Origin of the sequence: Secundilactobacillus folii (genome assembly GCF_009720675.1) — a bacterium.
In the GTDB taxonomy this organism is placed as follows: Bacteria; Bacillota; Bacilli; order Lactobacillales; family Lactobacillaceae; genus Secundilactobacillus; species Secundilactobacillus folii.
In genome coordinates this window covers 1-57,671 of sequence record NZ_WNJO01000011.1, presented here as the reverse complement: position 1 = coordinate 57,671, position 57,671 = coordinate 1, and the positions used below count along the sequence as shown (strand labels likewise).

Here is a 57,671-nt window from a genome sequence, read left to right as displayed (position 1 = left end):
GGTGCTCGCATGACGACTATGAAAGCAATCGGCGTAAATGCCAATCATCAATTAACTGACCTGACGCTGCCGAAGCCAAGTGCCAGTTCCAATCAGGTGCTGGTGCAGGTTGGTGCCGTTTCAGTGAATCCGGTAGATACCAAGTTAAAAGAGACAGTCACACCCAAAATGGCACCGAAGATCCTGGGCTACGATGCAGTGGGGACGGTCGTTGAGACGGGCGAAGAAGTGACCAAGTTTAGAGTTGGTGACCAGATCTATTATGCTGGTTCGACTCAAATGGCGGGTGCTAACGAAGAATATCAACTGGTGGATGAGCGACTGGCCAGTTTGGCTCCCCGGTCACTGACTGAAGCAGAAATTGCGGCTATGCCGCTTACTAGTTTGACGGCCTATGAGCTGCTATTTGAAAAAATGCAGTTTGTGGGCAAAGCTAATCAGAATCAGCGACGGACGTTACTCATTATCAATGGTGCTGGTGGGGTCGGTTCCATAATGGCACAGCTTGCGCACTGGGCGGGGTTGACGGTACTGGCCACCAGCAGTCCAAAGAACTTTGACTGGTTAAAACATAACCAAGTGGACTACCCGCTTGATTATCATGAGGATCTGCTGGTCCAGGTTCGCGACCTAGGCTACGATGGCCTCGATGCAGTTGCGATCCTTTACGCGCCGGAAGATTACTTTGACGTGGCTGCTGAACTGATCAGGCCATTTGGACATATTGGCTCAATTGTTGGTAGTTCTGCTGATTTGCCATTATACAAAATTAAAAATAAGGCTGCCAGTTTTGATTGGGAGTATATGTTTACTAAGAGTGACGCTGATTATAACGTGAATAGTCAGGGGAAGACGCTCCAATTAATTGCCCGACTTCTAGACCAGGGTGTTTTGACCCCCACGCTGACACAGGCCTTAACGGGTGGTATTAATGCTGCCAGCCTTAAGCAGGCGTACGACTTAGTCAGTCGGGGTCAGGTGCACGGCAAACTTGTGTTGACCGGTGGCTTTAACGCACCGGTCACGGATTGAAGCGTGCTGAGATGATAGCCACTAAAAAGGAAATTCGGTTACCATCGCTGTTCGTGGCCACGTTGATGTTGAACGCGGGCGCGGCGTTTATGTGGCCCCTGATTACAGTTTATTTGAATAAATACTTGGGTAAGTCACTCACGACGGCCGGAACGGTTTTGCTGATCATGTCACTTTTGATGATGGTTGGCAACTATGTCGGCGGTCTCTTATTCGATCGCTGGTCACCATACCGAACGGGCATCCTGGGCGCCGGCATGTCTCTGATGGCGATGCTGGTGCTGATCTTTTATCACAGCTGGCCAGTTTTCGCACTGATGTTATTTGTCGTTGGTTTTGGTGACGGTATTAGTCTGACAGTCGGTAATTCGTTTGCGGCGACCATCAAATCACACACCACTAGGCAGGTTTTTAACTCAATGTACATTGCCTTAAACGTTGGTGTCGTCATAGGAACGCTGCTCGTTGGTTACCTGTTGGATGATTTCGGCATCACCGTAGTCTTGGCGGTAACTAGCCTTTGTTACGTCCTACTATTTGTCTTGATGGTGACCGAGTTCAAAGTCGAGGTCCGCGTGGGCCATAATGGCTATCAGGGTGATGGTATCGTCCCCAAGCTTAACTTACGCGTGATCTGGCTGATCTGTTTGATGGTCTTCACCCTTTATGCCAGCTATTCGTTGTGGGAAAGTGTCCTTTCAGTTCACATGACGAACCTGAACATTCCGTTTCGAGATTACAGCCTGTTATGGACGTTGAACGGTTTTTTGATCGTTTTTGGCCAGCCACTAATGAACCGGATATTTGCGAGTCATAAGCTGGCAACGCAGGTGGGCCTAGGGGTGTCGATTTTTGCCCTGTCGTTTTTCCTGCTGATCTTTGCCAGCCAGTACAGTGCATTTATCATTATCATGGTAATTTTGACGGTTGGTGAAATGATTGGTTTCCCGGGACTGCCCGCTTGGGTGGATAGTTTAGCAGCAAACGGCCGAAAGGGTAAATACCAGGGAATGTATAATGTTGCCATTTCACTGGGTCGTGCTGCTGGGCCGTTGTTCGGCGGCTTAATGATCGACTACTTTAATTATCGAGCACTCTTCTTAAGTGTGACGATTGCGATGCTTTTGGCGCTTGGCCTCGTGATACTGGGAAATTTTCAGCGCAGCCACCAGTAATGTTTGACTGGGCCTGTTGCAACCTAAATAGGTGACTTTCCTGAACTTTGGAAAGTCACCTATTTATCATTTATTTAAAAAGGTTCCGACTGCCTTTTGAGAATTAAATTGCTGACACTCAATCCAGGTTGAATCCCTGCTGTTTGATCACTTGCACCAGCTCGGCTCGCAGATTCGGGTCGCGGCTCAGTTCGCCAATGATGTGTCGGCTAAACGTCATTTGTTTCAAGTTGCTGTTACGACTGGCATAGTAATCTGCTGTAGTGGCGTTGTAACGTTCCAATTCAACGGCGAAATCATCAGGCCAGATGTACTGGTTGGTAAAATGCATCAAGGCTTGTGGCAGCCGGGGTTTCAAATCTGGTTTTTCAGCGGGATGACCGACCGCAATGCCCAACAAGGGAAATGTCAGTTCTGGTAAATGCAGTAGGTCGATGAGCCGTTGCGTGTTGTTCAAAATGCTCCCCATAATAGTACTGCCAAGTCCAATGGCTTCGCCAGCTGTGACAATGGCCTCGGTGGCAATGGCAGCGTCGAAGACACTTGCCATGAACTTATCAAACGACCGTAAGACACTGGTATCTGCGTTAGCCGCTTGAGCAATTGCTAGGTTTCGGTGCTGGTCAGCAATCATCAAGAAATAATGGCCGCTATTTTCCACCCAGTGATGACCAGTGATCTCACCGATTTCGTGCTTCAGGTCCTGGTCAGTGATGCTGATGATGCTGTACTGCTGTGAAAAAGTACTGGTTGCTGCATGTTGGGCTGCGGTAACCAGCGTGGTAACTTCGGCATTAGTCAGTGACTGGCCATCAAACTGACGGACGCTTCTGTGATGATTTAAAACAGATAAAATATCCTCGCTCAAACTCTCGTCTCCTTTGTTACATGTTTAACAGCTGCACGCGTTCGACCATTTTTTTGTACACCCGTGCTTCGTCGGCGGGGACACCGCGAAGTTCGTAATTATCAATGAATGGTGCGTCAAACTTTTCACTATAACGACGTGCGGTCAAGCAGTACTGTTCATTAAAGTTCTTGTTACCGCTGCCAACGATTCCAATCAGTTGTTTGGCGTTGTCGTGATAGTCGATGTATTCGCCCATGACATTAGTCATCAGTTCTTTGACACCGTTATCGATGCCATTACCGCCGTCCAGATAGGTCGGCACAAAGCAGAAATACGGTTTCGTTTCATCGGTAAAGTCAGTTTGTTCTGAAATCTCTGTTGATACGATTTCTGGTAAGCCCTTATTTTTAATGTGCTGTGCCATCGCGTAGTGCGTTAGGTGTTCAACAAAGCTGCGGGTATTACCTTCGATTGAAATAAATAAAATACGCATTGGGTCCATGTTTTTTCCTCCGAATAACCGATAAATTGGTAGATGTTGTGTAGTTGATACTTTATGATAGCACGGATAGTGTTACAATTTCATTATAGGTTGTCGAAATATGGTGGGTTCCCAGTTTATTTGAGCATCTTTACATAAGTTGTGGAGTGCGGTTTAAGGGATTATGGCATTGGTTATATGGCATTATTTTTTGATAACGCTGATTTGAAGGCGTTGCCTGGATCTATCAGGCTGCTTTTTTGTTTCGGGAGGTGTCACTTTTTGTTGTGACCAGTACTGTATTTTAACAACGAAGTCGCCGCTAGGCCACGTGATCCTGCAATTTGAGGATTAAGGCGAATGCAACACGAATTTAAATAAACAGAAGAAAGAGAAACTAGAGGTGAAAAAATGTCTGAAAAACAAGATCTACGGGTTCGAAGAACTAACGAGCAAATTACCAAGGCTTTCTTTTCGCTTTTAAAAGAAAAGGGTTTTAAAGCCATGACTGTCCAAGATATCAGCCGACGTGCTCGGATTGGCCGGTCGACATTTTACAGCCACTATTATGATAAATACGACCTGCTTGAAAAGTTGGTGACGGAGTATACCGAAGTTTTTCGGGGTATCGTGAACCAGCGCTTCAAGATCCATACGCCAGAAATTGGCTCTAATACGGTCAAAGTTTTGATTGTGGCATTAACGCAGTATCGCGAGATCCTGCTGCAGTTATTTGACATTCATACCGAAACAGCCGATCTGGAGCGCAATTTCCGACAAATTTTGCGGTCAACGGCCTACACGTATTTTCAGCATGTCGACTTACCCAATGAGATTGATTTGCCACTAGATTATCTAAGTGACCTGTACGCCAGTAACGTGATGCTGTTCTTGCTGTGGCAGTTGCGAAACGGCAAAAACGACTCCGTGATCCAGTTTGGTGACCGCCTGCAGGAGTTTGTGCTGAACCCAACTAAGGGATTGTAATTTAGAGTAGCGCCTGGACTAGGTTACTGAGTAGTTTGACGGCGTAGCCTAGCATCACGACGCCACAGACGCGGTTGATCCACATCAGGACTTTCGGGTTTAACTGTGAACGTAATAGGCTCACGATGGTGGTGAGGCTGGTAAACCAAACGAAGGAAGAAATGGCAACGCCACCAACGAATAAGTCACCGCTGAGACCTGGCAGTGACGCCCGAAACGCCCCTAAAAGCAACGTACCGTCTAAGATGGCTTGTGGGTTAAGCCAGGCGATGGCAAAGGCGGCCATGATCGCGGTACGGTATTTAAATGCCGTTTTGGGGCTGGCGACGTCCAGCGGCGTGGTGGTTGAACGGATAAGTTGCCAGCCCAGAATGGCGATGAAGGCACCGCCACCAGCGAACAGGATCAGCTTTAAGAGCGGCCAGGTTGTCAGGAGCTGACCAACGCCAAAAAAGCAGGCTAATGACAGACTGATATCAAAGAAAATGACAATTGCACAGATGAGGTAGGCGCGGCGCTTGGGTTGTTCCAGCGCCGTATTAATTACATATAAATTTTGCATGCCGATCGGAGCGACATAGGCGAGGCCAAATAAGAGGCCTTTGAGTAAGTTGAACATATTAAAACTCCCTAGAAATCGAAAGAAGGTGTTTTGATGATCGAAGTTAACTGGCAACCAGATGCCACCAGTAAAATTCCAGTCTACCAACAAATTATTAATACCTGCATCTCGCATATTCAGCGCGGTGACTGGCCAATCAATGCCCAATTGCCATCGCAGCGGCAACTGGCGTCCCAGTTCCATGTGAACCGTAGTACCGTTGCCAAAGCGATGACCATTTTACTGGCGGATGGCGTGCTGACCACTGCATTTGGCGGCGGCACCCGAATCGCTAGTAACAGTTGGTCAACGATGATGCATCAGCCGGTCGACTGGCAAGACTTCATTGATTCGGGCGAATTTGTGGCAAATCAGGCCACGATTCAGCGCATCAACAAAGTCGAGACGCAGGCCCGCATCCGGTTGAGCACCGGTGAACTGGGACCGGATATTTTTCCGGTAGAGCTGATGCAGCACGCCATGTTGCAAGCAAGCACCAAGTTGACCAGCATGAACTATTTACCGCCCATGGGATCTCTGGCGTTGCGTCAGATCATTGCCGAACGGCTCGCTAAATGGGATATTCAGACCAGTGCTGACAGTGTGCTGATCACTTCGGGTTCCCTGCAATCCCTGCAGTTGATCGCCGTTTCCCTGTTAGCGGATGGTGCAACGGTCTACACGACACCAGCCAGCTATCTCAAATCGTTGCGGGTCTTGCAGTCGGTGCATGCACAGTTCAAATCGCTGCCAACGGATCGTCAGGGTCTTCAATATTGGCACATTACTGCCGGTGAGGGACAGCGGCTGCTGTACGTGATCCCAACGTTTGATAATCCAGCGGGCGGTGTGATGAGCCAGCAGCGGCGTGCTGATCTGATCCAGTATGCTCAAGAACGGCGGCTTCCCATTATCGAAGATTCCGCCTATCAGGATCTGTGGTTGGACGAGCGGCCACCGCAGCCGTTGAAGGCACTCGATAAGTCCGGTAACGTTCTTTATCTGGGCAGTATTTCCAAGTCGCTAGCACCGGGAATGCGCATCGGTTGGATTGTTGGACCACAATCGATTATTAAGCGCTTGGCGGACGTGAAAATGCAGACTGATTATGGTGCCAGTTCCGTGTCCCAAATGGTTTTGACTGAGGTTTTGAACGACCCTGATTACGACCGCTATCTGGAGACGGTTCGACAGAAGTTGAAATTACGTCGAGATAGCGCGTTATCGGTGCTTGAGTCTGAGCTCGGTCAGGTGGCAACTTGGCAAAAGCCAGCCGGCGGGTTCTACATCTGGCTGACACTGGATCCTGCCGTTAACGTTCAGCAGTTATTTGACCAGGCTGATCAAAACGGCATTGTTTTAAATCCTGGCTCGGTATACGGCAGCGGAGCTCAGCACAACGTTCGCCTCTCATATGCATTTGAAACCGAAAGCCAGTTTGCAGCAGGCATTAAACAAATTAGTCGGTTTATTCGAGCACAACTTTCGAAAGAATAGGTTTATTTTAGCGGCTTATCCCGTCATTGATATCAGCCAAATTTGAATTTTAAAGCCAACCAAATAAGATGGCATTTCAAAAAAATACGATAACCGATAAGTTTCCGCAGTGGAAGTTTGTCAGTTATCGTGTTTTAATATTGGATCTGATTTACGCGCGATTAGAAGAGTTGATAGCTAGATTAAGAGACGAGGTCATTAGTTCAACCTGACTTGTAAGCTCATAATCGATTAAATGAAGGAAATTGCGCCACCAACAACCGTTGCAATCAGGATCAGCTGCGCGTTAATGATCGAATAAATAAAGGTCGTTTCCTTTTTAGGCCGCTTGCTGAAACGCACGGTATTACGCCACACGATTGGGATCGTGACGAGTACTAACAGTGTCCAAAGTGGCAGTAAGCGCATGATAGCGGCAAGAATCACGCCCACGTAAGCCATGACAAAGCTGAGCTGCCATAGGAGCAGGGCGCCCTGTTTGCCCCAGTAATAAACGAGAGTTTTCCGGCCCAGATTCAGGTCTTCTTTGCGGTCGGCAATGTTGTTTGCCAACATGATGTTACTGATGGTGAAGACTGCGGGAATGGCAACGATTAGTGTTTTGTACCAGAGTCCCTGAAGGTTAGCAAGCTGGAAGACGTTAACGTAGGTGGCCAGGAAAGTAATGTTATAGCCCATTGTCAGTCCTGAAAAAGCCTCACCATATGGTGTTTTCGAAATTGGATAGGGACCGCCAGAGTAAAAATAACCAACCGCAAAACTGGCGATCCCCACCCAGAGGACGGGTAGGCCGGTGCGGTAAACCAATGTTAGTCCTAAGACGGCTGAGAACAGTGTCAGACTAATAATGGTCGTTTGTGCCTGAAGTGGCGTAATCTTAAAGTTCTTCAAGATATTGTTGTGGCTATCCTGGTCGTGAAACCGTTCATAGTCCTTGTACTGATTATGGGCGTTGACCGCGAGATGGAAGGCCACCACAGCTATCAGGATCATTAAGCTGTTGAGCCAGATAAACGAATGGTAGTAACTTGCCGCAAATAAAATTCCTAGCAGGCAGGGCATAATAGAAGTAACGGTTGATTTACTCTGCACTAACGCGCTTGCTTTATCAATGACAGTCATGTTTCTAAGCCTCCAAAGTAATCGGAATGAATTGTCCCTATTATTGTACTTTAACCCGTAAAAATTGGGTAGTGGTCTGAACCTAAAAAAATGTACAAAACGGAGAATATCAATGATTTTAGACTACTTTCTAGCTTAAAATCTGGGTCAAAACCCAGACCCAATTTTTGCAATACAAAAATGGATCCCCGATTTAGTTCAAGGGATCCACCTTTTGCATTGCTATTCAGTGATGTAAGCGTGTTTTGCCACCCTCTCGTCACCGTTAATCTTCTTCGTCTTCTTCATCCTCGGTTGGAACCGGTTCGTTTACCGTTACTTCAAACCAGTTGATGAACGAATTTTCATAATTTAAAACTTTAAAGTCAAAGTTCTCAATGTGCAAAACGCTTCCCTGTTTCAAATCCGGGTGGTTATCCAGAATTGAACCGGAAAGGGTAACCACGTCATTAGTTTCGAACTCTTTAATATCAACGTCAAAGTAACGTTCGAAATCGTAGGTGGTCATCTTGCCGCTGACTTGATAGGTGCCGTTTGGTTGTTTAAAGATGTCCTCGTTAGAAGCATCGTCAATTTCATCTCGAACGGTACCAAACAATTCTTCATAAATATCTTTATCGGTAATAATTCCTGAGGTCCCGCCATACTCGTCAACCACGACAACGATTGGTGTACGCTTGTGGATCATTTGGGAAAGCACTTCCGTGATCGGTGTTGATTCAGGGGTCGTGGAGATGTTTCGCAATAAGCGATCGATGTGGATCGTGGGGTCAACTTGCTGCTGTCGGATCAAATCGTAATTGTAGACGTAGCCCAAGATCTTATCCTTGTCACCGTCCGCCACAACGGGTAAGCGCGAGAATTTTTCTTGCAAATACATGTTGATGGCTGTTTTGACCGTTGCCGTAATGTCAATCACAATCAACGCTGTCCGGTCGATCATAATGTCCTTAGCAACCTTATCGTTTAACTCAAACGCCCGTTGCATATAAACGTAGTCGTTTTTCTCCAGCTCACCGCCTTCAACGGCGTTTCGAGATAGGCTCAAGATCTCTGCTTGAGAAAGCACCTCGTCGCTTTCATTTGCAACTGGCAGACCTAACATCTTAACGATCCCGTTAGCTGACACGTTCAATAACCAGACAAACGGGTAGAACAGAATGTGGAAGTAATGCAGTGGTGTTGTAATGTAGCGCAACACTTTTAATGGCATATCAATCGAGATATTCTTCGGCACAATTTCAGTGAAGACCACTTCTAAGTAGGTCAGCAGTAAGACTCCGATCACTGCACCGATTGCATGGGCCGTTGTGCCACCGGGATTGGTGTGCGTGATGTCCATGAGATCAAATAAAATGGCAGATAAGGTTGACTCACCGAGCCAACCTAAAATAATGCCGGCAACGGAAACCCCAACCTGAGTCGTTGACAGGTATTCGTTGAGGTTCGTTACCATTTTTAATGATCGCTTCAGCCGATTCTTTGAACCTTCACCGTTCTCGAGGGCCTCTTCGATGGCGCTAGGTCGGGATTGAACCAAAGCAAATTCGCAGGCAACAAAAAACGCCGCAAAACAGAAAGTGATTAATATGACAATCAAGTTGATAATTATCTGACCACTATCCAAGAATTCATTCCTCATTTCGTAAGTAAAATCAAATTAAAAGTTTACCTTTCATTATACAGCTAAACAAGGGTGATTTTAAGGGTTTCAGGAGATATTGATACCAATTTACAAGGGATTATCAGTACGTATCAGGAAAGTACAAGGGTGCAACTTTCATCGTCAATAAACTTAGGTACACCGATAAATTATTGATAACTATTAATAACTTAATGAATGGATGCGGAAGTTACAGTATCAACGATTTCAGCAGTGGCTGATTTAGCCGCGATGGGTCCGAAAGTGAAGATGTCGGCTAGTGAATTGCCACCCAGCCGATTACCAGCGTGAATCCCGCCAGCAACTTCACCAGCAGCGTACAGCCCGGCGATAACCTTGCCATCTTGGTCCAGTACGTGGGCCCCATTATCGATGGTCAGGCCACCCATTGTGTGGTGGATGGCAGGTTTTCGCGGCGTGGCATAAAACGGCGCCTTTTCCACCTTCAAGTCGAAGACGTTCTTACCGAAATCAGGATCCTCGCCCTTATCGACGTAAGAGTTGTAGGTGGCAACGGTTTGTTCCAGCGTATCAGGATCAACATTGATCTGCTTGGCAAGGTCGGCTAGTGTATCCGCTTTGAACAAACGGCCGTCCTTGACTTGCTGTTCAAGTTTTTCTTCACTGGTATTATATGCGGTCTTTTTGATCTCCTCATCAGCAATCAGGTAGAAGAGGCCACCGTTGTCAAATGCAGCTTTGGCGAGGACGTCACGTTCGGCGTATTCGTTAACGAACCGCTTACCTTGCTGGTTAACCATTAGGAAGTTAGCAGGTGGACACTGGATACCTGAGAATAGCTCGCCAGTTTTCGGATCGGAAACGGGCATCATTTGAATGAAGCCCATCCCAGTGAGATCAGCGTGAGCTTGTTCCGCCAGGCCAATGCCATCGCCAGTAATTGTTGGGGCGTTAGTAGTCGCAATATCATCGTCGATATGATCCCAGTAGGTATTGTATTTTTGAACTAGCTTTGTATTGGCTCCAAATCCACCGGAAGCCAGGATGACCGCTTTTGCTTGAACCGTAAAGGAGTGGTCGCCCGGCTTTTCAACCAGGACACCGCTCAAATGACCCTTGGCGTAAAGTAACCGGGTGACAGGGCTATCGGTCACAATTACCCCACCGTTATGTTTGACGTACTTGCTGAGTGCTGAAATATAAGCGCCACCAGCATCTTCAACCGGTTTATGGCCCCGACGCCACAGTGCACCGACAGGCATGGCCACTTCTGAGGTATCAAATTTGACGCCAATTTTAGCTAACCACTTTTGAGATTTAAGGACGTTATCAGTCAGGGTCTTAACTAGACTGTATTTGCCGTAAATTCGATTGCCCTTTAAATCGGTTCGGGTACCGCCTAAATAAGTTTGAATACGATGAAGTTCGATGGAATCGAAAAGGTAAGGCTTCTTAGTCTTAATATCTTCGAAGTAATCCTTGATTTGGGACTGGAGTGTCTTGAAATCATCTTGGTATTCAGGATCGATGTCGTCCACGCTCATATCCAGTAAGTTTTGAAGCGTTTGATGTTCACCAGGTAGCGCATTAAACGTGTTTTGCCATTCTGGATCAGCAGCGTTCATTGGGCCACCAGTTCGAATGGTATTGCCACCCAAAGCCGGTGCCTTTTCTAAGACAACGACTTTGCGCCCCTGATCCAAAACCGTTGCAGCTGCTGATAGGCCAGCACCGCCACCGCCGACGATGACCACGTCAGTTTGCAGATCGCTGTTGGGTTGTACCTTTGGCACGTATTTGTCACGTTGTTGCCATTCAGTCTCATCACCACCGGCTTGCTTAACGGCTTCAGCGACACCCGCAAGAATGCCACGACTCGTTTCAGATGCACCAGTAACGGCGTCAACGTTCAACGTCTGACCGTCAACGATCGCTTGCGGAATACGGTCGTAGACCACGTCGCTGATACCAGCCGTCTCGCTGCGTTCAGGCACGTTAACCGATTCAATCCGATCTTGAGAAAAGGTCACGTCAACGGGGAAAGTGCCGTTGTGTCCCTGTGCCTTAACCGAATATTTGCCGGGTTTGAATGTTTGTTTCTCATTTGCCATGTAAAAACTTCCTTCGTTTAAAATTCAGTTTAGTTATTTAATGTTAGCGGATACATACTTAATTCTATCATGAATTTTTAGCGGTGGGACTGTTTGTTCTCGACTTTCATTAGACTGTTCAGCTGATTTTGATGCTCCTGACATGGTGGTATTAAATGGTCAAGTGGCTGACCAGCATGTAAATACCGTCAGCGCTAAGTTTGAAGGGTTTTAAACACTTGCTGGGTGACGTGCAGATCAGGAATTATTTTGACTATTTTGCGTCCTTAGTCCACATAATCGTGATGGCCACCAACTAGAAAGTGTCGTCAACAGAGACGAACGGCCATAAGCGTGTTCTTAAATCTTGAACAGACCACCAACCTCACAGCATAATTGCGCTTAATTACTGAAATAGTGCTAAAATAATAATGCAACATAAATTAAAGGAGATCTTAGTTATGGCAGACAAAAGTGCAGATAAAGGCGCAACCTCAACCAAGCCAGCTTTTGAATATACTGATGAAGTGATTCAAAAGGCTGCCGACCTGATTGCCAAGCAAGGCTACGTTACCCGCAAAGACATTCCAGAAATGAAGGATTTGGACTGGGCTGACGGTTTAGGTGAAAAAGTCAATCAGTATTGCATCGATAAGAATGCTGATCGTTACATTTACCACGAAAACTTTGATTATGATGGCGGCGATATTTCCGCAATTATTTTCGATATGGACCAAATCAAGACCCGCGATGACGCCCTTCACAAGTTAGGCGAAGTATTGAACGAAAAAATCATCAACGGCAGTTTGGACGAAATCGAACACAACATTACAAATTAGTCCAGAACCTCACTATGAAAATGGTGAGGTTTTTACTTTCATTAGCACTTAAATAGTTAACTAGATCATTGACTTGTAAAGGTCTCTACTTGTGAAAATGCAGATTAATTGATGCCATGAATCATTTAAAAATAACCGTAGACACCTCGCTAAATTCCGTATTATAAACCCCGTTGGATGCTGATATCATGCATTTTATAAGAGTCGGTTAAAATCAAAATCACAAGAATCTCAGATTAAACGTTTACAATGTTTAATATTGGTGTTAACATTTTAGTGAATTCGATAACATACAATCTATATTTAGGAGTGTATACCATGAAAGAAAACTTTGATTTCTTAATGCCAAGTGTTAACTTCTTTGGTGCCGGCGTCATCAAGAAGATTGGTGACCGTGCCAAGATGTTGAACATGAAAAAGCCATTGGTTGTTACTGATAAGGTTTTGGAAGGCATGGACAATGGTCCAGTTTCACAAACGTTGGATTCATTAAAGGCTGCCGGTGTTGACTACGTGGTCTTTGACGGCGTTGAACCGAACCCTAAGATCCGTAACATTAAAGCTTCTAAGAAGATGTATCTGGATAACGATTGTGACAGTATCATCACTGTTGGTGGTGGTTCTTCTCATGACTGTGGTAAAGGTACTGGTATTATTTTGACTAACGGCGACGATATCACCAAGTTAGCTGGTATCGAAACGCTTGACAACCCACTACCACCACTGATGGCTGTTAACACAACTGCCGGGACTGCTTCAGAATTAACCCGTCACTGTGTGATCACTAACGAAGAAACTAAGCTGAAGTTCGTTGTTGTTTCATGGCGTAACGTTCCACTAGTTTCGTTTAACGACCCAATGCTGGAACTGGATGTCCCAAAGGGCTTAACCGCTGCAACTGGGATGGATACTTTCGTTCAATCAATCGAACCATATGTTTCGACTAACCGTAACGAAATCACTGACGGCCAATGTGTTGAAGCCATTAAATTAGTTGAGGAAAGCTTACGTGAAGCGGTTGCTAACGGCCATAACGTTGAAGCACGGACTAAGATGGTTGAAGCTGAAATGCTTGGTGGTATGGCATTTAACAATGCTGACTTAGGTTACGTTCACGCGATGGCTCACCAATTGGGTGGTCAATATGATGCCCCTCATGGCGTGTGCTGCGCAATGCTATTACCGATCGTTGAGGAATATAATATTCAGGCATGCCCAGAACGCTTTGCAGAATTGGCAAAGATCATGGGTGAAAACACGGATGGTTTGTCAACGCGTGATGCAGCTGAATTGTCGATTAAGGCAATGCGTCAGATGTGTGACGATGTCAATATTCCACGTTCAATTAAGGCAATTGGTGCAAAGCCAGAAGACTTTGAATTAATGGCTGAAAATGCTTTGAAGGATGGCAACGCGTTCTCGAACCCTCGTAAGGGAACTAAAGAGGATATCGTGAAGTTGTTCCAGAAGGCGTATGATATGAAGTAGAGCGTAAAAAAGGGCGTTTAGCCCCCAGAGTATAATCCAATAAGGCGTGTGACCCTGCACTTGGGTCATGCGCCTTATTGGATTATACGGCCGGGGGCTGCCCTTTTTTGCGCGTTTCGGCTGTGTAACAGTGAAACATATATAAAGTGAGGATTCGGCTGGTTTTTGGCTGAATCCTCACTTTATTTTGACTTATACGGCCGGGGCATGCCGAACTGGAGCGCGTTTCGGTTAGATAACAGGACAAGGCGTGTGACCCTGCACTTGGGTCATGCGCCTTATTGGATTATACGGCCGGGGGCTGCCCTTTTTTGCGCGTTTCGGCTGTGTAACAGTGAAACATATATAAAGTGAGGATTCGGCTGGTTTTTGGCTGAATCCTCACTTTATTTTGACTTATACGGCCGGGACATGCCGAACTGGAGCGCGTTTCGGCTAGATAACAGGACAAGGCGTGTGACCCTACACTTGGGTCATGCGCCTTATTCGATTATACGGCCGTGGGTGCCCTTTTTGCGCGTTTCGGCTAGGAAACAGTGAATAATAAAAAAGGATTTCCAACTACACCACCAGAAATCCCAAATTCAACATAGAGTTAACCCCATCAAAGTCGGTTAAATTAAAAGTAGCTCTTCCACCCTAAAACGATCGCTAACACAATGGCGAAGATTCCCACCGCTTTTCGGATGTATTTCGCCGGTATGATGCGAACAATAGCAGGACCGATATAGCCACCAACAAATAGTCCAAGAAGCAAAGGGATGATGACTTTCCAGGCAATCGGAATACGAATGATGAAAATCACGCTAGAGATGATGTTGTTTATAAATGAGGAAAAGTTACGCATGGCATTGATCACGGCGTAATCTTCATCGACTAATTTAGATAGGACTGCAATCAGCAATAAACCGGCCGCAGCGCCAAAATAACCGATATAAACACCCACCAGCATTAGGCTGATCCAACTGATGATTTGCAAGTATGAATGTGTCCCTTTATCAGTTGTCGAACGCTTAGGTGATAAGATCATAATTCCGGCGATGAAGATAAAGACAGGCACAATATTTTGAAATGCCTTTGAAGAACTATGGGTAAGGAGGATGGCTCCCAAAATACTACCAATTGTGGAAAAAGCCGCAATCTCACAGGCCTTCCCCCAATGGTGACGAAGCTCTTTCAATGAAGAAAGTACCGTTCCCACTCCGGCCCCGACTTGGGCGACAGTAATCGTAGCGTTGGCGGTAATTGGCGGGATTCCGACCGCCAAAAGCACTGGATACAGTGTTAACGACGCCATGCCAACGATTCCCATGAGAATGCCAGCGATTAAACTCATGATAATTAAAAGCAGTACAGTCGACATAGTTTCCCCTTTCCATCAACGGCACTGTTGTTTTTGGTAACGCCTGCACATACCAATATTTAATGCATATAGTGTAGCACAAAAATTAGTGCGAGAGAATTGGTGCCTGAAATTATATTACCAACTGATTTGACAGCCTTAAAGTACTCATTTAAATGACTAAAAAAAGTGGCTTGTTACGAGCTCGCCTGGATTGAAAACAATTCTAGGGTACGCGTCAACAAGTCACTTTTTAAAATTATAATTATCTAAAATATTACTTTAATGCTCCAGCTTTAGCATCGATATGATGTTCTGACCAGAAGTATGCAGTAATGACTGCGAAACAGATTGCTGGAACGATGAATGAAAATTGCATTGAGCCAGTAGCATCTGATACGAGACCTTGAATAAGTGGGATGATTGCGCCACCAATTAATGACATAACAATCAGAGCGCCACCAGTTTCTGTATATTTCTTTTCTGTAATGGTATCCAAAGTGTGTGAGTAAATAGTTGGCCATTCAGGACCAAAGAAGAAACTAGTTGCAATTGCCGCATACACAGCAGTTGCGTTGGGTACTGTGAAAGTAATAACCAGTGTTATAATTCCACAGGCGGAGAACCAAGTCAATACACCAGTACTTGAGAATCGACCCATAAATGAATTTGCAACTAACTTCCCCACGAACCAAGCAATGTAACTCCAAACCATAAAGGACGATGCGGCACTGTCCGAAATGTTCATCAGGTTGAGGGCTAAACGAATGGTGAATGACCAAACAGTGGTTTGCATACCAGCGTAAACAAATTGTGCGCCAACACCTTTCATGAAACGACCATTAGTTAAAAGGTAGTGGATCGATTCACCCAATTTAGGCTGTTCTTCAACCGCTTTTTCGGCTTCCTTATTAGTAGCTTTAGAACGTGGCATAGGTGTTACAGCTAAGATTATCAACATAACGACCAGGACAATCAAAATGTACTTGTAAGGGCGCAAGGTCATTTGAAGCATTCTTTCACCATAAGCAACACGTTCAGCACCATGCATGCCAGCCATTTTATCTGCTAAGTTGCCAACTTTCCCAAAAATCAGGTATTTACCAAGTAAAATACCGGCAATATCGCCTAATGGTACTAAGGTTTGAGAAATATTCAAGCGAATAGTCGAATATTTTTTCGGACCAAGCATTGAACTGTAAGTATCACAGGATGTTTCCAAGAAGCTTAAACCAACAGCAATTGCGAAGATTGCGACCAAGAACATACTGTAAGTGGCCACACGTGATGCAGGGAAGAACAGTGCACAACCAATAATGTAAAAAATTAAACCGGTCATAATAGCAAATTTATACGTGTTCTTCTTGATAACAAGTGAAGCCGGTATGGCGATTAAGAAATAACCACCGTAGAAAGCACTTTGAACAAATGCTGTTGAAGCATCGTTCAGTGAAAAAACTGTTTTGAATTGAGTGATTAAAATATCATTCAAACTTGCGGCACAACCCCAAAGGGGGAAAATAAGAGAAACAACAATAAATTGAAAAATTGGTGTTTTACTTAAATACCCATCTGATAGTTGAGTCCAGCCATGTTTTGATTGGCTAGCATCCATAATTTTTCGCTCCTTTAATGTAAGTGTGTTTAGAATCTGACAAAGTTTTAAAAGGTTTTAGTGAAACCTTTTACTATAAATAAAAAAATGGTGAATTAAAAGGTTACCCCAGATTCAAGGATAATATTAGAGAAGGGAGTCATTTCACCGGTTCTAATGAAAGCGTGAGTCTTCGCGAGATTCTTTTTCAAATCTGAATGTGGCATAAATTCAACCTCTACATCAGGTAACAGATCCTTAATTGCCTTCAACTGATCTGGGTTTTGAGTCTTAATCTCGTCAGCGAGATAAATCTTTTGAACTTCTAGCTCACTTAAGACATTCTTCAGTACATCAATGAAACTTGGAATTTCCTTGGTGAGTGCCAAATCAATCTTTTGAGTTCCCAATGGAACTGGCATACCTGCATCCCCAATACTTAACCAGTCCATATGACCCATCCCAGCGATCACAGTAGATAGCTCTGTGTTAATAACAGTTGTTTTTTTCATAATAGATTTTAGTACCTCCTTGCAATATAATTAAGCTAAAACCATTTACTAAAAACATTAACCAACAACTTGATATAACCCTAGCACAACTTGAAATCGCTTGCAAGAATTTTTTAAGGAGTTAGTGAAAAATGGCACATAAAGTTACTATTAAAGAACTGGCCACAGCTGCCGGTGTATCAGTTACCACAGTTTCCCAAATTTTAAATGGAAAGAGTAATCGTTTTAGCTCTGAAACTATAGAACGCGTTCATCAATTACAGGATCAACTGAACTATGTTCCAAATTTTAACGCCCGAAATTTAATTTTGAACGAAGCCAAATCAATTGGGGTGGTGGTTCCAAATATCGGGAATCCTTTTTTTAGCAGCTTCATTAACGGTATTCAACGAGTTTCACGTGAATTTGAATATCTGCCCTTTAACTTTAGTGGTGCTAATGATTCTAGCTTGGAAGAGTACTACGTTGAACAATTAATAGGACGTGGCACTAACGGTTTGATTATCGCGAGTTCTTCAATTACTAAAAATACAATTGATAAAATATTGAAGAAAAACCAGATACCTTATTTGCTGATGGATCAAAATCCCTTATCTGATGGTGATCAAGTTCGAACCAATGATCGCGTTGGTGGTCATTTAGTTGCCCAATACTTGCTGTCAATGGGTCATAAAAAATTTTCAGTTGTTGTACCCAACGATGCAACAGATAATATAAAATTACGAATAACTGGGTTTAAAGAGGAGCTGGTTACACAGGGACTTGATCCGTCTTCGATGATTAATACAGTATATTCACCTTTAACAAAAAGAGGCGGTTTTGACGCTGCTATAACAGTTGTTCAGAGTGATGCAACGGCAGTGTTTGCGGTTAATGATGAACTTGCAATTGGCCTTTACAGAGGTCTAAAAAAATTGGGCTTAAAAATTCCTGCGGATATCTCTGTTATGGGTTATGACGGAATTGATCTTGACACGTTTGTAGAACCAGAACTATCTACTATTCAGCAACCAATAGCAAGGATGGGGGAACTGGCTACGCAATTGCTAATAAATCGTATTAATGATCCAACTATTTCTCAGCAGGTGGTTGAGCTACCGGTTCGGTTAATTAAGCGATCAAGTGTATCCACACCGAAAATTAAAAATTAAATTCTCATTGAAAACGGTTTCTAATAGTGATAGTGTATTTGTTGTTAAATAAATAACAAACGTTATTTATGGTTTAGTAAAACCTTTTATCTATAAAAACATAAACCAACGACCAAACTTTTTTGAGGAGCATAATAATTATGACTAGAACAGTGACAGTATTGGGAAGCTTAAATGTTGATACAACTTCAAAAATTGAGAGAATACCACAACCAGGGGAAACAATTGCCAGTCTGAGCCGGAGTAGTGCAGCTGGTGGCAAAGGTGCAAACCAAGCAATTGCAGCAGTTCGCGCCGGCGCTGACGTTAATTTTATTGGTAAAATCGGTAAAGATGACGCTGGTCATTTTATGATTGATTGTCTGAAGGAAGATCACGTTGACACTACAAATATTTCTGAGGACAACCAAGCTGGTACAGGTGCTGCGACGATCCTGCTAGATCAGAAGGGTCAAAATAGTATTATCGTTTACGGTGGCGCCAATCAGCGGCTAACCAAAACTGATGTGGACGCTGCATCGGATAAGATTAAAGGTTCGGACTTTGTTGTTGCACAATTTGAGACTCCGCAAGAAGCTGCTTTAGAAATGTTTAAAATCGCTAAAGCCAATGGTGTTACAACAATTTTGAATCCCGCACCTGCAGCAAAGATTTTACCTGAATTATTAAGAGTTACGGATGTAATTGTCCCTAATGAAACTGAAAGTGCTACTTTGACTGGAATAGAAGTGACCGATGAATCTTCGATGATGGCAAATTATCAAGCTTTTAAAAAATTAGGAGTTGCTAATTTGATCATTACAGTTGGAGACAAGGGTGCCTTTTACGCTAATGAAAATGGCCATGAGTTCCTACCAGCTTTTAAAGTTAAACCTGTTGATACGACGGCAGCTGGAGACACTTTTATTGGAGCTCTTAGTTCTCAATTAAAGCCTGACTTTAGCAATATGAAAGACGCAATTAATTTTGCACAACATGCCAGTTCCCTAACGGTTCAAAAGATGGGTGCAATGCCGTCAATTCCAAAGCTTCCGGAAATTCTAGCAGTGTCAAAATAAATATAAAGGCCCAGCAAGAAAGATGCTTTTGCTGTGTGGTATATTTTTTATTGAAGAAATATGAGCACTGGTAACATAAGTTTTGTTTTCGAAATCAAACAGTCTTATGGGAGATTAAAGGAAGACGCTTAAAAATCGTCAATAAAATTTCAAAATACAACTTAACTAAAAATCATTAGAATAATGGAATTTATGCATTTTATACATGGTCGATTTATTTTGTCGTACCATCACAAGATAATATTATCCATTGCTAAATTAGTTTCTCTAACTTAGTGTGAAAAGCTAATTTATTAGAATGTGGTCGCATTTGAAAACAAGATAGACATAACGGAAGGGTAGATGGAGATTAATGGATTTAAATAAATATATTGATCACACTTTGTTAGCACCAGATGCTACGAGAACTGATGTTGATCGCGTCGTTAAAGAAGCCATTGAGAATAAGTTTGTATCAGTGATGATTAATCCTTATTGGGTTTCATATGTGCACGAAAAGTTAAGTGGTACCGGTGTTAAAACAGCAACGGTAATTGGATTCCCTCTGGGTGCAAATACGACATCAATTAAAGTTGCGGAAGCAAAAGAAGCCATTAAAAATGGTGCAGACGAAATTGATATGGTTATGAATATTGGCGAGTTTAAGAGCCAAAATTATGAAGCAGTGGAGAATGACATTAAGGCAGTTGTTGAAGTAGGACATGATAATAACAGAATTGTTAAAGTTATCATTGAAAATGCTTTATTGACATCTGATGAAACTGCAAAGGCTTCTAAATTAGTGTCGGATGCCAATGCTGATTTTGTCAAAACGTCAACAGGATTTTCAATAAGCGGTGCTAAAGTGGAGGATGTAAAAATCATGAAACAGGCCGTGGATGATCATACTCAAGTCAAAGCAGCTGGTGGAATCCACTCAGCTGAAGAAGCGCAGGCAATGATTGATGCTGGTGCCACTCGATTAGGAACGAGTGCAAGTATGAAGATTATTGGCAAGTAATCGATTTAAGTTTTTAAGCTGCCAATTGGCAGCTTTGTATATAAAAAGTAATGAAAGCGTTTACTTGACTGGGCTTAACAAATTAATTAAGGAGTCTTGAAGTTGAAAAAAATAAATTTGACTCACGAGATGTTTAATAATTCGAACTTTGAATTGTACAAAGATGATAACTTTACCGTCACAACATTTATTTTTCCGTCAGGCATTGAAGCATTGAAAGTCGAAAATTCACGCGGATATTTAACCTTATTACCGTTCCATGGGTTAATTATTTGGGATGCTATTTTCGACAATATTTCTCTTAAAATGAAAGATATGTTTAAACAACCACTACCTGGCTCAGGGATTGCTGATACGTATGGATGCTTTCAATTTACGTCGGGATTGTTAGCAAATGGTACCCCAGGTCCAGAAGATGATTACCAACTACATGGTGAGTTTCCAACAAGTGAAATGGACCATTCATATTTAGTTCTTGGCGAGGGCACACTGTCGGTGCATAGTGATTACGAATACGTAAAAGGGTTCGGGTACCACTATTTGGCAGAACCTTCTGTCAGAATGACCAAGGAAAGTGGATTGTTTGATATTCGGTTAAAGGTGACTAATCTTTCAAACTATCAACCTATGCCATTACAGTATCTATGCCATATGAATTACGCTTATGTTGATAATGCTCAAATGAGTTCAAATATTGCCGATGAGAACTTTCAATTACGACAAACTATCCCGGATCATGTTCATCCAACTCCCGAATGGAAAAAGTTCAATGAAGCGCTTAAAACATCTGGAAAGTTGATAAATAAATTGGATGATCCTAAGCATTATGACCCTGAGATCGTCTTTTTCTCAAAGGATCTTAAATCAATTGTTCCTGAGGCAGAATTTCGTGTTGATATTGGGAATGGGAAAAACTTTTTAACGAAGTTTTCGACTCAACAATTTCCAATAGCCACTCGGTGGATCTTATATAATGCTGATCAACAGGTCAATGCTTTCGCAATACCTGGAACAAGTACGCCAGAAGGATTCACCGCCGCCAAAAAGGCTGGTACATTAATTATGCTCGATGCCAAAGAAAGTCGAAATTTTGAAGTGACAACAGGGTTGGAAAAATAAGGAGGCTTTATAGATGGCCAAATCAGATGTCTTAGTGATTGGTTCTAATATGGTTGATCTAATTACTTATATTGATAGAATGCCAGTTGAAGGAGAAACCGTGGCCGCACCTAATTTTGAAATGGGATGTGGCGGAAAAGGAGCCAATCAGGCTGTTGCAGCAGCTAAATTAGGTTCAAAAGTATCGTTTGTTACAATGCTAGGCAATGATGACTTTGGAAAGATGCAGATGCAGAATTATAAGAGCGTTGGAATTGATACTTCGGCTATCGGGGTTGGAAACTCTAACAGCGGAGTAGCTCCAATTTTTGTTGACCCTTCTTCTGATAACCGGATTATTATTGTTAAGGGAGCCAATAACGAACTGACCCCAAGTGTTCTAGACAAGTACGAAAACACTCTCAAAGAAGCAAAGATAATTGTTCTGCAGCAAGAAATACCGCTTGAAACTAACTATCGGGCTATTGAATTGGCAAATAAGCATGACGTTCCAGTTTTGCTGAATCCTGCACCCGCAAATGAAAATTTAGATATAGATTATGCGCGAAGAGTAGATTACTTTGCACCAAATGAAACTGAGCTTTCATCGCTGACTAAGTTGCCCGTAGAAAATATGGATCAGATAAAATTAGCAGCACAAAAGATGGTCGATTTAGGTGTTAAAAACATGATAGTTACCTTGGGTTCTAAGGGCGTCCTTTGGGTTAATGAAAGCCACAGTGAATTAATTGGAGCAATGCATGTCAGGGCTACTGATACAACTGGTGCTGGAGATTCATTCATTGGTTCTTTTGCGCATTATATAGCTGCAGGAGATGCCATAGATGAAGCTATTCGTCATGCTAATGAATATGCTGGAGTGACTGTTACTCAAAAAGGTACTCAAAAGTCATATCCAAGTGCAGAAGAATTTAAAAGCCTTAAGAAGAAACTATTTTCGATTGAATAGAGCGTTAGATGATGAAGACACCATTGGTTTGGTGCCTTTTTCAACAGTATAAAATTCAACAATGTTGGATAGAAATAATTAGCACTCTAAAATTCAAGTGCTAATTATTTGCATCTTTGACCAATACTGACTAATATAATATTTGCAAGGTTGATGAGGGAATACGAATCACTCGTCCACCAACCTTAGTTTGAAATTCTGAAAGGGGTTTTACACTATGGCAAACTTTTTAGCAAACAGAGATTACAATGAATTGAATCCAATGAACTTCTTCAATGATTTTGGCAACTTTGGTCGTCAGTTCTTCAATACTGATACGATGAAGACTGATATTAAGGAAACTGATAAGGATTATGAAGTTTCGGCTGAACTGCCCGGTTTTAAGAAGGATGGCATTCACCTTGATTATCGCGATGATACGCTACGAATCAACGCCGTCCACAATCTAGACCGTGAAGATAAGGATGAAAAGGGCCACGTTCTTCGTCAAGAACGCAGCTCAAGTAATATCACCCGCAGCTTCTACTTGCCAGGTGTTGATAAGGACAACGTTAAGGCGACCTACGACGGCGGTATTTTGAAACTGACACTGCCGAAAGCTATTGCAGATAAGGCAGACAGTCATCACATCAGTATTGAATAATCTGGTAGAATCTTGTGAGACACCCAAAAACGAATCAAGCACGATTGATTCGTTTTTGGTATTTAATGGCCTTCTCGGGAGTATTTAAGGACGGAAAAGAGAAGAATCTCTCACTCCCCAAGTTTGACGCATATTAGTTGCTCAAGATGGCCGATACTTTGTATACTGTAAGCGCCGAAAGGCAAAATTATGGTGATGCAGTCAATCGACAAAGTTTCTAAAGATTTGTAATTAGCACTCTTTATATTAGAGTGCTAATTAGTTGCAATCCTGATCAATACTGACTAATATAGTAACTGTAAGGTTGATGAGGTGATAAGAGCCACTTGTTCATCAACTTTAGCTTAAAATTCTGAAAGGGGTTTTACACTATGGCAAACTTTTTAGCAAACAGAGATTATGATGAAATGGATCCAATGAACTTCTTCAATGATTTCGGTAATTTCGGTCGTCGTTTCTTCAACAACAATGACACAATGAAGACTGACATTAAGGAAACTGACAAGAGCTACGAAGTTTCAGCTGAATTACCCGGCTTTAAGAAGGACGGCATTCACCTAGATTATCGCGATAACACGTTAAGAATCAACGCTGTCCACAACATTGACCGTGAAGATAAGGATGAAAAGGGCCGTGTGCTCCGTCAGGAACGTAGCTCCAGCAATATCACCCGCAGCTTCTATCTGCCTGGCGTTGATCAGGACAATGTTAAAGCAACCTATGATGGCGGTATCTTGAAGTTGACATTACCAAAGCTGACTGAAGACAAGAAGGATAGCCACCACATTAGTATCGACTAATAAAATTGAACATTTGATTGCATCCAATGACGGGTTTGAATTAAACCCGTAGCCATTGAGGCTGTGACATAAGTCTCTTAATTTAAAAGCAGGTAGTAAAAATCCTCGGATTTTTAACTACCTGCTTTTTTGATATAGTGACAGAAAAAAGAGTATCGGACGCTCCCGACATATCAGTGTTAATCCCAGCTGGGAATACTTTAAAGCTCAGCAACATGAACGATTAACCGCTAAAAAGACTGCCCAAATATATGCCCGACGGAAAACAGATGTGGAACCAGTCTTCGGTAGAATGAAGGCTTCTTTAGGGTTCAAACGTTTTATGGTAAGCGGTTTGACAAGGTAACCAAGGAGACTGGTATCGTCATCATGGCTCTGAACATGGCAAAGATGGTCAAAATTGAGGGATAAAACCGTCAATTTTGACCAGCAAAAAAGACTTACCGAGAAATCAAATTTGGATCTCTTCGATAAGCCCTTTTAAGACTATGATTTAAGACTTAAGTCACAGCCTCTGATTAGTATAAATAGGGTTGGCACAAAAGTCATGAATGGTCAGCATGAAACTGATTTCTTAACGCCCTGGCTGTTAAAAATTCTGAGACCTGACCAGGTGTGTCACACCCTTATTTCTTAATGATGAACTTTATACTGCTTTCCGAGTTCGTAGACCAGTTCAGGATCTTCTCCAGTGCGTTGATTGCGGTTTAGCAAGTCGATCATCCCGCATTCGTCTTCAGACAGCTCAAAATCAAGTTGATAGTTTTCTTGAATCCGTTCTGGTGTTTTAGACTTTGGAATTACAGCAACACCGTTTTGCAGATCCCATTTCAAGATCAACTGAGCAACGGAAACGTGGTGGTGACTGGCCATCTTTGCCAGCATCTCATTATCTAAGACGACTCCTCGTCCCAGTGGACTCCAAGCCTGCGTCACGATCTTATTTTCTTTATCGAACTTGACTAATGGCCGTTGGTTCAAGAACGGATGCAGTTCAACCTGGTTGACGACCGGCATTTCCTTAGCCTGAGTCTGCAGAAGTTCTAAGTGCGCCATGCTAAAGTTCGAAACGCCGATCGACTTTACCTTACCATCAGCCTTTAATTGTTCAAGTGCCCGCCACGTTTCAAAAAAATACTTATGGACTGGCCAGTGCACTAACAATAAATCGAGATAGTTGGTTTGAAGCCGTTTTAACGAATCATCTATGCTCTCAATAGTCTGGTCATAACCCTGACTAATTTCAGCGACTTTTGACGTGATGAAGACCTGGTCTCTAGGGATTTGCAAGTTGATCAGTGACTGCCCCAGTAAGTCTTCATTCCGGTACAACTGAGCCGTATCAATTAGGCGGTAACCAGCATCAAAAGCGGTTTTAATTGTACTATCCATTAATTCCTGTGTGCCAATCAAGTAAGTTCCGAAGCCAACCAATGGCAGTTCGTTACCATCAGCCAGCTTAACTGTATTTTCAACCATATTTATTCCTCTTTCGCATCGTATTCCTATCCATTATAACAAAAGCGCTTCCACATATTTTGACTTTTCTTTAAAGAAGCCAAGAAGTCGCCCCAGAGTGAATGGAATTTTTGTACAATATAGGTAATTAATTTTGGAAGGTGGCTTGCGGTATGGCAGCTCAGCGTGGACTAACGGAAAAAGAAGTGCAGCAGCGAATTGATGCTGGGCAACGTAACGATCCAGCCCCTTCTCTGACCCGTTCCGTGCAGCAAATTTTCCGCGACAACCTGTTAACTTGGTTTAACCTAATCAACGTTATTTTAGGTGCACTGGTACTGCTGACTGGTAGCTATAAAAATGAACTGTTTTTGGGCGTTGCAATTTTTAACACTGCGATTGGCATCTTTCAAGAGATTCGCTCAAAACGCCAAATTGATAAGATGAGTCTGCTTTCGGAATCAACTTATAAGGTGATCCGGTCGACTGGCCAGCAGACGGTTCACCAAGATCAAATCGTTCAAGACGATATCATGATTGTCAGTCGTGGTGATCAGTTACCCGTTGATGCCCGTGTCCTTGAGACCGCGGGAATCGAGGTGGATGAATCTCAAATTACTGGTGAAGCGACACCAATTTCGAAGACTGTTGGTGACAACTTAGTTTCTGGCAGTTTTCTTGTTAGTGGACAGGCTATGATTCAAGCGACCCACGTTGGTGCTAAAAGCTTTGTTAACTCATTGTCGGATGAAGTTCAGTCCGGCGAGGGCGCCAATAGTCAATTATTGACGACGATCAACCGGATCATTAAAATTTTGACGATCGTCATTGTACCGCTGGGCGCAGCGCTCTTTATCTCCCGCCTGTACAACGATAATAGTATCAGTCAAGCGATTTTAGGCACGACGGCCGCCATGATCGGCATGATTCCAGAAGGACTAGTGTTGTTAACGTCGGTTTCGTTGGCCGTATCCGCCATGAATTTGGCACGGCGACGGGTCTTAGTACGTGAATTGCCAGCCATCGAAGGCTTGGCACGAGTGGACGTACTCGGCTTGGATAAAACGGGGACCATCACCAGTGGTAATTTGCAACTTAACAGGCTCATCCCCCTGGCCGGCCAGCAATTGGAAACGTTAAATACAGTAGTGGGTGGCACCATCAATGCGATTGGTGACGACAACGAAACTGCGCGAGCGTTAACTAAAGTCCTGCCAAATCCAGAGTGGACTGCGACTAAAGTCGTGCCATTTTCATCAGCCAGAAAGTGGAGTGGTGTGACAGTCGATAATGGCAACTTTGTCATTGGAGCACCAGAATTTCTACTCCATCCGGTTCCTGCTGACTTGTCAAAGCAGATTCAAGGCTACGCTACAGATGGTTTTCGGGTGTTGTGCATTGCCCAAACGGCACGGATGTCAGCGGATGATTTAGGCGAGATCAAACTACTTGGCTTAATTTTGATTCAGGATGAAATTCGTGAAAATGCCCTGGAGACGTTTACTTATTTTCAAAATCAGGATGTGGCCCTCAAGGTGATTTCGGGTGATAATCCAACAACCGTTGCCAATATTGCAGGGAGAGCAGGCATCAAGGGTGCGGATAAGTTAGTTGATATGAGTAATTTGGGAGAAGACATCGACTATGATGACCTGGTAGCCCGCTATAACGTCTACGGTCGGGTTACCCCCTCCCAAAAGAAGCAGTTGGTGATGGCTTGGCAGCGAGCTGGGCATACCGTTGCGATGACCGGTGATGGGGTCAATGACATTTTGGCGCTTCGGCAGGCCGACTGCGGGATCGCCATGGCCAGCGGCAGTGAAGCAGCCAAGAGTATTGCCGACTTCGTGCTGGTCAATTCAAACTTCGATGCCATGTTAAACGTGCTGAATGAGGGACGTCGGGTGATCAACAACATTGAGCGGGTGGCGTCGCTTTACCTCATTAAGACGATGTATTCGGTGGCGTTGAGTTTAATTTTTATTTTCATGATCAGCGGCTACCCGTTCCAGCCGATTCAGTTGACACCAATTTCAGTCCTGACGGTGGGGATCCCCTCCTTTTTCCTTGCACTGGAACCGAACTACCAGCGCATTACGGGTCAGTTTATGAAGCAGGTCATGGTGATTGCTGCGCCTGCTGCAATCTGTGTGGTCACGTACATTCTAGTGATTGACCTTGTCGGCGGCGTTCAATTCAAGTTGAGCTATGCCGAGACATCTACTTTGTCAGTCTTGCTGACGGGCGCCGTCTGTCTGGTGGCATTATTAATGGTGGCACGGCCGCTAAACCGGTTCAAATTCGGGCTGGTGTTGCTGATGGGTGGCTGTTTTGTGCTCATTTTCGTCTTTTTTGGCAAACTTTTTTCTCTGACGAGCATTTTTAACTGGCAAATGGCACTCTTCTATCTACCATTACTGGTTACGGTTTATCCTTTTTACTACCTCGTTCAGGAGAGTTTAGGTAAGCGGGTATTTGCAAGAATAAAATGGCGGTAAATACATTATCTAGTTACTAAGACTAGATAAAGATGCTATAATAACCATGAGATAGTTGTTAAAACAAAAAGGAAGTGGCCACCATGGCAGAATTCGATCAGTATAACCGCTGGGAAGCCCAAATGCGTGAGATTCAATTACCCCATTGGAATGAACTACCTAAGTTCGATCTTTATATGGACCAGGTTGTTGCGTTTGTGAACGACGCAATTGGTCAACTGGGTGTGGAACCAATTACGCCGGCGATGATCAATAACTACGTTAAACATCAGGTGATTATTGCGCCAATCAAGAAAAAGTACCAAACGATGCAGTTAGCTGATTTACTCTTGATCGGGCTATTAAAGCCGTTGTTTTCGACGGAAACGATTCGTCACGGCATCGATCAGGTGACGGCTGGTGATTTTCCAAAGCAGGCGTTTGATAATTTCATCGACGTGCTCAACGACTCACTGCGCAACCTTGGTAAGGGGAAGTCAGAGGTACCTGCTAAAACATTAAACGATAAGTTGATGCAGGTCGCAGCTGACACCATCATTAACCGGATTCAATCAGAGCAATTGCTGAAGATGATTGAAAAGCCAATTAAAAAAATCAAATAACCAATCAATTAAAAAATGTTTCGCAAATTTTGCGAAACATTTTTCTTTGCCCTTAGATACCTGATTTAGCAGTCTTTACAGCATAATGAAAATTATTTGCAGATTTAGTTTCAATTCCCAATTCGATAGTAAAATACTTCACAAGGATAAATATTAAGCGCTTTCATTATTAATTTAATTATGAAAAGGCTTGTGAAGACCAATATATCAGGGCTAGCAGACAACTTCGTTTTTAAGAAAAAGAAATTAAACTTATCTATTTACATTTAAAAATTCTGTGATAATATAGTTCATGTGAAGAAGATAACAAATGAATTTTCATATCGGAGGTCATCAAATGTTAAAAGAAATGAATTCAAATAAAAACAACGAAAAGCCTAAAAAGACTGCCACTGTCCAGGAAACAATCGATGCATTAGTCGAAAAAGCACATGACGCGCTGTGTGCCATGGACGATTTTGATCAAGAAAAAGTCGATAACATTGTGCACCAAATGGCAATGGCCGGACTGGACCAACATATGCGACTTGCTAAAATGGCCTTTGATGAAACTGGTCGTGGTGTTTGGGAAGACAAGGCGATTAAAAACATGTTTGCCACTGAAGAAATCTGGCACTCAATTAAAAATGATAAGACGGTTGGGATCATCAATGATGATCATGAACGTCAACTGATCACGGTTGCTGAACCTCTGGGAATCTTAGCTGGTGTGACACCCGTTACTAACCCAACTTCAACAACTTTATTCAAATCATTGATTGCCGTTAAGACCCGAAACCCAATCATCTTTGCTTTCCATCCCCAAGCTCAAAAGTCATCTGAAGAAGCTGCCCGGGTGGTTCGTGACGCAGCAATTGCTGCCGGTGCTCCTGAAGGTGTGATTCAATGGATCGAAGAACCAAGCTTGGAAGCAACGACTGCTTTGATGAATCACCCCCGCGTTGCCTCAGTACTGGCAACTGGTGGCCCTGGCATGGTTAAGGCCGCTTACTCAACCGGAAAACCAGCGTTAGGTGTTGGTCCTGGTAACGGCCCAGCTTACATCGAAAAAACAGCGAACATCAAGCGGGCAGTTAACGATATCGTGCTGTCAAAGACCTTTGATAATGGGATGGTTTGCGCCACTGAAAATAGTGTGATCATCGATACAGAGATCTACGCTGAAGTTAAGAAGGAAATGCTGGCACGAAAGGTCTTCTTCATTAAGAAGGCTGATCAAAAAGCCTTAGCCGATGCAATGTACGACCCAAAGCGCGGTGGTGTTAAGGGCCCAATCGCCGGCATGTCAGCCGTTAAGATTGCTAAATTAGCAGGGATCGACGTACCAGAAGATACGAAGGTCCTAGCTGCTGAACTGAACGTTGTCGGTCCAGACAACTGGTTATCAGCTGAAAAGCTTTGCCCAGTGATCTCAGTTTATAAGTCAAAAGATCACAAGGATGGTTTCAGGATCGCTAACGACCTACTGCATTTTGGCGGACTCGGCCACACTGCAGCGATTCACACTTTAGACGATGATCTAGCAACCCAATACGGAATCGAAATGAAAGCTAGCCGGGTCTTGGTCAACACGCCTTCCGCACTGGGTGGTATTGGTAACCTGTACAACGAAATGATTCCTTCACTGACCCTTGGAACTGGTTCATGGGGCAAGAATTCGGTCTCACATAACGTTTCATCGTTTGACCTATTGAACATCAAAACTATCGCAAAGCGGCGGAATAATATGCAATGGATTAAATTACCTCGAGTATACTTCGAAAAAACATCAGTCCGTTACCTCGGTTCAATGCCTGGTATCAAGCGGGTCTTCATTGTTGCTGACCCAGCGATGATCGAATTAGGCTACGTTGATAAGGTGCTTGGTGAACTCAAGCGGCAACCAGCCGGCATTGAATACCAGCTATTCTCAGTTACTGAATCTGACCCAACAACGGACACGGTTGAAAAGGGAACTGCTCAAATGAACAACTTCCAGCCGGATACCATTGTGGCGCTCGGTGGTGGGTCACCAATGGATGCTGCCAAGGGCATGTGGTTATTCTACGAGCATCCAGACGCAAGTTTCTTCGGTGCAAAACAGAAGTTCTTGGATATCCGGAAACGAACCTACAAGTTTGAAAAACCGACTAAAGCGCAATTCGTCGCTATTCCAACCACTTCTGGTACTGGTTCAGAGGTCACACCATTTGCTGTGATTACCGATGCCAAGACCCACGTTAAATACCCACTGGCTGACTACGCTTTAACACCAGACGTTGCTATCGTGGACTCACAGTTCATCGAGAGCTTGCCAAAGCGGACCATTTCCTACGCCGGTTTGGATGTGCTGACCCACGCCATTGAATCCTTCGTATCTAACATGGCTTCGGACTACACCCGTCCATGGTCACTGCAAGCTATCAAGCTAGTATTTGAAAACCTGACTGCTTCTTATAACGGTAATTTACAAGCCCGTGAAGAGATGCATAACGCAGCGACTATTGCGGGGATGGCCTTCGCCAACGCCTTCCTAGGTGTTAATCACTCCATTGCCCACAAACTGGGTGGTGAATTCGGTCTTCCCCATGGTTTGGCCATTGCTATCACGTTGCCACACGTTATCCGTTACAACTTCAAGGAACCTCGTAAGTTAACGACTTGGCCGAAGTACGAATACTTCCGTGCCGATGAAGACTACGCTGAAATTGCCCGCTATATTGGCTTAACTGGCAAGAACAATGAAGAACTGAAAGAAGCCTTAGTTCAAAAGATTATTGAATTAGCTCACTCAGTTGATGTGACCTTGAGCTTAAAGGCCAACGGTGTCGACAAGAAGCACTTCGATGAAAAGGTTGATGAATTAGCTGAGTTAGCTTATGAAGACCAATGCACGACTGCAAACCCTAAGGAACCGCTGATCGGCGAACTTCGTCAAATCATGATCGATGAATATGACGGTAAGGGTGTTGAAGAATAACTTAAATTGAGACACAAAAAACGATCCTGCATTTGCGGGATCGTTTTTTGTTGACGTGGTTGGTGTCGGGTTGAATTGCACTGCAAAAACGGTTGCGAACTTTTACGGAAGTAAAGCGGGCAAAATTAATATTAAGAATGCAACTCCTGTGTACCACTTTCGGAGTCGGATTTATCGGATTTGTCCTCGGCCTGCTGATCCGGAAATAGTTGGAACATCCATTTCGAAAAGAAGTTAGACCCAATGATGATCAGGTAAACCCCAAGGTACATCGAAACGACTAATTGAATGAGAAATACAGGCCAGCTCTTGATCGAAACATTGGTCACGATCAGCATCGTTGTTCCCCAAGCTAATAGCCAGGCAGGTACGACCGCCCATTTCATGATGGTGCCCTGCAGGAAGAGGACTAGGAAAGTAAGAAATCCTAGGATCACCGCACTAACGACCACGCCATTTAGTTGTGGGAATTGTAAGAACCACAGACAAAAACAGCCTAACGCAATGCCTAGGAGGAAGCTAACAGAGATATTCAGGACTTTATCCACTGGGGCGCCAGCACCGAAGAAGTATGATGCGGCAATAAAGGCTGCACCACTCATCCACAAATGAAATGAGCCCGAGATCAAACAGAAGAGTAGGGTGGTCAAGCCAACGCCGATTGAAGAGTACCAGACTTCTTTACTAATTTTCATGATGGTTCACTCCTTTAAGAAAAGCCAGCCACAAAACGTTCTTGTCGTTTGAGTGACTGGCTTCTTTTGATTATTCAGCTTATCAAAACGACATTTTAGTAAAGACGTTGTGAAACGACGTCAACTTTTGATGGATCGCCTTCACGGCCTTCTTTCATGACAATTTTACCTGGGTGAATAGCATGGACTGGACAAACTAATGCGCACAAGTGACAGCCCACGCACTTGCTGGTATCAATCGATGGCCGACGCGTTTTTTCATCCCATGAAATGGCCTGGTGAGCACCGTCATAGCAACTGATGAAGCAGCGACCGCAGCCAATGCATTTGTCCCAATCAATTTCTGGGTACATCTTGTAGTTCCGGTCTAAGTCTTCGGCAGGCACGATGTTCTTATTGGCTAAGCCAACCAGTTCAGATAAGTGCTCGACGCCTTGTTCTTCCATGTAGTGCATCAAACCATTCTTCATATCTTCAACGATCCGGTAGCCGTATTGCATAACCGCGGTCGTGACTTGCAGTGTGGTGGAACCCATTAGAATGAATTCAACGGCGTCTTCCCATGTTTCAATACCACCAATACCGGAAATCGGCAACTGTTCCAGTCCGGCTGCTACCCGAAGCTGCTGAATAAAGCGAAGTGCGATTGGTTTAACCGCCTTGCCAGACAGTCCAGAGATGGATGATTTGCCATTGACGATTGGTAGTGCCGTCTTCTTTTCCAGATCAACGTTGGAAATCGACTTAACCGTGTTGATGGTGGCGATACCGTCAGCACCACCCGCCATAGCAGCTTTGGCAGCTGGTACCATGTCCGTGATGTTAGGTGTCATCTTGGCCATCATTGGCAGGCTTGATCCCCGTTTAACGGCTTCACAATACTTCTTGACCAATGGCGGGTTTGAGCCAACGTCTGACCCCATTGCGTGGCTGGTCATCTGCGGGCAGGATAAGTTCATTTCAATCATGTCGGCGCCAGCTTCGGTCACTAAGCGTGCTAACTCTTCCCAGTCCTTTTCCGTTGGTCCCATGATGGACGCTATCACAACTTTATTGGGGTAATTTTCTTTTAGCTTCTTGAGATCAGCTAAATTTTGATCCAGGGGATGTTCGGCGATTTGTTCCATATTTTTAAAGGCGACAAATGGTGTGCCTTCCTTGGTCAACTCGTCAAAACGAGGTGAAACTTCATCAACCTTGAAATCTTCGGGGCCAATGGTTTTAAATACAATACCGCCCCAGCCCTCATCAAAAGCTTTGGCACACATTTCATAGCAGTTGCCCACCGGAGATGACGATAGACAGAAGGGGTTTTCAAAATGAACCCCGAGAAAGTCAATGGATAGATCCTTATTAATCATTTTGCTTGCCCCCTAAGATAGCGTCAATTTCGTCAGCGACTTCTTTTCCCTTTTGAACGGCGTAGACAACGGTTTTATCACCTTGAGCAATGTCACCGGTAATAAAGACTTTTGAATCGTGAGTTCGATAGCCTGCTGAAGGTGCTTCACCGTGTTCGAGACGAATACCTAAGTTTTTGGCGTTCGTATCTTGACCAATTGCTAGAATAACTTTGTCGGTCTTGATGGCTAACTGACTATCGATGTGACGGTGTTTGAAGACCACAGTGTTACCTTCAATGTGATCCGGAACGTAACCGTCAAGAATGGTGACACCCTCAGCTTCTGCGCCAGCTAATTCTTTCTTTGAAGCTTTGAATTCGCTAAACTCTTCGTAGACACAGTCAGTGACGTGTTTCACGTCTAATTTCTTTAAGGTTGTCACAACGTCCATAGCAACGTCACCGCCGCCCACGACAACAACATTATCAGGTAGGTCGAGATTACCTTTGTTTTCCTTTGCGCGTGCTAAGAATGAGACGGCTGTTTCGACGTTATCTTGACCTTCAAACATTGGTAACATCTTTGATTCACTGGCCCCGATCGCCACAATCACAGCATCGTTATCAGCCTTCAGTTGATTCATAGTAATATCTTTGCCAATGGTGGTGTTGTAGTGAATCTCGGCTCCAAGGTCAAGGATTCGCTGAATCTCATAATCTACAATGTTGCTTGGCAGACGGTATTCAGGAATGCCGTAGGTCAAGTAGCCGCCAGCTTTTGCACTCCGTTCGTAGATATTAACGCCGTAGCCCTTCTCTAGTAAGGTCACAGCGGCTTGTAATCCTGAAGGACCACTACCGACAATGGCAATGTGCATCCCGTTACTGTTGCCCTTTTTCAGGATGTGCATATCAGCAGCCTGTTCGAAATCGGTCACGTAGCGTTGGATTCCGCCAATATCGATCGGTACATCGATCCCGCTGCGTGAGCAAGCCAGTTCACAGTATTTTTCAGTCGGGCAGACCCGTGCACAGATGGCTCCTAAAGCGTTGTTTTCACGAATGGTCTCGGCAGCTCCCTTCACGTTGCGGAAGCGGACACTACGGATGAACTTGGCCGGATCGGTGTGAGCCGGGCAAGCCTTTGAACATGGAGCGTCGTGGCAAAGTAAGCAGCGAGCAGCCTCTTCCATCACAGTGGTCATGGTATATCCCTGTGGTTCAGTTTGATAATCTTTGGTAGTCATACTCATCGTCCTCACTTATTGAGATTTGATTTCGGAAGAATTGGGTAAATACTTTGTAGAATTCTTCACTTGTTATGGTCAAAATATAGCATGAATCAGCGGACGATGACAAAATGCCAGTGATTATTGACCATCATTACCGCTGCAATGGGAATGATTAACTAAAATAACGTATGACTGTTCTATATAAAATTTTATATAAATGAGACAGACAAGGAGACCTTGTTTAGCAAAAGACTGTCAGAAATGACCTTCGTCACTGATATGGCTGCTTAAGTGCATTTAACCAGAAAATTTCACCAGAAAAGTTATACGAATTAAGAATAAAATAATGAAATTAAATGTAAGCAGAAGAATTTTTGCACATTATTTCGATGTAACATGAAAAAATTTGCAAGTGATTAGGGTGTTTCCCGATGTCTCATTAGTCACCGAAGCCATATAATGTTAATAAGAAGAAGGGAGGTGGCAGCAATGGACATTAACTGTTTTGTGAAACGGCGAAAAGCGTTGAAACTTTCACAATGTAAGCTCAGCAGTGGTATCTGTACGCAAGCAACGTTGAGTAAGTTTGAAAGTAATGGGCATGTGCCGTCACTTTCTATTCTGAATCGTTTATGCGCCAGGATGGGGATGACCGTTGATGATCTCTACCAGAATCAGTGTGAAATCGTTGATAGCATTAGCACCCGGCTTGATCGCATTGAGAAGCATTTGATGACTGAAAACTATCAGCAGGCATTGCGTGATTTGGGGACAATTGGTGAAGATCAGATTGAATCTTTACCGGCTAAGAGTCAGTTTTATTACTTGCGAGGCTTAATCAACACCCTGATCAACGGGAAGTCGGCTGACATCAACTTTGATTTTTCACTTATTTTCAACGAATTGGATGCTAGTCAGAAGACGATTTTTACCTACTTAGCTTTTTTAGGCAGTGGTATTATGTATCACCGTCAGGGCGAAATTAAGCGCGCCGCGTTTTATTTTGATAAAGTTAACCATTACCTTAGTGAATGTGAAAAACAAATCGACCAGATGCATGATGGTCAGTACTATTTAAGAGTTCTAATGATGATTTACTACATTGCTGAATTTAATGCATCGCAGGGTGATTTTCGAGCTAGTAATCGACTGATCGATAAGGGAGTGGCAATGTGCTCCGAACAACACGTCACGTACTACTTACCGCGGTTAAAGTTCTTAGCAACGCAAAATGCCATTACGCTGCGGCGGCCGACTGAGGAAGTTCAAAGTTTGATGAGTGAGACGTTAGCCTTTGCTAAAATTAATCAAAATCAAGTGATTGAGGTCAAGCTAGCGGCCCTAAAGCGTCGGCTTGAACAGCCGAGACACACCCAAGTTAAAGTTCAAATGAAGCGTCAGTTGCGTAGTGAATATTGATCACTTTTAGGTTACTGAGAGTTGTAAAACTAGAATATAACGCCAAACAGAAGGTGCCCATGAAAGAGGAGGGCACCTTCTGTTTGGCGTTATATGGGCAAATCAGTGTCTCAATTGGGCTTAAACTTGACCGTATTCTTGAAATTTCTGGACTGGTTGGAGCTAAAAACCTAGTGGTGTGCTAGTTAGAAAAGTTATTTTATCACAAACTTAGTCTTGCAATTTAAAGGGGATCTATTAGTCAGTGCATTCTAAAAATCAACCAACCGGTGTTTGATAGCGTAACTTACCAGTTCAGCGTGGGAAGGGTAGTCCAGCTTACGCATAATGTTAGCCTTGTGCGCTTCGACGGTCTTGGTGGTGATGTATAAGCGACTGGCAATTTCTTTGTTTGAGCAGCTTAGGACGATCAGAGGTAAGACCTCTTTTTCCCGTGCAGAAAGGGAATTGTAGTAATAAAGCTGTTCATCACACTGCCGTGAATCGATGTTGGTAAAGTCTTCTGGAGTTAAGACAATGTTTTGATCCACGAAAATTCGGTTGCAAACGACAGTGGCCAGAGCTGCTTCAAATTCGCTTTGTGGGGAGTTTTTTAAAACGTAGCCTGCAGCGCCATTATGGAGTGCTAAATCGATTGACTCTTGGTCTTCGTGGTCGGTGTTGATCAATACGTAGACGTTTGGGAACATATCATGGATTCGTTGAGTTGCATTGATACCAGATTCACCAGGTGCCATGACCAAGTCCATCACAACGATGTCAATGTTATCTTCGGCTACGCGGACAACTGCGTCAGTGGCGTTGCTAGCTTCCGCGACCACCTTGAAGTGTGGCTGTTGATTAATGACGGTTGCTAAACCGACTCTATAAATCGGATGGTCATCGGTGATCAATACTCGATACATGACAGTTACTCCTTTCTAATTGATGACTTATTTTTAAAACGGTTTACTCTCGAATAGAACTAGGATATCATGAATTTAGGCAAAAGAAAACGGTTTCATTGTGAAATAATTAATTAATGGTCTGATTTCTATGATTTAGCGCCATAAAGAGCCATTCACTGAGGCTGAATGATAGTTAAGGCGCAACCTTCTTAATGAACTGCCGCTGTCATCGAGTAGATTGCTTAAAGTTAGACGATGGCAAGCATTTATATAATTCTGGTTACCACCTGAGAAAAACATTTATAAAAACGGAGATTCTTGCGATTTTCTAATGATTCTTCCTTATTTTTTGACGACTGGATGAAATGCCTTTAAAATACAATTCCGGTGCGTTATAATCTACCTGTCATAAATCACAAGGGACTTACAAATTGTTTCCGAAAGTTGTGTAAACACCTCTAAAATAGGAAATTGTGGTTAAAAAGGCGATGTGTGATATTTTTAACAAGTCGCTACAAAATCCTAATAATTAGGATGAACTTGTGTTAGAATAGAAGAAATATGAGAGAACGATTAAATTATATTGAGAGCGGTGTTCGAGATGAACGACAGTATTTATTTATTAACGCCTGAAGATAAAAATTTTATTTCTCATGTGTGCCGTAATTTACAGACCTTTGCGATTTGGGTTCATGATTCAGGGCATCCAGAGGATTTTAAAATTGAAGAGGCGCGTGAAAGTAGCGCAGATTATTTGTTAAGTTCACTGCTGGAAAAGTACCATATCGAATTAACGGATAAGCCTAAGGCGGTTCGTTTATTGGCAACTGGTTCGTTAGCTGCGACAGACATCAATGTCGTGAACGTGATTAAAGAAGTTGCACGTTTGATTGATACATTTGCAGCAAGTGTTTCATAAGGTCTTTGTTTTAATCGGGTATCCTCGAGGCTGGTATAGGTCTCGAGGGTATTTTTGTGTTTAGAAAACATTTCGTAAATTGAGAATATAATAATTAGTTGTGGGGCATGAAGACGTCAATATTCATTCTTTCCTGGCCACTACTTAACAGTAGTATATAAATTTTGCGACTGTCGTTTTGATTCTTTTATCGGTTCTTATTTCCGTGCTTATCGCTGTTTCACGTGAATGTAACCGTATACGCCGCAACCTTTAATTTGGTATACTACAGGTATTAAATGCATTTGGGAAAAGGGGATTTATCCATGCTTAGTTATTTCGCCCTGATTACGTTAGTTAAGCTGTCGGGCTTACTGATTCCGTTTATCTGGTTTTTGTGGATCAGTAACCGACGCTGGCGAACGTGGGGAACCGTTGCCATTGTGGTGCTGTTTATCGTCAGCTATATCAATACGTATTTCAACTTACCAGACCTTGCCTACCCGTCATTGATCGATGGCTGGCTGATGTGGCTCATCGGTGGATTCGTCGTCGTGGCAGTTTTGCGTCGTTTTGTCTTCAATCCTAACGGCGTTACCGAACGGGCAGTCAATGAGGATAGTTTTATTGGCCGGCTGATGCGGCAATTTGGGGTCACTATCGGCTGGATCGGCCGATTGATCGGTGCAGCGGTGGCGGCTTTCGTCCTAGTTCTCGTGCTCGGGATGGTCTCATCGGTGATCACGGCCATGAATCCCAAGCCGGCTGTTAGTTCAATCAAGACTGAGATCAACAATTCAACGGACGGCGCACCGATGCCGGTGATTAAAAAGAGCGCCGAAACCCCTGTGGTCAATGCACCCCAGACTGTCTCGACCGATATGAACAACTCGCTGAACAGTTTTAAAAATTCAAACGTCTATGATTTAAACCATATGCGGGTTCAGATGTATAAGGGCAAAATGGTCTATGTCGCGCCCGTTGAATTCTCTGGTGGCTTCTGGCGCTATATTCACTATTTGAAAGTCCCAGGTTACTTCATGACTAACGCCACGGATAAGAATGCTGACCCTAAGTTTGTCAGCAAGCCAATGCGCTATACCCCAAGCGCCTACTTTAACCGCGATGCTGACCGTCGTATCAATGCTTATAGCATGGGCTACACCATGGTGGGTTCGACTTCACAGTTGGAAGTGGACAATAATGGGACGCCTTATTACGTGCGGACACTGGCAAAGCCGCTTTCTTATTTCAACCGAAACTATGATTTTAAACACTATAAAGTGGCGGTTCTAAATACGATTTCGGGTAAAGTTAAGGTCTATTCACCAAATAAGGTTCCGAAGTTTGTCGATGTGGCAGCGACGCCTGAATTAGTTCAAAAAGAAGTTACGATGTTTGGTAAATACCGTCATGGGTTCTGGAACGCCACGAGTTTTGGTGGTCATAATGATGTGATGAAGCCAACTGAAGCGGGTACTGAAGGTGGCAATACGCTGACCCCTTACGCCTATAAGGGACGGATCTACTACTTTACTGGTATGACCAGTGTCAATAGTCATCAAAGTTCCATCTTGGGCTACGCCTTTGTTGATGCACGCACCAATAAGTTGCATTATTATCGGGAGCACGGTAACGTCATGACGCCGGAACGAGCCATCTCGTACGCACAACAAGATATCAACCCGCAAAACTACAAGGGAACCTTACCGCTGCTGTACCGAATCGGTGGTAAACCAACCTGGGTCGTTTCGATGCTTGACCGCGATAATAATTCGTTCATGAAGTTTGTGTATTTGCTGGCGGATGGTAATAACCAAGGCGGCACTTACGCGGTTGGTGATGATGCTCAAAGCACCTTGGATCTCTTTCAGCAACGAGTTAGTGCCAAGACCGGCGTGGTTGCTGAGCCAAAGGTCACTGGCAAGACGATCTCTGGTACGGTTGAACGGGTCGTTAAACCTGATAGTAAACAGATCTTGTTTATTTTGAAGGGCGATAGCCACGTTTACCGGATGGATACGTCATCGAAGAGTTTCCAGCCGATCTTCCAGTTCATTCAAGCTGGCGATAAGGTCAGCTTTAAGGCTACCGCTACGGATAAGAACCAGTTAGCAACGGCAAACGTTGGCCTTGATACGTTTAAGAATCAATCGCTAACGCCTACGAAAGCGAAATAAGTCTGAAATCCCGCAAGGATGCAGCAAATTCCGTTTTGAAATCAGTTTAAAAAGAAGATGATTTCCCTGATTTGGGGAACCATCTTCTTTTGTTTATTGGACAAGATTTAAGTTTTAGGCCAAGCAACGGTCCAGAAAAGATTGGAAGCTATTACTTGGGATTGGTTGAGAAGCCCGATGACGTCCTATCAAAAAAGCGCCACTCATAGTTTCTCAATGCTCAAAATTATTTATCGGCCGTCTCAGCAGCTTCAATTTCAGCCAACGTCGGAATTGAAGGGTGGGCGCCCATTCGCTGAACTGTGATTGATGACGCACGGTTAGCAAAACGAATTGCTTCGGGCAGGTTGCTCAAATCCTTTTTGAGTTGGGTACTGAGTGCTCCAATAAAAGTATCGCCGGCTGCTGTGGTATCGACTGCTTTGACCTTGAAGGCGTCCACAAAACCGTAGTGACCGTCAGCGGTGTGATAGAAGGCGCCCTTGCTGCCAACGGTGATGATCACGCCCTTGGCACCCATTTCATGAAGCTTTTCAGCACCCTTGATCATTGAAGCTTCATCGGTGATCTTGACGCCGGTCAACGTCTCACATTCCGTTTCGTTTGGCGTCACAAGGTCACTGATTGCCAGTAAACTGGTTGGGACTTCGCGAGCAGGAGCGGGATTTAGAATGGTTACGACACCATGCTTCTTGGCAATTTTAAAACCCGCTTCAGCAACTTCAATCGGGGTTTCGAACTGGGTGATCAAGAAATCACTTTTGGCAATGATATCTGAGGCGTTATCAACGTCTTTAACGGAGAGTACTTGGTTCGCACCACCGTAAATTAGGATTGAATTTTGACCATTCTTATCCAGCAAAATGAAGGCTTGGCCAGTTTTAGCTTCCTTGGTTACCGTGACCTGATCCACGTTAACACCAGAATCAGTCATTGATTTGACCATGAATTTGCCGTTTGCATCCTCGCCAATTTTACCCACAAAGTAGGTTTCAGCACCTGCTCGTGCAGCAGCAATGCCCTGGTTAGAGCCCTTGCCACCACCGGCAAAGGATTGGTCGCCCATCGCTAAAGTTTCGCCGGGCTTCGGCAAACGTGGGATCTCAAGGATGGTGTCGACGTTTAAACTTCCAATAACAGTCACTCGATTTGTCATGATTAATAAACCTCGTTTCGAAATGTAAATGCAGTGTCGTTGAATCTGAGTAAAACGTTTTACGTATCTTGCACTTATAATATATCAGATAATGTAAGCTGTTTCAATAAACATGCGGAATTTCTAATGATTGTTTACGGACTTAGCCGCCATGTCAGTTGCCAAAGTAAGAAACTACCATCACTAGTATGTCCTAGTGGTCGATTACTGCGCAATCACTTTTAGAATTTGACGGGTCTGTTCCACCGTTAATTGACCGGGGGCGGACTGATTGTGCACTGTGGCAAAAGTCAGCACGCTGTCAAAAGTCTGCCCGGCAACCCGGGTGACGGCGCCAAGTGAACCCATCGCTATGGAGATCACTGGCTGGGTCAATTGCTGACTGGCTTCGTGAGTGGCATTCATGAGGTTTAAGACGTCAGCGTTACTCTGTGGCATGACCGCTAGTTTGACCACGTCACCACCCAACGTACCCATCGTCAGTAGCTGATCCAGCATTTCAGCCTTCGCCGGTGTTTGTTTGAATTCATGGTGGCTAATGATGGTTCGTACCTGGTGCGTACGGGCAAACGTGATGAGCTGTTGGGTGATCGTCGGGTCACGCTGCCATTCAACATCGATTGCAGTAACTTCGGTGTTCAGCATGAGTGCTGTATAAAAGTTCAGGTAGTCGCTGTCGGCAATCTGACGTTTGCCGCCTTCTGCGCGATCTCGCAATGTGATGATCAACGACAGATCGCCTAAAATTTCAATTAGCCGGTTAGCAGTCGTGATGACCTCCGTGGTGTCTTCGAGGTCGTTAAAATAATCCAGGCGCCATTCGGCGAGGTCTGCAGAAGACGAAACGACTTCGCCGGCTTGACCGATCACGGTATTGGTGTCAGCGCCGGTAATCGGCACGCAGATCTTTGGGATGCCGTTGCCTAATGAAAGTCCTTTAAAGGATACTGGTGTCATATCGTGTCAAAGCTCCTTTGTTAAACTGTATTTCTCATGAATTTAGCATGTTTCGCTCATCCACGCAAGTTTGTGATGAAAATGCGGGTTGATGGCTTCTTTAACGAGTGCCTAAAGCAGCTTCATTTTAATCTAATTTTAATAAAAATACCGTATGATAATTGCTATCATTGAGAAAGTTTAGGTGAGCGATGTGGAAGCAACTGAGCAATTAGCTGCAATAAAAAAATTTACTTCACAAAAATTGGCGGGGGACGCAACGGGTCACGGTGTCGACCATATCAATCGAGTGGTGACAAATGCTAAGATGCTGTTGGCGGAGGAACCGTCAGCAAACTATCTGATTACGTTGGCTGCGGCGTATTTGCACGATGTCATCGATGACAAATTAGTGTCAAACGTGTCTTCGGCACAACGTGATGTGGAAGCGTTCTTGGGTTCGGTGGAATTTGTCCCGAACCAGGTTCAGGTCGTCATGTTTATCATCAATAATATGTCGTTTAGTAAAACCTTGACGGATGACCAGCATCCGTTACCTCTAGAGGGCCAGATCGTGCAGGATGCGGACCGCTTGGATGCGATTGGTGCGATTGGCATTACGAGGGCGATCTACTATGGTGGCCATCATAGTGAAAAAATATATGATCCAAAAATCAAGCCAAGGCAAAATATGACAAAGGCGGAGTATCGCAATTTGGATAATGAAACGATTATCAACCACTTCTATGAAAAGCTGTTAAAATTGCCGGAACAGATGAATACGCCGGTGGCAAAAAGGATAGCGAGGGGAAGGCTGGAGACGATGACGACGTTTTTGGAAGACTTTAAGGCGGAGTGGAATGGATTAAAGTAAGGTGCGGAACAAGGCGGTTAAGGACTGGAGTATAAGGTCACTTAGTCATAATTTGCGGCGCTCTTTGCCGTGAATTGTGACTAAGTGACCTTATATGCAAGTCCTTGCCTTGAGGAGCCCGATTAGGCTAGGTAGCCCAAAAGCGGTTATGGACTGACTTTGGCAGAAATCCCAACCCGGGATTTCTGCCAAAGTGACCTTACATGTAAGTCCTTGCCTTGAGGAGCCCAGTTAGGCTAGGTAGCCCAAAAGCGGTTAAATACTGATGTGTCAGCAACTTCGGTTGAAATGGCAAATTGTATTTATGCAAAATTCACGATTCCATAGCCGCCAACATTAAATCACCGACTTCCCTAAAAAGCCTCAAAAGTAAAAACGGAGCCAACCCGTTCCCCCCTAAAACAGGGCAGAACCAGTCCAGCTCCATACATAAACAACTATTCAGCTTCCAGCAGATCGACAAACTCACCGTGAACTAATTGGCAAACGGCTTCCGCATTGACTTTAACGGAGCGGCCAATTTGGCCCGATGAGACGATTATGGTGCCTTGCTCCTTAGCAGTGTTATCAAAGTAGATCGGGTACTTTAACTTTTCCCAGATGCCAACGGGCGTGTTTGCGCCGTGTTCATAGCCGGTGGTTTTAACCAGTTCCTTTAGCGGTACCATATTAACTTTTTTATTACCCGATGCCTTGGCGAGCTTCTTTAGGTCCAGGTGGTTATCCAAGGGGATCACGCCCACGACAGGTCCCGTTGTTTTACCCTCAGCAACGAGGGTCTTATAGATGGTGTGCTGGTCGAGTTTAGTCTCATCGACTTCCATTTCTTGCACATCACCAGCTTCGTGAGTGGCGAAAGCAAGCTGTTCATAGCTGATTTTGGCTTTGTCTAAAATCTGCTCAACTAATGTTTTGTGTAATTGACGGCCCTTTTTCTTTTTTGACACAGTGATCAGTCCTTATCTAAATACTTTTGGTGCAGTCCAGGGTTCTAAATAAATAGGTCCAATTTTTTGAATAGTTCGTTTCAATCTACCAGAATTGTCAAAAATCTGTTATACTCTTCGTAACTACAGAATCAGTTAGTTGGTTGCAAGGGAGATTGGAATGGCAGATTTAGTATATCGAAGAGTGTTGCATGATTTAAAATCGCGTATTCACGATAATCAGTTTCCGGACAAACGACTACCAGATGAACGGAGCCTAAGTGAAGCATACAACGTGAGTCGTAGTTCAATCAAGCGAGCACTCAGTGTTTTAGCAAACCAAGGGATCATTTTTAAGAAACGTGGCTCTGGCACTTTCATTAATCCATTATACATGAAGAACCAAACCATTTTTCATTATGAGGGCTCAAACTTGGGAATTACTGATAGTTTCAAGAGTGATGGTAAGACCCAAGGCATTAAGCTCCTGGACTTTAAAGTAGTTCCGGCTAATGAAGAGATGCAACAGGACTTGTTCCTTGAAAAGGGTGAGTTCGTATACGAAATTCAACGGTTACGGCTTTTTGACGATCAGCCGTTTATGATCGAACGCGGTTTTATCCCGATTCGGATCGTACCTGAACTGTCCCAAAAAGTGGTTTCGGGCTCTATCTTTAACTATCTGGAAGACGAGCAAAATAAGGTGGTCACTAAGTCCTTCATGACCGTGAAGGCCGCGCCATCGAATGCGGAAGATCAGGAATTACTGGGACTTAAACCAACGGAGCCCGTGGCCATCATGGAAGGCATCTTCTTCTTGGATGACGGCACACCGTTTGAAGTGTCCAATATGCGTTTAAGATATGATTATTTTAATTACAATACGTTTGTGACCTTAGATGAAGAATGACTGACGAAAGTTCAAAAGTGGTAAACATTTTGAACTTTTCGTCTTTTTTTAAACAAATTTTTCGGCCGTTTTAGCTGAATTTCAACTTAAAAGTGATTTTGTAAGTGAATCGATAAAATCATCTGAAAGCGTGTCATATCAGGGGATTAGCAAGATGTATTTTCAGAAATACAGGGCTGCTTTAACCGCTTTCATTAATTGGACCGTATCAATTTACGAAACGGTTGACTTTTGTGCAAATCGGACTATCATAGTGGTTGTAAATTATCGGTACAAGATGTATTGGTAATTACGACCCATAATTCTATCAGCTAAGATTATGTAGTTATCTTTTATCAATCAAAGGAGTGTTACTCTAATGGCAGTAGATTACGATTCCAAACAGTATTTGGAAGGCGTTGACACGTATTGGCGTGCCGCCAATTATTTATCCGTTGGTCAACTTTTCTTGCGTGACAACCCATTATTGAATCGCGACTTGACCTCAGACGATGTGAAGATCAAGCCTATTGGTCACTGGGGAACTATTGTTTCTCAAAACTTTATTTATGCCCATTTGAACCGGGTCATCAACAAGTATGACCTTAACATGTTCTACATCGAAGGTTCAGGTCATGGTGGTCAAGTTATGGTTTCTAACTCATATCTTGACGGTAGCTACTCAGAAATTTATCCAAACATTTCTCAAGACGAAGCAGGTCTTAAGAAATTGTTCAAGCAATTCTCCTTCCCAGGTGGTGTTGCTTCTCATGCTGCACCTGAAACACCAGGTTCAATCCATGAAGGTGGCGAACTTGGTTACTCACTTTCACATGGTACTGGTGCAATCTTAGATAACCCAGATGTAATTGCTGCTGTTGAAATTGGTGATGGTGAATCTGAAACCGGCCCTCTGGCTGCATCATGGTTCTCAGACAAGTTCATCAACCCAATTAAAGATGGTGCCGTATTACCAATTATCAACATGAACGGCTTCAAGATTTCTAACCCAACCATCCTCTCACGGATGAGTGACGAAGACTTGAAGAGCTACTTCACTGGTATGGGCTGGGATCCAGAGTTCGTTGAAGTTAAGAACCCTGAAGACCACGAACCCGTCCATGAAGAGATGGCTAAGGCAATGGATAAAGCCATTGAAAAGATCAAGGCCATTCAAAAGAACGCTCGTGAAAACAACGATGACTCATTACCTAACTGGCCAATGATCATCTTCCGTTCACCAAAGGGCTGGACTGGTCCTAAGGAAGACTTCGACGGTAACCCTGTTGAAGGTTCATTCCGTGCCCACCAAGTTCCGCTACCAATTGCCTCAGGTTCGATGGAACATGCAGACAAGCTGGTTAGCTGGTTAAAGTCATACAAGCCAGAAGACTTCTTTAATGCTGATGGCTCAATTAAAGACGAAGTTCGCAACATGGCACCAAAGGGCGAACAACGGATGGCAATGAACCCAATCACAAATGGTGGGATCAAGCCAGAACCATTGAAGCTGCCTGACTACAAAGACTATGCTGTTAAGGTGACAACGCCAGGTGCAACCATTGCTCAGGATATGATCGTTTGGTCTGACTGGTTGGCTGACGTTATGAAGATGAATCCTGACAACTTCCGTGGTTTCGGTCCTGATGAAACTAAGTCAAACCGTCTCTACTCAGCATTGGATACTGGTAAGCGTCAATGGATGGAAGACATTCACGAACCATATGATGAAAATATGTCTCATGAAGGCCGGATCATCGATTCACAATTGTCAGAACACCAAGCTGAAGGCTGGCTGGAAGGTTACACCTTAACTGGTCGTCATGGTTTCTTTGCGACTTACGAATCATTTGGTCGTGTTGTTGACTCAATGCTGACTCAACACATGAAGTGGTTGCGTAAAGCTTCTGAACAATCATGGCGTAACAAGTACCCATCATTGAACTTCGTGGATACTTCAACTGTTTTCCAACAAGACCACAATGGTTACACTCACCAAGACCCAGGTATGTTAACTCACTTGGCTGAAAAGAAGCCTGAGTTTATCCGTGAATACCTGCCAGGTGATGCTAACACTTTGTTGGCTGTTGCTGACGTTGCATTCCGTAGCTATGAAACAATCAACTTGTTGGTTACTTCAAAGCACCCACGTCCACAATGGTTCTCAATTGATGAAGCCACTAACTTGGTTCACAATGGTTTAGGCTACATCGACTGGGCATCTACTGACCAAGGTCAAGAACCAGACGTTGTCTTTGCAGCTGCCGGTTCAGAACCAACTTGGGAAGTCTTCGCCGCTGTATCGTTATTACACGACGAATTCCCAGACATGAAGATTCGGGTTATTAACGTTGTTGACCTGTTGAAGCTTCGTAAGGATGACCCTCGTGGCCTGAGCGACGAAGAATTCGACCGTTACTTCACCACTGACAAGCCTGTTATCTTCGCCTTCCATGGTTTCGAAGATCTGATCAAGTCAATCTTCTTCGACCGTCATAACCACAACCTCCACGTTCATGGTTACCGTGAAAACGGTGATATCACCACACCATTTGACATGCGTGTCTTGAATGAACTGGACCGTTACCACTTGGCAAAGGATGCCGTACTCAGCATTCCAGAATACGCTGTGAAGGGTTCATACTTTGCACAACGCATGGATGACAAGGTTGCTAAGCACACTGCTTACATCCGTGAATATGGTACTGACATGCCAGAAGTTAACGACTGGAAATGGGCACCACTTAAGTAAATTAAGTTGTTAAAATGCAGTTGAAAAGCACCTCGAGATGAATTCTCGAGGTGCTTTTTGCTGTTCTAATAGTTTAAATTAAGCTCGAAATGTTGGTAAATAAAAATAGTTCTTAACGCTGCCAACTGAATAGCTTCGTGATAAGTCTTTAGCGATATTTGGATTGATTCGTACAGCTAGTCGATATTGATAATTTCCTTTTTTACTGATGCGTTTGTCCGGTAGTTTTAACATGTTTTTCTTAGCGTAGTAATGGATCAGATTACCATTTTTCTTGATGGCCGTGATTTTAGTGGAAGAAGTTGGACGAGAATTGGTATTACCATTGGCAAAGTATTCCACGTATTGGTCGGTCGTAAAGTGAAGTTTTGGTGCCTTTGTAAAACTGGTTTGGTTCGTATAGGCTTTCCCCTTAGCAAGTAACTTTTCAAGATTACTGTTGCTCTTGGTTGCCTTGAAGTTGGCAGTGTATCTAACCGTCACTGCTTTACTCGTCGTTTGATGGCGAATCTTGTAACTCATATTTGATAGATCCAATCGGGCATAGACGATGTGCTTTTTAGTTGTTTTATAGGAAATGGCTACTCGGGTATTTTTAGGTAAGGTCACCTTGCCTGACTTCACCTGACGAGTGGTCACAGCGTAACTGGATGAACTCTTCGCAGCTGCTTGAGTCATTGTTGCAACTCCCAAACTAAACAGGGCAAGTCCCGTTGCAGCGATAGATCCCATTAATTTTTTAAATGTCATAAACGTCCCCTCCTTGTGGCGATTATAATCTAAAATTTGGGGGGAGGTCAATTACCTGGTGCTATTTTAAGGCAGGGTATTTCACAGCAAATTAAGGTGAGGTAATATTTCCCTTAATTATCAAATCAAGTGTCCTATCTTTGCAAAAACAGTATGAACATCATCACATGAATATTTAAAGACAGCATTTACTCAGCAAAGGAACTAATCCACAAATCAATACAGTAGCTAAAACGTAGTTCACTCGATGTTATAATCTAAGTGAATTTAAATTTTAAGGGGGAAAATCATTATGAAAAAATGGTTAAAGCTCTGCGTTGCAACCCTTGCGCTAGTGCTAGGATATACAGTTACTTCAACGGTAAACGCACATGCTAGTTCGTTTACTTACTTTGGGGGTGACGGATCAAAGACTTACCATCATAAAGTAATCAGTTATCAGAAATATACGTTAAATAAAACATTCTATAATAGTAATCTTGATGTAGGTGACACTTCAACTGGTAGCACAAAAAATGGAAAAATCCAGCTTTATCACTTATATGTTTTCCACGTATCTCCCAAGGTTTCACGCTATCAAACTTGGGTTAAACTAACTGGGCATGTCTATAACTATAATAATGCTCCCGCTAACAACGTTTGGGGAGCAACTAACATGGATGGAATAACTCAGAAATATGTTTTGCAAATTCAAGATTCAACACCAGCTGGTTATACATTCTCAAAAGGCACTAGCAAGAGTCCAATCTTATTTAGTAAAAAGGGTTTAGCACCAGGTGATGATGAAGGATTCCAACTACTGGCTCACTCTAAAACTGCAACGCAGCGACTGGGTCAAACAACTATTAATCTTTTTATGGTAGGTCATTATAAGGATTTAAAACTAAACTTAAAGTAATAATCTCAAGGAGTGTTCTAACTATGTCGGAGCGCTTTTTTGTCTGATAATTCGTCACCCTAAATTACCAACGTTGTTGAGGGGGTCCTTTTTTATTTTTTTACCTGAATTGTCAAATCAAGTGCAACACTAATGGCCTATTCTCATAATTGGTCTACTAATGGTTAAAGGTCAGGCATCAGATCACCTGGTGAACAGTACCCTAACAGTCGCCTTGGCCGATCATTAAGCGCATCCTGTACGGCTTGAATCGTTGTGATGTCGTAGTTATACAATGAATGACCCTTAGGGATGAACTCACGAATAAGTCCGTTATGATTTTCGTTGGTCCCACGTTCCCACGGTGAGTAAGGATGTGCAAAATAGATCTGTGTGTCCTGAATAGTAGCCAGTTCAGCAAACTCGCTGCCGTTATCGAAAATAATGGATTTGAAGTGTTCTTTGCCGTAATCAGCAATGATGGTTTCAAGTCCTTCTCGACAAGTAATGGCATGATAATTGGGTATTCTGAAAATAATTTGAAACCTTGTGACCCTTTCGGTCAATGTCATTAGAGCAGGTTGATCTTCGGTCTTTTTTCCTTTAACTAAGTCTCCTTCCCAATGACCAATCTCAGTGCGCTGGCCAACAACTGCAGGTCGCGTTTCAATGGAGTCACCGAGAACGTGTTGATTTTTGCGGGAATGAGACCGACCAGTACCTTTAACGCGACGACGTAATTTAACCGGTAAGTCACTGTTTCGCAATGACAATACGCCAGCATTAATATCGCGATAAACAGTGGTTGTAGAAGGGCAAGGTCGTTCTGGATAAGTATGACGATAGAAATATACGAAAGTATCAACACTATGAACTCTTGGTCGGCGTTTTAGCTCAATGGTTAATTGGGCATAGAAATCGGCACACAGTTCCCGTTTGAAAGCCCGGTGACAATGTTGGCGATGATCTTCATAAATGGCCTGCCCAGTCTCAGCTAAGTAAGTCTTGGTTAATTTATGATTCGCTTTAATCTAGGTAGTAGTGCCCCGCTTAATTTCTCGACTAATAGTCGCTTTATGACGACCTAACAAGCGTGCAATTTGAGAAATTGATAAGGGCTGAGTTAAAGTACCGTCAGGTTGCAGCTGCGGTGTTCGCCAAGCTTCAATTTGGCCTCTTTCTTTAAAGGATAGTTGTTTATAGTGGTGAGTCATGCTAATCTGAGTTTGGGTCATGATGAATTCCTACTTTCTTACTTGCGTGGTTGCTTATAAGAATAGGTCATCATGGCCTTTTGGTCTAGTTAATTTGTGTTGCACTTAGAGTTTAAACTCGGGTTTCGTTTAAAGAATTAAAGATTACTCTTTTGATGAATCCGGAACTTAACAGTACGTATCCGGCACTAACATCAGGTGTGTATCTTCTGTAATAACGATCATTTGCAATCATTTCATTTCCTCCTAATTGTTTACAATAACTACTTTACCCATCATATGACCCTTCTCCACCATTTTGTGAGCTTGACGCAAATTGGCGGCGGTGATGGGTGAGAGAACTTCTGTGGTGGTTGATTTCAATTGATTTTGATCTAATAGTTTTGCAATTTTTTCAAGAATATTATGTTGTGTGACTAGATCAGTTGTCCCATAGTATGATTTTGAGTACATCCACTCCCAAGAAAAATCAGCTCTTTTTTTAGTTAATTTTTTTAAATCAACGGGTTGCCTGTTTTCTGTAATAGAAGCTATTTTGCCATTGGGTTTGATTAATTCTGCCATCTCATTCCAATGCTGGTTAATGTTATTTAACTCTAAAATATAATCAACATAGTGGTATCCTAGCTTGCGGACTTGCTGCACTAGATCTTCATGATGATTGACCGTTTTATCTGCACCGAGATTTTTTACCCAAGCTACTGTTTTTTCTCTTGATGCTGTCGCAATTACATTCAAACCGGCAATATGAGCTAATTGGGTAGCTATAGAGCCGACACCACCCGAGCCATTAATAATTAAAATAGTTTTGCCAGCGTTTTGTTCTATATTTTTCGGATCTAATTCTAATTTTTCAAATAGCGCTTCCCAAGCGGTCAGAGAAGTGAGTGGCATTGCGGCTATCTGATCATTTTTGAGTTTTTGAGGTGCGTGGCCAACGATTCTTTCATCTACTAATTGGTATTCACTGTTACTACCAGGGCGTTTAAAAGAACCTGCGTAAAAAACATGGTCACCTTTTTTAAATAGACTGACTTTCTCGCCAATTTCAATTACTTGTCCAACAGCGTCCCAACCAATAACTTTTGGTTTTTTTCGGATACCTCGTCCTGATTTTCTTACACCAATATCGACTGGATTGATAGATGTTCCGTCGACTCTTACTAGTAGATCGTGATCAGTTGCATGTGGCAATGGTTCGTCGAATTCAAATAAACTATTTTCATTACTAACTGGCAAACTTTGTGTAAATCCGATTGCTTTCAAAAAAGTTCCTCCTCTGGTTTAATACACAAAGCATAGTTTCATTATCCGGAGGGCACAATCGTGAATTTTTAGTGACTAGTTACAACAAGTTCACTAGCATAATGTGGAATTTTAGTTATACTTATTATTAGAGAGAGGGAGAGATTGAATTGGATAGTAACCGACACATTTATAGTTGTCAGAGTGGGTGCCCAGTAGAGAGCACATTGCAAGTCATTTCAGGGAAATGGAAGAGCGTTATTTTATATCACTTGATCAAACATGACGCCACTCATTTTGGCGAACTTTCGCGCGCTATACGAGATTGTTCTCGTAGAATGTTAGCTTTGCAGTTAAAGGAACTTGAGAGAGATGGGTTGATTTCCAAACGGCAGTTCCCGGTGATACCTCCCAAAACAGAGTATTCACTCACTAGTTTTGGAGAATCAATAGAGCCGGTTATTTTGGCAATGGAAAGTTGGGGCAACTACTACAATAAGGTTAACGTTGAAAATGGGATCAATGTTGAGGCCAATCAGTAATCACGAAAAAGAAGACATCAAATTCACGATTATCCGCTAAGGTCACGACAAGCATTAATGTAATCTTTTGACTTAAAGGGTTAGTCTGCACTAGTTGAAATAGGGTTTTGAAGGTGTATGCACCTAGGTATATAATATAAACATAGTTAAGCTAGGTGGTTAGCTATCATCAAACTTAACTTAGTGGAATAGCAGGACATGCCCTCTCAAATTTCTAGTCTACGGAGGTGATGGTCGTGCTGAATAGGAACGACTGGAGGACAGGTAACGGATACCTTAGCTGGTATTGCGTTGGTTATCGTAGCTATTGGTAAGCTGGCAATCAGCTTAGCTAAAGCGTACGCGATAACAAAAAAAGCTAACCATAAAGGTTAGCTATCCACAGTCTTTCTAGTCCACGATTGAAGTCATTGGGTGGCCCCCCAATGGCTTCTCTTCGTGTACAAGTATATAGAGAAATGAGATGAACGTCAATGACTAAGACCTCGGAAGCTCAAAAACGTGCCACTCAGGGTTATCGTGCTCGTAATCGACAAAAGAGTACGATTCAATCGGCCCGTTCGGCGGCTAAGACTTACATCAAGAAATACGTAACTAATGAAACTGAATTGAACGATTTACAAGCTCTCATCGACCAAAAAAGAAAAGAATTAGAAACTAAGAGGTGAAGTGCTACATAATAACAGAATTTTGTGAGGCCACGTCTGTCTTTGCAAGCAATCAGCTAAAATTTGCTGGTAAGAATTTCAGCGCCTTTATTGGTCAACAAATAACCATGACCAGTTTGATCGAAAGACAAGCCTTCAAATTCCCGACCGGAGTTAAATTTCGTGGCAAGAACGTCAGTTGACTTTAAGTGTCCCAGCTTAGCCACGGGGACGGACGAAATTGAATCATCACTAATGAAATAGAGGCGATTATTAGCGGGATTGTAGTCAACTGATTGATTTTTGGTGCTGGGGCGGTTAGCTAGACCTTGAAGTATTAACTTAAACTTCGTCTGATGGGTACTTAAAACCCCCTGATAAATTTTGAATTGGTGGGTGCCACTAACATAGCTGCTAAAGTAGGCATAGCCGCTTCGATCAAAAGTTAAGTTGTTGCCCATAGTCACTTGGTTGTGGTGATTACTACGCAAACGGAAGTGTAGCGTTGTGCATGGTTTTAATGTTGATTTGGATAATCGTTGAACTGTTGTGTAGCCTCCCGCTATCCCGGGATTTTGGACGAACCATAGCTGATCATTTTTAGGGTTCAGAGCCAAGGATTGGCCGTGTCCAGTATGAAATTGTGGGCCGACTTTAATATTGGCGAGAATAGTTTGATCTTGTGCAGTGACCTTATTTTTCTGTAGCGCATTAGTAGCTTGGCGAATAATTGCCCAGTTGTTGCTAGTGGTCATATCCTTTCTGAGTTGTTCCAGATTGTAGTGAACAGCAAAAGTGGGTTACACCTCTTTTGCGTCTGCTAATATATATAAAAATATCTGTTGCTAATAGGCAAGAGAACTTGTCTACCAACAACAGATATTTTAGAGCCGTAAAAGGAGCGCCATGCAGATAAATTTTATCTGCATGGCACCCCTTTTACGTGATTGGGATTAGAGTTTTTTTTGCTTAACCACTTAGCATACTACTTTAGTTTTGCGAGGAAAATCTGAACTATACCATTCATTCCTTCATCTTGGTTCTCCATGGGGTATGGGGATGTAAAAGAGAAGTTTTTGGGGAAATCACTCATCACCTGAGCATTGTCAGGCATGTAAATTCCAAGATAGTAGTTACTCATCGAATTTCGCTTTTCTTGCGTGAATCCATTATTCTCCAGTACACGTTTAATATAAGTGGCTCGAGGAGTAATCGCTCCACCTGCCATATCACCGCCAACTTTTTCGGAGATAGATAGTGTGTCAGTGTTACCAGTCGGTTTCAATACTCCAACATTAATGATGCCCGTGTACTTTTCCGTTTTAAGAGGATGATTGGCATTGACATTTTGAGTAATCTGAGATAAATCTAAACTTAATTTTGAGTTGGGAAATAGTTTCATAACCTGTCTTGCTAAACGCTGTGAGCGTGCGGTTTGCATGTAGGTTTCAAAGCTAGACTGGGTGTTGAACTCACTGGGAGCTTTTGACAACAAGCGAGTCAAGTATCCACTCCAAATCAAACCTTTTACATTACCGGAGTTTGAGCTGATTCTATAATAAACAGCGGATTTCTGATTATATTTTTTAACCGAAGCATAGTTAACGTACCAGTTTGAGTTAGGATAGTTCTTGATGTTATGAATTTTTTTAGTGTGACTGTAGTTCCAGATGTAACCACTTTTAACACTGGATTTCACGGTGTAAGGAACAGATCCAGCACCTGATTTTTCGGCATTAAAGGAATAATTACTAGATATTTTGCTGGCGTGAACTGTTGTAGTACTAAATGCAGCTATTCCTGCGACAGCGACGACTAGACCGATCAAAGCCTTAATTTTTTCATAAGTGTATCTCCCTTTCTTAACTGTTCAAATCCTAACATGTTTGATGAAAGTGAACAATTTATATTCATATTATAATAGATATTTCAATTGTTGTAATTAAGTATTGGTAATAGCTTTTTAAAGAGGAATTTTGATCGCATTTTATTAACTTTTTGGGTGTACCCTATAGTACAGGTTTTGCAGTTGTGCCAAAATGCAATTAAATTGAGGCTTGAAAAGAATCTTTAACCTGTCCTTTTGAGTTGTCTTTTTAAATCAATCAGAGGTGAATGAAAAATGGCTCGAATTGGGTATGCGCGAGTGTCCACAATGGATCAAAATTTGGCTAGACAGATTCAAGATCTTGAAAATCCCCAAAAAGGAAATGTAGATAAAATTTTCACGGACAAAGAATCTGGTAAAAATATGAACAGAGCTGGGTGGAATGAGTTGAGTGCCTACATACGTGACGGAGACACCTTGGTGATAAAGTCGCTGGATCGACTTAGCCGAAACTACGACGATATTCAGCAAACGTGGTCTACTTTGCTGAATAAAGGCGTTGGTGTAGAAGTTCTGAATCAACCTGTCGTGAACGTTGCATCTAATAGAGCGAATAGTCTTACTAGTAAACTATTTATTAGTCTTTGGGGTTTCATAGCTGAAAACGAACGGAACAAAATTCGTGAACGACAATCACAGGGAATTGTGATTGCAAAGAAGAACGGTGTCTACAAAGGAAGAAAGCCGGCATATTCAGCTGAGAGCACAGATGTTGGAAAGCGTATGATCTATGAAAAGATACTCGAAATGCGGGAACCGGTTTTAAGACACGAGGTCTCAATTAACTCGATTGCTTCACGATTTGGAGTAAGTCGTAATACCGTCCATCGCATTTTAAATCCGGGAAAAATACACTTTCAGAAAAGGGATCAATAAAGTGTATTTTGTATTAGGAGAGTATTCTGGTTAGTTTTTTGAACAGAAAGTCTAGTATTTTTAAGATGTCTGACATCTAGCGGTGAACTCAGGTTAATAGGTAACGTTGTTTGATGCTAACCGCAGTTCAACGATTCTTGAATGTTTATTTTGTGTACAAACGCTAACTAGCGCTTCACCGACGTCCTCAGGTGTTAGAAATCCGGAATTTGCGACCCCTTCTTTTGTGCGGCCATAACCTACTTCAAATTCAGTGGCGCCAGCATGGGGACAAAAGACGCAGGTTCGAATACCCTTTGACAGGAGTTCTTTATCTAACGCTTGGCCGAAACCACGAAGTGCAAATTTACTGCAAGTATAGGCGGTTTCGTCTGGGTGACCGACGATTCCAGTTACGGAAGAGACCAAGATGATCTGACCATCGTGATTTTTCAGCATTTCCGGAACCGCACTTTTAGTGAAGGCAAATGCACTTCGGACATTGGTATCCATTACGAGGTCGTAGTCGTCCATCGTCGTATTGGTGAGTGACAGAGTTCTGCCGATTCCTGCGTTGTTAACGAGGATGTCTAGCTTTCCAAAGGTATCAATTGCGAGTTGGACACTCGAAATGGCCGTACTTTCGTGCCTTGCATCTCCAACAAAATATGTGGTTTTTGCACCAAAGGCCTCACAATGTTCAGCGACGGCTTTCAGTTTATCTTCTCTGCGAGCTGTTAACACAAGGTTGGCGCCTTCCTTGGCGAAAGCCAGGGCTGTTCCTTTTCCAAATCCAGAACTAGCGCCCGTAATCAGTGCTGTTTTATTTTTTAAAGTTGTCATTTTAAATTCTCCTTATTACTCTGTATTTGACACTTTCTACGCTAGCACTTTAAGTAGTGTTTAAGTCAATACTAAAACTGCGGTGCTCTTTGCTTACATGGACGGGATCTGAGTTTTGACGCACTTTTAGACCATGTCGAGCTGAAGTCACATTTTTAACTACCTTTGCGTTAAGATATCAGTTCAATACTTACCAATATTAACTTTTATTCCAAACTCATATTTTTTTGGGGGTGCAAAATAGTTAGTTCAGCTCACTAAACCAATGTTGGGTAGTTGGTAGTTAGTATTAATTGACAGAAACTAACTACAAAGGAAGAAAGCCGGCATATTCAGCTGAGGCCACAGATGTTGGAAAGCGTATTATCTATGAAAAGATACTCGAACTGCGGGAATCGGTTTTAAGGCACGAGGTCTCAATTAACTCAATTGCTACGCGTTTTGGAGTAAGTCGTAATACCGTCCATCGCATTTTGAAAATTTAACAATTGTTTGAAATCCTTTTAGTTATAAGGGATTGGTGGGCCATCACTGGGCATCTTTATTGCACGAAAAGTTTGTTAGACCTATAATGTTGTGGGTTAAGGAGGGCTTAACAATGAAAAAGAATAAATTGATGTTAGCGGCGGCTGTTGTCGCTGGCGGTTTCTTTGCTTTTGCGACACAAACGACGGCACACGCAAGTGCGTATGTTCGGTCGTACCAAAACATTAAAAATGCCAATGCAACTGTGACTAACACTAAAGCACCCGTATGGACTACGGCTTCATTGAAGCATCGTGCGGGAACCATGAGAAATTATGGCACGCAAGTTGAGCAGTATTATGCAGCGCATATTCGTAAGAGTAATGGCAAAGCATACATTTACTACAAGTTCCGCATTGGTAAGAAAACTGGTTGGGTATGGCATGGGTATTTGAAGCCTTTTACCTCGGGGACAACAGCTCCAACTACTGGAACGACTGGTACCAGCACAAATAGTGGGACAGATTTGGTACCTGTAGCCAATGCTAACTGGAATAAGATCGGGGCTACCGGAGCTTTTGCTGCCGATTCTACTTTAATGCAAATGTTCCCTAACACAATATTTAGTAAGTATCTTTACTCTGCTGTACAAGGATATAACAACATAGACGATGGTGTGGATCGTCCA

The 57,671-nt window shown here is 43.2% G+C and carries 48 protein-coding genes and 3 pseudogenes; 28 read left to right on the top strand and 23 right to left on the bottom strand.

What is annotated here, in order from left to right:
* The first annotated feature begins 9 nt into the window (after positions 1–9).
* Complete coding sequence (locus GM612_RS09380; protein ID WP_155432121.1) at positions 10–1,032, top strand: zinc-binding alcohol dehydrogenase family protein; 1,023 nt, start codon at positions 10–12, stop codon at positions 1,030–1,032.
* A gap of 11 nt (positions 1,033–1,043) precedes the next feature.
* Entirely contained in the window at positions 1,044–2,207 is a 1,164-nt protein-coding gene (locus tag GM612_RS09375; RefSeq protein WP_155432120.1) for an MDR family MFS transporter, read from the top strand.
* A gap of 118 nt (positions 2,208–2,325) precedes the next feature.
* Here GM612_RS09375 and GM612_RS09370 read toward each other — a convergent pair whose 3' ends face one another.
* Entirely contained in the window at positions 2,326–3,075 is a 750-nt protein-coding gene (locus GM612_RS09370; protein ID WP_155432119.1) for a nitroreductase family protein, read from the bottom strand.
* A gap of 16 nt (positions 3,076–3,091) precedes the next feature.
* Positions 3,092–3,559, bottom strand: a complete 468-nt coding sequence (gene nrdI / locus GM612_RS09365) for a class Ib ribonucleoside-diphosphate reductase assembly flavoprotein NrdI (RefSeq protein WP_155432118.1) — start codon at positions 3,557–3,559, stop codon at positions 3,092–3,094.
* 390 nt (positions 3,560–3,949) lie between these two features.
* Here nrdI and GM612_RS09360 point away from each other — a divergent pair, with 390 nt between their 5' ends.
* Positions 3,950–4,525, top strand: coding sequence for a TetR/AcrR family transcriptional regulator (locus GM612_RS09360; protein WP_155432117.1), 576 nt, complete (start codon positions 3,950–3,952; stop codon positions 4,523–4,525).
* 1 nt (position 4,526) lies between these two features.
* On the opposite strand, the gene GM612_RS09355 is transcribed toward GM612_RS09360, so the two are convergent.
* Positions 4,527–5,144 carry a LysE/ArgO family amino acid transporter gene (locus tag GM612_RS09355; RefSeq protein ID WP_155432116.1) on the bottom strand — a complete coding sequence of 206 codons (618 nt, stop codon included), beginning with the start codon at positions 5,142–5,144 and terminating at the stop codon, positions 4,527–4,529.
* Positions 5,145–5,180: 36 nt separating this feature from the next.
* Between GM612_RS09355 and GM612_RS09350 the strand changes: the two genes are divergently transcribed.
* The gene (locus tag GM612_RS09350) at positions 5,181–6,623 is read left to right on the top strand and encodes an aminotransferase-like domain-containing protein (RefSeq protein ID WP_155432115.1); all 1,443 of its coding nucleotides are present in this window, start codon (positions 5,181–5,183) and stop codon (positions 6,621–6,623) included.
* A 231-nt stretch (positions 6,624–6,854) separates the two neighbouring features.
* Here GM612_RS09350 and GM612_RS09345 read toward each other — a convergent pair whose 3' ends face one another.
* The 3 genes from GM612_RS09345 to GM612_RS09335 form a co-directional block, all read right to left on the bottom strand.
* Positions 6,855–7,745 (bottom strand): prenyltransferase, encoded by an 891-nt coding sequence (locus GM612_RS09345; RefSeq protein WP_155432114.1) that lies wholly within the window; start codon positions 7,743–7,745, stop codon positions 6,855–6,857.
* Positions 7,746–8,010: 265 nt separating this feature from the next.
* A complete protein-coding gene (locus tag GM612_RS09340) occupies positions 8,011–9,372 on the bottom strand; it encodes a hemolysin family protein (RefSeq protein ID WP_155432113.1) in 1,362 nt (453 codons plus the stop codon).
* A gap of 206 nt (positions 9,373–9,578) precedes the next feature.
* Complete coding sequence (locus GM612_RS09335) at positions 9,579–11,480, bottom strand: flavocytochrome c (RefSeq protein WP_155432112.1); 1,902 nt, start codon at positions 11,478–11,480, stop codon at positions 9,579–9,581.
* A 440-nt stretch (positions 11,481–11,920) separates the two neighbouring features.
* On the opposite strand from GM612_RS09335, the gene GM612_RS09330 reads away from it, so the two are divergent.
* Both GM612_RS09330 and GM612_RS09325 read left to right on the top strand, forming a co-directional pair.
* A complete protein-coding gene (locus tag GM612_RS09330) occupies positions 11,921–12,298 on the top strand; it encodes a hypothetical protein (protein ID WP_246147690.1) in 378 nt (125 codons plus the stop codon).
* Positions 12,299–12,616: 318 nt separating this feature from the next.
* The gene (locus GM612_RS09325; protein WP_155432110.1) at positions 12,617–13,786 is read left to right on the top strand and encodes an iron-containing alcohol dehydrogenase; all 1,170 of its coding nucleotides are present in this window, start codon (positions 12,617–12,619) and stop codon (positions 13,784–13,786) included.
* 619 nt (positions 13,787–14,405) lie between these two features.
* On the opposite strand, the gene GM612_RS09320 is transcribed toward GM612_RS09325, so the two are convergent.
* The 3 genes from GM612_RS09320 to rbsD all read right to left on the bottom strand — a co-directional run bounded on the left by GM612_RS09320 (position 14,406) and on the right by rbsD (position 17,234).
* A complete protein-coding gene (locus GM612_RS09320; RefSeq protein WP_155432109.1) occupies positions 14,406–15,149 on the bottom strand; it encodes a sulfite exporter TauE/SafE family protein in 744 nt (247 codons plus the stop codon).
* 256 nt (positions 15,150–15,405) lie between these two features.
* Positions 15,406–16,743 (bottom strand): L-fucose:H+ symporter permease, encoded by a 1,338-nt coding sequence (gene fucP, locus GM612_RS09315; RefSeq protein WP_155432108.1) that lies wholly within the window; start codon positions 16,741–16,743, stop codon positions 15,406–15,408.
* A gap of 95 nt (positions 16,744–16,838) precedes the next feature.
* Positions 16,839–17,234, bottom strand: a complete 396-nt coding sequence (rbsD, locus tag GM612_RS09310) for a D-ribose pyranase (RefSeq protein WP_155432107.1) — start codon at positions 17,232–17,234, stop codon at positions 16,839–16,841.
* Positions 17,235–17,365: 131 nt separating this feature from the next.
* Here rbsD and rbsR point away from each other — a divergent pair, with 131 nt between their 5' ends.
* From rbsR to GM612_RS09270, 8 genes and pseudogenes are all read left to right on the top strand, one after another.
* Positions 17,366–18,385, top strand: a complete 1,020-nt coding sequence (rbsR, locus tag GM612_RS09305; RefSeq protein WP_155432106.1) for a ribose utilization transcriptional repressor RbsR — start codon at positions 17,366–17,368, stop codon at positions 18,383–18,385.
* A 140-nt stretch (positions 18,386–18,525) separates the two neighbouring features.
* Complete coding sequence (gene rbsK, locus GM612_RS09300; protein ID WP_155432105.1) at positions 18,526–19,443, top strand: ribokinase; 918 nt, start codon at positions 18,526–18,528, stop codon at positions 19,441–19,443.
* A 352-nt stretch (positions 19,444–19,795) separates the two neighbouring features.
* The gene (deoC, locus tag GM612_RS09295; protein WP_155432104.1) at positions 19,796–20,443 is read left to right on the top strand and encodes a deoxyribose-phosphate aldolase; all 648 of its coding nucleotides are present in this window, start codon (positions 19,796–19,798) and stop codon (positions 20,441–20,443) included.
* Positions 20,444–20,545: 102 nt separating this feature from the next.
* Complete coding sequence (locus GM612_RS09290; RefSeq protein WP_155432103.1) at positions 20,546–21,562, top strand: aldose 1-epimerase family protein; 1,017 nt, start codon at positions 20,546–20,548, stop codon at positions 21,560–21,562.
* 13 nt (positions 21,563–21,575) lie between these two features.
* Positions 21,576–22,511, top strand: coding sequence for a ribokinase (rbsK, locus tag GM612_RS09285; RefSeq protein ID WP_155432102.1), 936 nt, complete (start codon positions 21,576–21,578; stop codon positions 22,509–22,511).
* 217 nt (positions 22,512–22,728) lie between these two features.
* Positions 22,729–23,154, top strand: a complete 426-nt coding sequence (locus GM612_RS09280) for an Hsp20/alpha crystallin family protein (RefSeq protein WP_155432101.1) — start codon at positions 22,729–22,731, stop codon at positions 23,152–23,154.
* 371 nt (positions 23,155–23,525) lie between these two features.
* Complete coding sequence (locus GM612_RS09275; RefSeq protein ID WP_155432100.1) at positions 23,526–23,954, top strand: Hsp20/alpha crystallin family protein; 429 nt, start codon at positions 23,526–23,528, stop codon at positions 23,952–23,954.
* Positions 23,955–24,111: 157 nt separating this feature from the next.
* A pseudogene (locus GM612_RS09270) lies at positions 24,112–24,356 on the top strand (transposase); the annotation flags it as partial.
* 231 nt (positions 24,357–24,587) lie between these two features.
* On the opposite strand, the gene GM612_RS09265 reads toward GM612_RS09270, so the two are convergent.
* Positions 24,588–25,433, bottom strand: a complete 846-nt coding sequence (locus tag GM612_RS09265) for an aldo/keto reductase (protein ID WP_155432099.1) — start codon at positions 25,431–25,433, stop codon at positions 24,588–24,590.
* Between the two features lie 152 nt (positions 25,434–25,585).
* Here GM612_RS09265 and GM612_RS09260 point away from each other — a divergent pair, with 152 nt between their 5' ends.
* From GM612_RS09260 to adhE, 3 genes are all read left to right on the top strand, one after another.
* Positions 25,586–27,910 (top strand): cation-translocating P-type ATPase, encoded by a 2,325-nt coding sequence (locus GM612_RS09260; RefSeq protein ID WP_155432098.1) that lies wholly within the window; start codon positions 25,586–25,588, stop codon positions 27,908–27,910.
* Between the two features lie 83 nt (positions 27,911–27,993).
* Positions 27,994–28,512: a DUF1836 domain-containing protein gene (locus GM612_RS09255; RefSeq protein ID WP_155432097.1), complete on the top strand. Its 519-nt coding sequence runs from the start codon at positions 27,994–27,996 to the stop codon at positions 28,510–28,512.
* Positions 28,513–28,861: 349 nt separating this feature from the next.
* Positions 28,862–31,471, top strand: a complete 2,610-nt coding sequence (gene adhE, locus GM612_RS09250) for a bifunctional acetaldehyde-CoA/alcohol dehydrogenase (protein ID WP_425500346.1) — start codon at positions 28,862–28,864, stop codon at positions 31,469–31,471.
* A 131-nt stretch (positions 31,472–31,602) separates the two neighbouring features.
* Here adhE and GM612_RS09245 read toward each other — a convergent pair whose 3' ends face one another.
* The 3 genes from GM612_RS09245 to GM612_RS09235 form a co-directional block, all read right to left on the bottom strand.
* On the bottom strand, positions 31,603–32,166 hold the full coding sequence (locus tag GM612_RS09245) for a DUF1097 domain-containing protein (RefSeq protein WP_155432095.1): 564 nt from the start codon (positions 32,164–32,166) through the stop codon (positions 31,603–31,605).
* Positions 32,167–32,261: 95 nt separating this feature from the next.
* The gene (preA, locus tag GM612_RS09240; RefSeq protein ID WP_155432094.1) at positions 32,262–33,527 is read right to left on the bottom strand and encodes an NAD-dependent dihydropyrimidine dehydrogenase subunit PreA; all 1,266 of its coding nucleotides are present in this window, start codon (positions 33,525–33,527) and stop codon (positions 32,262–32,264) included.
* The gene (locus GM612_RS09235; RefSeq protein ID WP_155432093.1) at positions 33,520–34,755 is read right to left on the bottom strand and encodes an FAD-dependent oxidoreductase; all 1,236 of its coding nucleotides are present in this window, start codon (positions 34,753–34,755) and stop codon (positions 33,520–33,522) included. The genes preA and GM612_RS09235 overlap by 8 nt, the downstream gene beginning before the upstream one ends.
* Positions 34,756–35,229: 474 nt before the next feature.
* Here GM612_RS09235 and GM612_RS09230 point away from each other — a divergent pair, with 474 nt between their 5' ends.
* Complete coding sequence (locus tag GM612_RS09230) at positions 35,230–36,159, top strand: helix-turn-helix domain-containing protein (protein ID WP_155432092.1); 930 nt, start codon at positions 35,230–35,232, stop codon at positions 36,157–36,159.
* Between the two features lie 251 nt (positions 36,160–36,410).
* Here the strand turns inward: GM612_RS09230 and GM612_RS09225 are convergent, their stop codons facing one another.
* Positions 36,411–37,064: a response regulator gene (locus tag GM612_RS09225; protein WP_155432091.1), complete on the bottom strand. Its 654-nt coding sequence runs from the start codon at positions 37,062–37,064 to the stop codon at positions 36,411–36,413.
* Between the two features lie 583 nt (positions 37,065–37,647).
* On the opposite strand from GM612_RS09225, the gene GM612_RS09220 reads away from it, so the two are divergent.
* Both GM612_RS09220 and GM612_RS09215 read left to right on the top strand, forming a co-directional pair.
* Positions 37,648–37,965 carry a hypothetical protein gene (locus tag GM612_RS09220; protein ID WP_155432090.1) on the top strand — a complete coding sequence of 106 codons (318 nt, stop codon included), beginning with the start codon at positions 37,648–37,650 and terminating at the stop codon, positions 37,963–37,965.
* Between the two features lie 305 nt (positions 37,966–38,270).
* Positions 38,271–40,124, top strand: coding sequence for a DUF2029 domain-containing protein (locus GM612_RS09215; protein WP_155432089.1), 1,854 nt, complete (start codon positions 38,271–38,273; stop codon positions 40,122–40,124).
* A 226-nt stretch (positions 40,125–40,350) separates the two neighbouring features.
* Here GM612_RS09215 and rbsK (GM612_RS09210) read toward each other — a convergent pair whose 3' ends face one another.
* A complete protein-coding gene (gene rbsK, locus GM612_RS09210; protein WP_155432088.1) occupies positions 40,351–41,280 on the bottom strand; it encodes a ribokinase in 930 nt (309 codons plus the stop codon).
* Positions 41,281–41,484: 204 nt separating this feature from the next.
* Positions 41,485–42,237, bottom strand: coding sequence for a type I 3-dehydroquinate dehydratase (aroD, locus tag GM612_RS09205; RefSeq protein WP_155432087.1), 753 nt, complete (start codon positions 42,235–42,237; stop codon positions 41,485–41,487).
* 193 nt (positions 42,238–42,430) lie between these two features.
* On the opposite strand from aroD, the gene GM612_RS09200 reads away from it, so the two are divergent.
* Entirely contained in the window at positions 42,431–43,090 is a 660-nt protein-coding gene (locus GM612_RS09200) for an HD domain-containing protein (RefSeq protein ID WP_343031874.1), read from the top strand.
* Between the two features lie 437 nt (positions 43,091–43,527).
* On the opposite strand, the gene ybaK is transcribed toward GM612_RS09200, so the two are convergent.
* The gene (gene ybaK / locus GM612_RS09195) at positions 43,528–44,037 is read right to left on the bottom strand and encodes a Cys-tRNA(Pro) deacylase (protein ID WP_343031871.1); all 510 of its coding nucleotides are present in this window, start codon (positions 44,035–44,037) and stop codon (positions 43,528–43,530) included.
* 160 nt (positions 44,038–44,197) lie between these two features.
* On the opposite strand from ybaK, the gene GM612_RS09190 reads away from it, so the two are divergent.
* Together GM612_RS09190 and GM612_RS09185 are read left to right on the top strand one after the other, a co-directional pair.
* Positions 44,198–44,926, top strand: coding sequence for a GntR family transcriptional regulator (locus GM612_RS09190; protein ID WP_155432085.1), 729 nt, complete (start codon positions 44,198–44,200; stop codon positions 44,924–44,926).
* A gap of 358 nt (positions 44,927–45,284) precedes the next feature.
* Entirely contained in the window at positions 45,285–47,657 is a 2,373-nt protein-coding gene (locus GM612_RS09185) for a phosphoketolase family protein (protein ID WP_155432084.1), read from the top strand.
* Positions 47,658–47,735: 78 nt separating this feature from the next.
* On the opposite strand, the gene GM612_RS09180 is transcribed toward GM612_RS09185, so the two are convergent.
* On the bottom strand, positions 47,736–48,407 hold the full coding sequence (locus GM612_RS09180; protein ID WP_155432083.1) for a hypothetical protein: 672 nt from the start codon (positions 48,405–48,407) through the stop codon (positions 47,736–47,738).
* A 292-nt stretch (positions 48,408–48,699) separates the two neighbouring features.
* Between GM612_RS09180 and GM612_RS09175 the strand changes: the two genes are divergently transcribed.
* Positions 48,700–49,305: a hypothetical protein gene (locus GM612_RS09175; protein WP_155432082.1), complete on the top strand. Its 606-nt coding sequence runs from the start codon at positions 48,700–48,702 to the stop codon at positions 49,303–49,305.
* 164 nt (positions 49,306–49,469) lie between these two features.
* Here the strand turns inward: GM612_RS09175 and GM612_RS09170 are convergent.
* Together GM612_RS09170 and GM612_RS09165 are read right to left on the bottom strand one after the other, a co-directional pair.
* Positions 49,470–50,519: pseudogene (locus GM612_RS09170) on the bottom strand (IS30 family transposase).
* Positions 50,520–50,744: 225 nt separating this feature from the next.
* Complete coding sequence (locus tag GM612_RS09165; RefSeq protein ID WP_155432081.1) at positions 50,745–51,764, bottom strand: zinc-binding alcohol dehydrogenase family protein; 1,020 nt, start codon at positions 51,762–51,764, stop codon at positions 50,745–50,747.
* 149 nt (positions 51,765–51,913) lie between these two features.
* On the opposite strand from GM612_RS09165, the gene GM612_RS09160 reads away from it, so the two are divergent.
* Both GM612_RS09160 and GM612_RS09155 read left to right on the top strand, forming a co-directional pair.
* Positions 51,914–52,285, top strand: a complete 372-nt coding sequence (locus GM612_RS09160) for a winged helix-turn-helix transcriptional regulator (RefSeq protein ID WP_155432080.1) — start codon at positions 51,914–51,916, stop codon at positions 52,283–52,285.
* 473 nt (positions 52,286–52,758) lie between these two features.
* On the top strand, positions 52,759–52,953 hold the full coding sequence (locus GM612_RS09155; protein WP_155432079.1) for a hypothetical protein: 195 nt from the start codon (positions 52,759–52,761) through the stop codon (positions 52,951–52,953).
* Between the two features lie 56 nt (positions 52,954–53,009).
* Here GM612_RS09155 and GM612_RS09150 read toward each other — a convergent pair whose 3' ends face one another.
* Together GM612_RS09150 and GM612_RS09145 are read right to left on the bottom strand one after the other, a co-directional pair.
* Positions 53,010–53,687 (bottom strand): hypothetical protein, encoded by a 678-nt coding sequence (locus GM612_RS09150; protein ID WP_155432078.1) that lies wholly within the window; start codon positions 53,685–53,687, stop codon positions 53,010–53,012.
* Positions 53,688–53,917: 230 nt separating this feature from the next.
* On the bottom strand, positions 53,918–54,760 hold the full coding sequence (locus GM612_RS09145; RefSeq protein ID WP_155432077.1) for a D-alanyl-D-alanine carboxypeptidase: 843 nt from the start codon (positions 54,758–54,760) through the stop codon (positions 53,918–53,920).
* A gap of 294 nt (positions 54,761–55,054) precedes the next feature.
* On the opposite strand from GM612_RS09145, the gene GM612_RS09140 reads away from it, so the two are divergent.
* Positions 55,055–55,696: a recombinase family protein gene (locus GM612_RS09140; RefSeq protein ID WP_155432076.1), complete on the top strand. Its 642-nt coding sequence runs from the start codon at positions 55,055–55,057 to the stop codon at positions 55,694–55,696.
* A 93-nt stretch (positions 55,697–55,789) separates the two neighbouring features.
* Here the strand turns inward: GM612_RS09140 and GM612_RS09135 are convergent, their stop codons facing one another.
* Entirely contained in the window at positions 55,790–56,518 is a 729-nt protein-coding gene (locus tag GM612_RS09135) for an SDR family oxidoreductase (RefSeq protein ID WP_155432075.1), read from the bottom strand.
* A gap of 598 nt (positions 56,519–57,116) precedes the next feature.
* On the opposite strand from GM612_RS09135, the pseudogene GM612_RS09125 reads away from it, so the two are divergent.
* Positions 57,117–57,671, top strand: a pseudogene (locus tag GM612_RS09125) (hypothetical protein); the annotation flags it as partial.

Bases quoted from the DNA above. Each gene is read 5' to 3' on its own strand.
- GM612_RS09380 (WP_155432121.1), top strand. From the start codon at position 10: ATGACGACTATGAAAGCAATCGGCGTAAATGCCAATCATCAATTAACT.
- GM612_RS09375 (WP_155432120.1), top strand. From the start codon at position 1,044: ATGATAGCCACTAAAAAGGAAATTCGGTTACCATCGCTGTTCGTGGCC.
- nrdI (WP_155432118.1), bottom strand. From the start codon at position 3,559: ATGGACCCAATGCGTATTTTATTTATTTCAATCGAAGGTAATACCCGC.
- GM612_RS09360 (WP_155432117.1), top strand. From the start codon at position 3,950: ATGTCTGAAAAACAAGATCTACGGGTTCGAAGAACTAACGAGCAAATT.
- GM612_RS09355 (WP_155432116.1), bottom strand. From the start codon at position 5,144: ATGTTCAACTTACTCAAAGGCCTCTTATTTGGCCTCGCCTATGTCGCT.
- GM612_RS09350 (WP_155432115.1), top strand. From the start codon at position 5,181: ATGATCGAAGTTAACTGGCAACCAGATGCCACCAGTAAAATTCCAGTC.
- GM612_RS09345 (WP_155432114.1), bottom strand. From the start codon at position 7,745: ATGACTGTCATTGATAAAGCAAGCGCGTTAGTGCAGAGTAAATCAACC.
- GM612_RS09335 (WP_155432112.1), bottom strand. From the start codon at position 11,480: ATGGCAAATGAGAAACAAACATTCAAACCCGGCAAATATTCGGTTAAG.
- GM612_RS09330 (WP_246147690.1), top strand. From the start codon at position 11,921: ATGGCAGACAAAAGTGCAGATAAAGGCGCAACCTCAACCAAGCCAGCT.
- GM612_RS09325 (WP_155432110.1), top strand. From the start codon at position 12,617: ATGAAAGAAAACTTTGATTTCTTAATGCCAAGTGTTAACTTCTTTGGT.
- GM612_RS09320 (WP_155432109.1), bottom strand. From the start codon at position 15,149: ATGTCGACTGTACTGCTTTTAATTATCATGAGTTTAATCGCTGGCATT.
- fucP (WP_155432108.1), bottom strand. From the start codon at position 16,743: ATGGATGCTAGCCAATCAAAACATGGCTGGACTCAACTATCAGATGGG.
- rbsD (WP_155432107.1), bottom strand. From the start codon at position 17,234: ATGAAAAAAACAACTGTTATTAACACAGAGCTATCTACTGTGATCGCT.
- rbsR (WP_155432106.1), top strand. From the start codon at position 17,366: ATGGCACATAAAGTTACTATTAAAGAACTGGCCACAGCTGCCGGTGTA.
- rbsK (WP_155432105.1), top strand. From the start codon at position 18,526: ATGACTAGAACAGTGACAGTATTGGGAAGCTTAAATGTTGATACAACT.
- deoC (WP_155432104.1), top strand. From the start codon at position 19,796: ATGGATTTAAATAAATATATTGATCACACTTTGTTAGCACCAGATGCT.
- rbsK (WP_155432102.1), top strand. From the start codon at position 21,576: ATGGCCAAATCAGATGTCTTAGTGATTGGTTCTAATATGGTTGATCTA.
- GM612_RS09280 (WP_155432101.1), top strand. From the start codon at position 22,729: ATGGCAAACTTTTTAGCAAACAGAGATTACAATGAATTGAATCCAATG.
- GM612_RS09275 (WP_155432100.1), top strand. From the start codon at position 23,526: ATGGCAAACTTTTTAGCAAACAGAGATTATGATGAAATGGATCCAATG.
- GM612_RS09265 (WP_155432099.1), bottom strand. From the start codon at position 25,433: ATGGTTGAAAATACAGTTAAGCTGGCTGATGGTAACGAACTGCCATTG.
- GM612_RS09260 (WP_155432098.1), top strand. From the start codon at position 25,586: ATGGCAGCTCAGCGTGGACTAACGGAAAAAGAAGTGCAGCAGCGAATT.
- GM612_RS09255 (WP_155432097.1), top strand. From the start codon at position 27,994: ATGGCAGAATTCGATCAGTATAACCGCTGGGAAGCCCAAATGCGTGAG.
- adhE (WP_425500346.1), top strand. From the start codon at position 28,862: ATGAATTCAAATAAAAACAACGAAAAGCCTAAAAAGACTGCCACTGTC.
- GM612_RS09245 (WP_155432095.1), bottom strand. From the start codon at position 32,166: ATGAAAATTAGTAAAGAAGTCTGGTACTCTTCAATCGGCGTTGGCTTG.
- preA (WP_155432094.1), bottom strand. From the start codon at position 33,527: ATGATTAATAAGGATCTATCCATTGACTTTCTCGGGGTTCATTTTGAA.
- GM612_RS09235 (WP_155432093.1), bottom strand. From the start codon at position 34,755: ATGACTACCAAAGATTATCAAACTGAACCACAGGGATATACCATGACC.
- GM612_RS09230 (WP_155432092.1), top strand. From the start codon at position 35,230: ATGGACATTAACTGTTTTGTGAAACGGCGAAAAGCGTTGAAACTTTCA.
- GM612_RS09225 (WP_155432091.1), bottom strand. From the start codon at position 37,064: ATGTATCGAGTATTGATCACCGATGACCATCCGATTTATAGAGTCGGT.
- GM612_RS09220 (WP_155432090.1), top strand. From the start codon at position 37,648: ATGAACGACAGTATTTATTTATTAACGCCTGAAGATAAAAATTTTATT.
- GM612_RS09215 (WP_155432089.1), top strand. From the start codon at position 38,271: ATGCTTAGTTATTTCGCCCTGATTACGTTAGTTAAGCTGTCGGGCTTA.
- rbsK (WP_155432088.1), bottom strand. From the start codon at position 41,280: ATGACAAATCGAGTGACTGTTATTGGAAGTTTAAACGTCGACACCATC.
- aroD (WP_155432087.1), bottom strand. From the start codon at position 42,237: ATGACACCAGTATCCTTTAAAGGACTTTCATTAGGCAACGGCATCCCA.
- GM612_RS09190 (WP_155432085.1), top strand. From the start codon at position 44,198: ATGGCAGATTTAGTATATCGAAGAGTGTTGCATGATTTAAAATCGCGT.
- GM612_RS09185 (WP_155432084.1), top strand. From the start codon at position 45,285: ATGGCAGTAGATTACGATTCCAAACAGTATTTGGAAGGCGTTGACACG.
- GM612_RS09180 (WP_155432083.1), bottom strand. From the start codon at position 48,407: ATGACATTTAAAAAATTAATGGGATCTATCGCTGCAACGGGACTTGCC.
- GM612_RS09175 (WP_155432082.1), top strand. From the start codon at position 48,700: ATGAAAAAATGGTTAAAGCTCTGCGTTGCAACCCTTGCGCTAGTGCTA.
- GM612_RS09155 (WP_155432079.1), top strand. From the start codon at position 52,759: ATGACTAAGACCTCGGAAGCTCAAAAACGTGCCACTCAGGGTTATCGT.
- GM612_RS09150 (WP_155432078.1), bottom strand. From the start codon at position 53,687: ATGACCACTAGCAACAACTGGGCAATTATTCGCCAAGCTACTAATGCG.
- GM612_RS09140 (WP_155432076.1), top strand. From the start codon at position 55,055: ATGGCTCGAATTGGGTATGCGCGAGTGTCCACAATGGATCAAAATTTG.
- GM612_RS09135 (WP_155432075.1), bottom strand. From the start codon at position 56,518: ATGACAACTTTAAAAAATAAAACAGCACTGATTACGGGCGCTAGTTCT.